Below are 57,671 nucleotides of genomic sequence, written 5' to 3'. Positions count from 1 at the left end.
ATATTGGCCTGTTGCTCTTAATGCAGACAAACCTTGATTAAATAAATCTATGTAGCGCTGCGCGCCGTCGACATTTTTAGAGATGATCAAAAAGTACGGTGTTCGCCGAAAAGGCCGAGTGTAAGTCAGTTTCATGATATCTTCTGAACTAAAGTGAGTTCTGAGCGTTTCCATGCCCACCACTTGTTGTAATGGAAATAAGTCTATGCGTTTGGCTAACAGTTTCCTGAAATTATTCTCATCGTAAGTGGCAACTTCAACATTGAACACCCCTTCTTTTTCCAGACGGGCAAACTCATCGCCATGATAATACGAGCGAGTGTAACCAATTCGATATTTACTAAGATCATTCAGGGTGCCCCATCTTATTTCCTTTGATGCCAGATGAAAAAACACCGTCTCATCAAAAATAACAGGATCAGAAAAGATAAAATTCTTAACACGCTCCTCCGAAGACGACCAAACCACTGAACCTTGCCAGTCCACACCAAGCTGAGCATTTTTATAGGCCCTCGCCCAAGGAAAAAAGCCATATTCAACATCCACCCCGGCGCGCTTAAACGCCTCTTGAACAATATGGGATACAACGCCTTGATGCTTATAACTTTTAGACAAATACGGTGGCCAGTCGCCATTGGTTAATTTAATGGTCTCAGCATGAACGCTGAACGCCGCAACAACCATCAATAACAGTGCAATTAAGGCACGACACATAAACCCGAAACTCAATAAGAGAAAAAGTAATCAACTGATTAACTACTTTAGCCCTCTAATGATTTTTTAACCACCATCAACGATAACAAGCGGAAATTCTTTCAATGATATTCAACGCCCACCAAACTTGGCTCGGTATTCAGTAGGAGATACGCCCGTGTGGCGCTTAAAGATTTGTCGGAAAAAACGAACGTCTTCATAACCGGATGACACAGCCACCCGCTCAATCGTTGTGTTTGTGGTTTCCAAAACCACTTTCGCCATTTCAACCCGAACCGCTTGAATGTAAGCCAGCGTGGATTCGCCCGTGGCCTGCTTAAATCTGCGTTTAAACTGTCGCTCACTCAAGTTGGCCTGACAGGCTAAATCCGCCACCGTAAAATGCTCTGACGCATGTTGTTGCAACCAGTCCTGAGCATGATGGACAGCCTTATCTTGGTGCTGCCTGGAGGGGTTAAAATGCGCATATTGCAATTGAGTATGTCGATCCAAATCCACCAGCACCGCTTTGGCACACTGGTGTGCCACGGCATCGCCATAATACTTACGTATTAAAAACAACGTCATATCCTGATAGGCACTGGCACCGCCGGAACACATGAGCGCCCCATCCTGTGTGATCATTTGTTCATGTTGTAATTGCACATTAGGAAAACGATCCCGAAACAATCGTTCACACGCCCAGTGGGTCGTAGCTTTCTTACCATCTAACAAACCGGTAGCAGCCAATAAAAACGCGCCGGTACATAAACTGACAATTTGGGCACCGGCTTGATACTGGGCACGAATCCAAGCCAAAGTATTTTCATCAAACGGCTTTTGACGAAGCGCCGGATGACCAATCGCCGCAACAATGAGCACGTCGGTCGTCAGCACCTCATTCATCGTACGGTGTGCGGTCAGCTTGAGGCCGCCCAAACAATCAATTTGAATGTCCTGCTCCGTTACGACTTCAACCGTCATCGCCTCCGCTTTCTCTTTCGTTTTTGTTTTCGTGTTTGTTTTCGAAAGCACACCGTTCGCATAAGCAAGAATTTCCAGCGGCCCGGAAACCGATGACAAAGGACAACCCTGAAGAGCCAACAAAGTAACGCGCATCGTTTTTCACCTCAACTGACGAGAGACTCAAGGTCGCACAACAACGACCCAAACACAACCCATAGTTGTCATATACGCCACTACGACTAATCGCCGGTAAGGTCTAAGATGATCATTAATAATCACTCCGAAGGCTATGAACCATGAACAACCATAAAACATTGATAGAAAGCTTCTACCGGGCATTTCAACAAAAAGACTACAAAACCATGGCCGAATGCTATCACCCGGAGGCTTACTTCAAAGACGAAGCCTTTGAATTAACAGGCAAGGAAATCGGCGCCATGTGGCACATGTTATGTGAACGCGGCAAAGACATGACAATGGCGTTTTCAGTGCAGGACCAATCCGGCAAAATTACCGCCCACTGGGAGCCGAAATACAGCTTTAGCCAAACCGGTCGCTTCGTGCACAACATCATAGATGCCGAGTTTGAATTTAAGGACGGCAAAATCATCAGGCACATAGATCAGTTCAATTTCTGGCGATGGAGCCGACAAGCGCTTGGTTTGCCCGGAGTTGCCTTGGGCTGGTCCTCGTTTCTTCAGAACAAAGTCAGTTCGATGGCAATGAGCAACCTGAAGAAATTTGTGACTAAACACCCCGAATATCGTGATGAATAAATGATCAATAAATAAAGCGAACCGTCGGCATAAGAACCCTCAAGCCAGATCACTTGAGGGTATGTTGCATAACAAGCACTTTTACACGATCAGATATATCAGGCGCCTAATCCACCTAATCGCTCAACCTCTTTGGTCCAGGCAGCTCGTTGAGTGTCAGTGGATGAAATGATCGGGCCAATCAGCTTGGTTTTTACCGGCTGAAAGCCGCAGAACTTCAACGTTGCTATTTTCAGCTCCTTGACCGCCGGTGCACCTTGCACCCATTTATAGAACCAAGGCGGGGTATCGAGGGTAATAATGACGCGAGCGGTTTTACCCACCAACAACTGATCAGGCATGGTTTTGCCTTCCTGATACTGAAACGCAAATCCAGGCAATAAACTACGATCAATCAACCCTTTGAATTTGGCAGGAATGCTGCCCCACCAAATCGGTGTGAAAATCACCACGTGTTCGGCCCAAGTCAGTGAAGCCTGAAAGTCAATTAAGTCCTGCTCCATCGTATGAACCTGGTCATACCCTTGGTTCAAATCTGGATTAAACTGCAATTGAGACAATGACACGAGCGCCACTTCGTTCTTTTGAGAGGCTTGTTGAACGTAGCTATTGGCCAGACTTTCGCAGAAACTGTTCGCTTTCGGGTTGCCACAAACAACCAGGATTCTTTTAGACATAACGGACTCACCATGTTGAAAATGATGAGTGTAACGTCTGCCCCTAAGGGCAGAGTCAAGCCTCTTTTAATGCAGACTCAAGTCAATTCGGGACAAGAATCAATGCCCTGAATACAGGCATCAATCTGACTTAATTGGGCAGCCAGAATGGCCTGCTGTTCCAGCAAACGGTTCTTATGCTCCATCAAATAGCCCTGAACTTTTTGCCAGTTCACCTGACCTTGCTCGTACACCAGCATGGAATTTAACTGGTTTAAGGTAAAACCCAGCGCTTTCGCCTCTTTGATCAGCGTTAAAATATCCACATAGCTTTCATTGTACACCCGATAGCGGCCAACCCGGGAGGGTACAGGAATCAAGCCTTTTTCTTCATAGAGCCGAATGGCTTTGATGGATAACCCGGTCTTATCCGCAACCTCACCAATGTACATATTCAGCCCTCAACCAAGCACAACAACCTTTATTAGCCTTCCGACAGCGATTTAATGAACGACTCCGATTCTTTAATGGAATTTTCCATCTCTTTCACTAATCGGGCCACATCGCCCTGAATACTTTTCAGTTCCCCTTTCAGAGCGTTAATCGCCTGAGCATTCAGGTTATGCTTTAAAAACAGTACCTGATCCTGAAACGCAGCCAACACCGGTGCCATTTTCTGCTCGGAGCGTCTCATCGCCTTGATCAGAGTTTTGTATTTACGCTTCGTTGCAGACAACTTCTGAGCACTTTGTTGGCGGAGTTTCGCATTCGAATACAAAGACAGCTCGTCTTCCCACTCGTCAAACAACGCTTCAGACACCTCTTCAACGGCATCAATGCGATCAGAAACGGCAGCGGCGGACGTCTTACTGTCTTCGTATTCATCGTTCAGTAACTCGTACTTATCCACCAAGGCCTGGTTTTCGATGGTAACGACCGATTGATACTGGGCCAGTGCGGAAGCAAATTGCTCTTTGGCTTCGGATTGAGCGTCTTTCGCCTCTTCCACCCGATCCACCAAAATATCCCGTTTATGGATGCCCACTTTTTCCATCGCGTCGTAATACACACTTTGGCAGCCACTGAACAGAACCGGCAAAATTAAGAACGTAATTAACTTTAAAACGGATGAATAACAACAATTTCCCTGTTTCATAGATCAACTCTGGTCTAAAAATAATAGAACGCATCATACCAGCTGATCTCAGAATTGCAGCGACCCATTACCAAAGCACATCACAAATTACCCGATTTCAAACTGAAAGAAAGTTGCAGCAAAACCAGACCAAAAGGCCAATCTAGTTTACAATCCACGCTCCACAAAAAGGACACACCTGAATGCTCATCGAATCCCTGTTCGTTACAATCGTTTTAGTCGTGATTTCTTCGATTGTCTGGACAACGCTTGTATTGGGAATCTCACCGATGCCGAGTTCTAAAAAGGCCTATCAAGGGGTGCTGGAACTTATTGAAAATACCGGTACAGGGCCAATAGTGGATTTGGGCAGTGGTTGGGGAAACCTGGTGATTCGGCTCGCCAGAACGTATCCCCAGCGCCAGATCGTAGGTTTTGAGCTATCGTTTGCACCTTGGTTATTCACTCTGGTGATGATCAAACTGCTGGGCTTAAAGAACCTAAAAGTACACCGTAAGAACTTTCTGAATATTCGACTCAATCAAGTGAACGTCATTGTCTGTTACCTCCACCCCAAAGCAATGAAGGCCATACAGGACAAGATCTCAACGGGTGCATACCAAACGGAATACTTAGTCAGCAATAACTTTGCGCTTCCCGGTCAATCGCCGGAACAAACCCTGACTCTGACCGACTTTTATCGCTCTCCGGTTTACCGCTATAAAATCTGCGAAGACTCTGTAACACAGAGCCCTCCACGGACAACCAAGCGTTTTTAGTGCTTTGTCCAAAAAACGAAAAGCTCACCCAGATCAGCAAGCGTTATCGGCTTACTGAGCCAGTGCCATAGGATATGGCTCAAGGCTGGTGTCCTGAACCAATTCCAATGTTCTCACCCATCGGCCAAAGGCATCCGCCCACAACTTCACCATATTAATTTGAGCGGTAGGGTGCATTAACGTGTTACAACTCACCACTTGTGCAGCCCCCGACTCTGTTAATAACCCCACACAGGCATCAGAAAACAACGGATGCACGCCAATGCACACGGGAGGATTCATACCTGAAGCAATCAAACTGCCCACGGCTTTCGCCATCGTCTGGCCCGTTGAAATAATGTCGTCCACCAATACTGGCGTCTGATTTCTATGACTTTGATATTTTGGCAAACTCACCTCCACATCACGATCACCCGAGCGCTCTTTCAGTAATACTTCATAATCACAGCCAACCATACCAGCCACGTCAGACACCCATTGTTCACTCTCCATGTCCGGGCCAACAATCAACGGGTTTTTAACGTTCGCTTTAATCCAGTGCGCAATCGCAGGCGCCGCCGGCACAATATGAGTTGGGATGGAATAAATCTCAGACAAACAATCGTATCGATGTAGGTGTGGGTCTGACGTCATCAACCAATCAAAACTTTGGCTCATCAACTTCGCAAAATGGCGAGAAGTCACACATTCCCCCGGCTTAAAACGAATGTCCTGCCGCATATACGGTAAGTAAGGAATTAAACAGCCGACACTTTCCGCCCCCAGCTCTTTGAGGTTTTCCGCCATAAAAATCCATTGCAAAAATTGCTCGTCAGGAACAGAAGCATCAATCAATAACACGCAATGCAAACCCGCCACATCACTGAGCACATTCAGGTAACTTTCACCATCCGGAAACCTGCGTATTTCTGTTTCACCAAACTGAACTTCATCCTTAATACTGCTTTTACCGTTTTTCTGATTAAACTCTAGCCGCTCAATAAACTGATTCGCTGTAGCGGTATCCATACCCATATTAAAAACCATAAATGTCATACTGATTCTCCTGAAACCTGACAGCATTCTGTATGTTGACTCAAAAAATCCAACGCATAAGCCATTTCACCTTGTGCGTCTGCGTGTAACCGAAACAAAGGCTGTCCTTTTTCGACACGATCACCCAAGCGCACCAGCATTTCTAAGCCGGCCGCTTTAGAGTTTGGCGCACCGGCAAGGCACGCTAACTGAGAGAGGCAACGATTATTAAAGTGCGTGACGATACCCGCCTCTCTTGATAAGTACTCAGATTTAAATTTAGCCTCTGGGATCTCTTTTATGCCACCTTGCGCTTCACAAATGGCCAAAAACTTGCGATGTGCGGCCCCCGACGCCAAAGTAGCTCTGGCTGTTGCCACACCCTCACCCGGTTGGGCCACATTCGCCATTTCTAAAATTTTTCCTGCTAAAAACAAAGACCTGTCCCTTAAATCCTGAGGCGCCTCCTCACTGTTATTTAAGACCGATAAAATATCTTTTGCCTCTAAAGCAGGGCCAATTCCTTTGCCAACGGGCTGATTTCCATCTGAGCGGTGTACTAAGACCGTCATTCCTAATGCTTTTGCAGTATATATAAGCTTAGCTTCCAGGCACTTAGCTTGCTCAAACGAGCGCACTTTGGCTGTGGGGCCGACCGGAATATCAATCAGCACATGAGTTGATCCCGCCGCCAGTTTTTTGGATAACACCGAAGCCACTAATTGGCCCTCGCTGTCCAGATTGAGCGCCCGTTCGATTCGAATGATCTTATCGTCCGCAGGGCTCAGGCTGACGGAGCCTCCCCACGCTAAACAACCGCCATGCTCATCCACCACCGCTTTCATTTGCTGCCGACTTAATTCAACGTTGGTCAGTACCTCCATGGTATCCGCCGTCCCTGCTGGCGAAGTGATGGCCCTGGAAGACGTTTTCGGCATGGTTAAACCGTTGGCAGCAACAATTGCCACCACAATCGGAGTCGTCCGGTTGCCAGGCAACCCACCCACACAATGTTTGTCCATCACTATGGGCAGATCCCAATCTAATCGTTCACCCACGTCAATCATGGCGCGGGTTAAACAGGCGGTTTCCTGATTGGATAAATTATCTGATGCACAGGCCGCCACAAAAGAAGAAAGTTGAATATCAGAATATCGCCCCGCCTGAATGTCTCTGACAATCTCAAGAAACATCGAATATTCCAGATCGCCGCCATACAGTTTACTGCGAACATACGACATGGAACTGACGGGTTGCGCATGATTGATGTCTACCTGCTCGCCCTCCTTTAGCCCCAAAGCCAACCAGGCAGACTCTGAAAACGCCGCCTGATTGCGGTGCAACAACGAATCATGCGCCAGATTAACCGTCGCAATGATGGTGCCCCGAGCCGACGTCACTTCCACCCGGGACAAAGCCGTAAAACCTTCCGAACCCACAATATGGCAGTGGGCGTTAAGGTATACGATCCGCTCCTGATGGCTATCAACGCCCAGGCGAATCGCTTCCAACCGGTTGTTCTCTGTCATTCTGAAAAATTTATATCCTTGAGGTCATAAGTTAATCTTCATTCTCTTCAATATAGTTTGCCTCAACAGAGCATGAATTAACCCACATCAATAATCATGGATTCATTTCAGGCATCCTATAACTGAGCTTTCAATCGCACAGAAAATCAAAATTTGGAAGGTTCCGCCGACAACAGTTCAGTGTAAGCGTCGATCACATCATTCACCTGTTGAGCCGGGTTCTGCTTCATACGATGATAATGGGCGAGGGTTTCTTTCAAATACCGTTGATCTGCTGGTCTGGATAAATCCCACATGTCAGAGCCCACCAACGACAAAGGTTCATGAGAGTTTTTTGCCACATGGATTATTTCATAGAACCGCTTATTTTCTTCGACAAGCTGCTCATTCACTAAACCAAAACCCCGCGCCACCAGCGCTTGTCGTACTTTGTAATTGTGATGCACGGGGCACAGCAAAAACTCAATCAGACAGCCCCGGTTATTCTGTTCAATGGCCTGAATCAGCTCCACCAAAAGATCGCCCCCCACCCCGGCAATGATCACCAAGTGAGACGCATCTTTGGCATATTCTGTTGAGGTTATGGGGAGTTTTGCAACGTCCAAACAATGCACTTGCCACTTACCGTGAGTCTCACTTGCAGACAACTCAACATTTAAGCGGGCAGAAACCTCGTTCATTAAGGCCGGAACAATGTCCACCAAATGCACGATACCAAGCGAATACTTATCCCTTTCGGTTAAAAAAGATTGCCCCAAATAACCGTGATCACAGCAACAATCCCAGAGGTGGTCGTAGGGTTTCTGTACCATGTTTTGAATTGCCTGAAGGCGTCGACTGAGCTTCAAAGGGGGTCACTCACATTAACTCGTTAACACAAAAAGATGCATTTTATCGTTTGTTTTCCGGCCCATAGTGCAATAAAGTGCCTGCCCCAACGATTCGGCCACTTTTTAGGTTCTCTAATCACAGGTCAGAATTCACAGGTCAGAACAGGTTTGAGATCACACCATGATAGATTGGCAAATAGTACCCTTTGAGCAGTTAACTTTGAATCAACTTTATGACGTGATGAAGTTACGCCAAGACATCTTTGTGGTCGAACAAAACTGTCCATACCATGATCTGGACAACCTGGACCAACAGTGCGAACACCTGATGGCGTTCGAAGACGACCAGCTGATTGCTTACACCAGACTGATCCCTAAAGGCATCGTACACCAAGACTATTCAGCCATTGGCCGCGTGATTATCTCTCAAAAAGCACGAGGCAGAAAGTTAGGCTATGAATTAATGGAACGTTCCATTGCGGCACTCAGAGCACAATACCCGACCGTTGCCATTAAGATCGGCGCACAACAGCATTTGGAAAATTACTACGCCAAAGTGGGGTTCAGAACCATCTCAGACATGTATCTGGAAGATGATATTCCGCACATTGATATGCTGCTGGACGACCAACCTGCGGAATAAACAGCGACCCGCTTCTTAAGTTTTCCTTAATCTTGGTTGCGATAGCGTGAATACAAATTGTATTCAACCCCATTGAACAGGAATGGAACCATGGGCGCTAACCAACCAGTAACATCCTCAGTTACAAATTTTGCAATTCCAAGAATAGCAATTCAACAACGTCTCTTACTGATCAGCCTGATAACAACCCCGTTATCGGCCTCCTTCGCGACCGAACTCACTGAACCCATTGAACCGGGTTTCAGCGGCTATGTTCAGGCAAGTGCACTGATTTCTGAGTCAAAATCGTTATCTGGCGTGAGCGATGACAATGAAACCATTGACTCTCTCAACCAACGCGCCGACTCCGTAACAAGAGCGTTGCCAATTCTCTTATTCGAGCTGAATTACGGGTTTGAAAATCAACAAACCCAGCTCTATGTCGGCACGCCGGAAGACAACATCACGGAAGGCAACCCCTTGTTTGAAATAGGCATTCGACATCAACTGAAGGATGGCACCTTATTAACGGCAGCGCTGCTACCCAAAATGCCGGGATTCGATGAGGTTTGGCAAGACCCCTATCAAACCGGCGCCAAACGGAAAGAAACAGACGCGCAAATGGAAGGATTTTACTTCGCCTCTGATTACATCTTAGGCGGACCTGTCTCACTCAGGTACGCCTTCGCCCAACTGGACGTGGACAAAGAGCGGTCAGGACAATCTCTGATCAACCAGCCCAGTGGCATTACTGCTGAGGAAAGCAAACAACTTCAAAGAGACGCCGATATTCATCAGGTACAGCTGGATTTTACTTTACCTCTGATGCACTACCGCTTATTTGTTGTCCCTTCTTTACTATACACAACCGCCGAAGCCGACGGTGCTGCGTTCGATTTTGACCGCTGGGGTTTAGAACTTCACACGCTCTACACCACAAACGCACTGGAACTCACTGCAGGTGTGAGCTACGCATCGTCCAAATACGACACCCGCCACCCGGTATTTAACCGAACACGGGAAGATGATCGAGTCTCAGCCCTTGCCGGAATAGGGTTTATTGAACCGTTTAACTGGCAAAACATACGGCTGGATGCCATGGTCAGCTATTCCGAGCGCGATTCCAACATCGCTTTTTATGATTCAGATTCGACCATGGCCATGGTCGGTATCGCCTATTCATTTTGATCAATCGCTTTAAAGCAACCATTTGAACAACATCACCCTATGGGAGCGAATTCAATGAAACGTTTTTTTTGGCTACTTTTCACTTTGATTTTATCTGTTCCAGTCCAGGCGCAAATCATCACTTTTGCTCATGGTGATAATCAGCTTCAAGGCCATTATCTGGCCGCAACAGACAACCTGCCAACCAAAGCGGTACTGTTATTCGTTCATGGTGATGGCGAAATGCCTTACGACGCCAAAGGCTTCTATGAACTCATCTGGCACCCGTTACGCGAACAAGGTTACGCCATTTTCAGCTGGGACAAAGCCGGTGTCGGCGGCTCATCCGGCAAGTGGTTAAATCAATCCATGAAAGATCGTCAGGAAGAAGTGGCTGCCGCAATCGAAGCCATTCAAAGCCGATACCCTTTTTCAGCGCACAACACCGGGTTACTCGGCTTCAGCCAAGCCGGCTGGGTGGTTCCCGCTTTGGCCAACGCCTCCACAAACATAGGTTTTGCGGTCGGGATCGGCTTTGCCACCAATTGGGTTCAACAGGGAGAATATTTAACCCTCACACGAATGATGCAGGCCAACGCCAGCCCATCCGAAATCAAACAAGCCATCCACGCACACCGGGAGCAAATCGCTTTCTTTGATCGTTCGCCCAGTTATCAGGAATATTTGCAACAAGCGGGCAATAACCCCATGAGCGAAAACCGTTTTCAGTTTGTGCTGAAGAATTATCAAGCGGACGCCTCTCAGGATTTCAACAACATTCAATTACCGGTGCTGCTGTTATGGGGGGATTCAGACCTCAACGTCGACGCCAGCCATGAGCTGAACCTTTGGCAACACAGACCCAATCCAAACAACCATGTGGAAACCCGGATGATTGCCAATGCAACCCATGAAATGCTCAGGGCAGACTTGTTTAACGAATCCGGTTACGGCATCGGCATGTGGTTAAAAATGATGTTTCTGGAGGAAGACGCGTTAGCCCCCGACTTCCTGCCAACTTTGATTAAATGGCTGAACGTTCAAACTCAGCCCCCCTCCATCAACAAACTTTAAAAGAAATTCGCCAAGGAAGGCATTATGTCAATCAACAACAAAACGCCGATGTTCCTGACCTCGCCTTTTCTGGAACAACCTCCGCCTCAAGCTGTGTTAAGACCGGGAGCCAAACTCTCGAAAAGTAAACAGCTGGAACACAGCGTTCGCAACGGTATTGCAATTGATAACCAATTGCACAACAATAGTGCGCTCATGCTTTTTTGATTTATAAGGACATAGATATTATGAAGCACTTGCCTACTGCTGCCTGCTTTTCACCAATACTTTTAAGCACCTTAATTCTGACCGGCTGTAGCGGAGGCGGCGGTTCCTCCAGTGATCCCGCACCACCTGCGCCAGAGACCTTCCTGTCATCGTTAACCCCCACCGGCAATGCCACAGGCATTGAATTGGACACCAACGTCGCGGGCACGTTTTCCAAAAACCTGCTGGCCAGCTCCGTTGGCGAGCAAAGCCTGACGGTCAGGTTAAATAATGAGCCGCTTGATACCAATGCCACGCTGGATCAAACCGGAAAAACAGTTCAGGCTGAAGTCGCATCAGAAATGGGCTTATTGTGCCAATACACCGCAACCCTCAGTGGCAACATCAGTGACCAGCAAGGTAACACCTTAGGCAACGATTACTCCTGGCGATTCACCACCCGCGATGGCCAATGGCAAAACGCTCAAACCATCGTTAATGATAATAATGTCTTCCAAGTCTATCTGAACCACGTAGAAACCTATGAAAACGGCAACGCCCTTTCCTTGTGGTCCAATGAAGTAGGCCTTTTACAGGGAAGCGTGTACGCCAGTCATTACGACCACGAGAATAATCAGTGGCAGGCACCGTTCCAAATCAACACCCCAGGTACAGACTTAAACGGCGGCAAAGTCGCCACCAATGATCAAGGGGATGTGTTGGTTGTCTGGCGGGCACAAACGCAAAATACTTACCACCTCCTTGGCCGTTACTACCGCGCAAGTACGGGCCAATGGAGTGCGAATCAGCAGCTTGCCGAAAGTAATGGTCAGGTCGATGGCCGATTTGATGCAGCCATAGGCCAGGACGGTGTCGGTTATGTGACTTGGTCACAAACTAACTTAAATAATGATTACGACCTGTATGTCTCTCGCTACCAACCTGAAACAGGCTGGCAGGCCGCAGAAATTAATCTAAACTCCAACGAAGACGACTATGCCCCGCGCATTGCCGTCGATGAAAATAATTACCTCACCTTACTGTGGCTGAACATTTCACCCGAGACGCCAACTCAGGCCGACATTCATACCCGTTTGTTCGTCAACAATGAAGACGTCAATGGCGGATGGCAGCCCACGACGGCATTCGATGTCGATGTTTCTGACAACACCAGCCACACCCTGATAATGAATGAGCAGGGACAGGTGTTGGTGACTTGGCGTGCTTTCGGAGGTCAAACATCCAACAGCTTATTTGCCCGCCACTTTGACCGGGTCATTAACCAGGACGAAAGCACTTATGGCGAATGGTCAGACATTGCCCTACTTAAAAACGGCACGGGAAGCATTGGTCGTGTCTACACCACACTGAACGAAGTCGGTGACGCCATTGTCACCTGGCAACAGGAAAGTAATATCGAAGACGCCGCTGCCACCCATGTTTTCGCCAACCGTTTTAACGCCGCCACCAACAGCTGGCTGACAACTCCGGTGGAGCTGGGCGCCGTTTCCGACATTCGCAGTAAAGATTTGACGAACAGCCAATTAATCTCCAATGACAACGGCAGTGCCATGATCACCTGGTCTCAACAAACGAATGATACTCACACCCTCTACAGCCGATCGTTCGATGTAACAACCAAGCAGTGGCAAGCCACCAAAACCATGCCCACCAACGACTACAAATTTGGCTCCGCCGACGCCATCATGGACGACCAGAATCACGTCTTATCGTTTTGGGTTCAGCGAACAAACGAAGTCGATAATCTCTTTGTCAGCCGCTACAACGCCTTCACTGAAACATGGGGAGAACCAACTCAGCTGAGCCAAAATCCACCGCTGATTCGTGATACCAACATGGCGACCGACAGCAAAGGCCGAACGATGCTGCTTTGGGAACAAGGCGAAGGCACCCAATCGGCAATTATGGCCCGACGATTTCAGTGATATTTCCTTTTAACTAACATCAACGCCCTGCATTCAGGCTGAACTGAAATCAGCAAGAAAGCCTGAGATGCAGGGCAAGCTTTAAAGCCAACCTTCGACGAACGGAATCCCATCACAAAAAACGCCTTACCTTAAAAATTCCTTAAGAAAACACCTGTACCATAATTTCAAATCAATTCACGTCAAATCAAGTAAAGTTAGGCTTACAGGCAGTTCATCTGTTGACTGGTTTTTTCTCAAATTTCTGCCGTAGTTTATCTCCCCAAATAAGCGGTCACCTTCCCTTTTAATTTCTGTTTTATATGCCAGAATACGCGCACTTACAGATCACGACAGATAAAAAATTATGCGTTCATTTAAATTAAGTTTGCACTGGCCTTGGTTATTATTTTTATTAGCAGGTTGTGCTGGCGTGGGCATCACCCAATATGACCCATTGAGCGAACTTTACGGTCAGGCTGCCCCCAAAAACCGGATGGTGGAACCGGAGTCCTCCGCTGGTCAGCACTATTTAAGTGAAGTAGAGCCCATCATTGAACAGCGGTGTGTGGTCTGCCATGGCTGTTACGATGCTCCTTGCCAATTAAAGTTATCCTCACCGGAGGGGATTGATCGTGGCGCCAGCAAAGACGTGGTCTACGATGGCACCCGAATACTGGCCAGTGACCCCACCCGCCTTGGCATTGATGCTGAGAACACCTTTGAATGGCGTCGAATGGGCTTCCATCCGATCCTGAATGAGCGTACACAAACCCCGGCGGTAAACCTTCAGGCAAGCTTGATGTATCAGTTTATCAGCCAAAAACAGCAACAACCGGCCACCACCGCCGAGCGTTTGAGCAATGACATCCCTCTGGGTTTAAATCACCCGGCGCAATGCCCGTCGCCTGTCGAATCACAAGATTACTTAACCGAAAATCCAAAACACGGGATGCCTTACGGCTTACCCGCCTTAGCCAACGAAGAATACACTGTCCTGACCCAATGGTTAGCCAACGGCGCCAACATGGCCAACCAGCCCAAGCTGACATCCCCTTATCTGGATAAAGTAGCGGAATGGGAAACCTTTCTGAATCAAGACGATTTGAAACATCAGTTAATGGCCCGTTACGTGTACGAACACATTTATCTGGCCCACTTGTATTTCACCGAGCTGGACAGCAACAACAATTCGAAACAACGCACCTACTTCAAGCTGGTGCGCTCAGCCACACCGCCAGGCTCGCCCATCAACAGGATTAAAACTCGCCGCCCTTATGACGACCCTGGCGTCCAGCGCGTTTACTATCGTTTGCAAAGAGAAGATGAAAGCATCCTGGCCAAGACGCACATGCCGTACACCTTAGACGCTGAGCGAATGAACTGGATCAAATCTCTGTTTATTGAGCCAAATTACACTGTGGCCTCATTACCAGGGTACGAACCCAAAGTAGCCGCCAACCCGTTCGAAGCCTTTAAAGACATTCCGAGCCAGTCTCGATATCGCTTCATGCTGGAAGAATCCCAATTCACCATCATGGGCTTTATCAAAGGCCCGGTGTGCCGTGGTCAAATTGCATTAAACGTGATCGATGATCACTTTTGGGTGCTGTTTATTGACCCGGACATTAACCCGGAAAACCTCGATAAGCTGATCAATACCCAGCGTGAGAATTTGATCCTGCCCGGCGAAAAACAAAGCAATGCAGGCGTCATTAAAAACTGGGTGGCATTTTCGGCGGCCCAAAACAAATACCTGAAAAACAAACTGCAGTTAATCAAATACCTGAGTGAGCAGGAAAAGCTCAATCTCGACCTCATTTGGGATGGCGATCGCACCAACGACAATGCGACGCTGACCATCTTCCGCCATTTCGACAGCTCCACCGTTTTGAAAGGGCTGGTCGGACAAGAACCCAAAACCGCTTGGCTGATCGACTATCCATTACTTGAACGCATCCACTATTTATTGGTGGCAGAATACGATGTGTTTGGTAACGTTGGCCACCAGGTGAATACCCGATTGTATATGGACTTCCTGCGCATGGAAGGCGAAGGCAACTTTCTTTCTCTGCTGCCTGCCGAAGAACGTAAAAAGCTGTGGCGTCACTGGTATCGGAACTCACAACAAGAAGTGAAAGAATTCGTATTTGGCCCGCGCGTTAACTTCGATGTAAAAACCAACATTGAATTCACAACCGAATCGCCGAAAACCGAATTGCTAAACATGGTACAAGCCAAGCTGGGCACCTTACAAACCAGCCCCCACAACCTGACCGATTCTGCGCTGGATCGTCGTCTTGCTAAACTAAAACAACTGCCGATAGGCGCACCCACCCTGATGCCGGAGATGGGCATCTTATCCATCGAAAACGAAGGCAAACTTGCGCTATACACCATCCTCAGAAACAGCGGTCACAGCAACATTGATAGCCTGTTATTTGAAGACAGCAACCGCCTGCCGGAAGAAGATTACCTGACCATCAACAAAGGCATCACCGGCAGTTACCCTGCGGCTTATTGGCATGTTTCTGCAGACAAGCTCGATCAGTTCATCCATGCCGTATCGACATTACAAACAGAAAGCGATTACGACCAACTGATGGATGAATTTGGTATTCGCCGCACCAACCCGGATTTCTGGGCGCACAGCGACCGAATTCATCAACAGTATTTAGAAGACCAACCGGATACGGCCGGTTTGCTGGATTACAACCGATTAGAGAATCGCTGATCCGGAATCCTATCAAACATTATCAGAACGCTGGCCTGTGATGGTCAGCGCCTCCAGTTCAGATATAAACCTGAAATGTCTTCATTCACCCACTCTACATCCAATTGATTTGTATCCGTTAGTATGAATAAATAGTTCATAAAACATGAAAATAAATGTACGAACGGATTTATGGAATTAAGAGTCAACGAACCTAAGGGAAATTATTTTTGTGAATAAACTAGAAGGTCTCAAGGTATCACTAGTCGATGAAAATTACATTGAAGATCTTAAGTTTTCAGGTACTAATGTAATAGCTACTATCGGCGTAAAAGGTGGGGCGATTTGTGCACCAATCTTATCTCTAGTGATTAATACTCCAACTTCAGTAACATTAAAGGCTCCTGATTTTAGTATTGAATGGAGAGAGATTGATATTGGCAGTGACTATATATCAGTGGTACGAAATGGCTTGCAAACAAAATACAAGATAGTTTCGTCTTATACCCAAAACATTTCGTAAGGCAGGTTTTACCTGAGTACGCCTCATATAATGTTTCGGACGATCAGCCCGATCATTAACACTCATTTTTACTTACGGCTTTTCTAGTCCTGCCCCCACAGTCAAGCACTTGCCAATCTCTTAAAGTTAACATCTAATAGCCGGATAATCACTACAGGTGGTGTCCTTCCTACAAAGGACTTTCACCTCATTAGTTAGTACCCATACCGTGCCTACACAAGCAGTTACAACAGGACCGAAAAACGCCTGTCTCGCTTCCACTTTTACCAACAGCAGAGCCTGACGTGGATTTTTTAACCATGAATTCAGAAGATAAATCGGAAGTTATCAAGAAGTATAAAAAGGGAGTTCTGCTAAGGAACTACTCAGGCCAACTTACGTACGAAATACCTAATTATTTGTATGAACAATATAAACCGGCTAAGAAAAAAATTGTTAAACAATTTAGCTTGTTTCCCTTTGGCTTTACTATCAATGGTCCGGATGAAGCTTTCCAAACGTGTCTTAAAGGTTCTAAGCGTATCGGCATCGAATGGGATGTATGGTCAGGGCTAATATTTGTGGCAAAAAATGAGCAGACTGAATCTCTAGTCAATGAAATTGTGGAGTTCTGCGAAAACAATGAAATATAATCGGGTAACCCAAGGCATCAAGCCACCAGCCTCACTTTCACACTGGGCCGCACAAGGTATGCCACTCAAGATAGAACCCATTGATCCACTCGCATACACTCACCTCCCAACAAAGCTAGTGACCCTCAGGTATTTCCATCGAATCCTGTACCACCCGTGGCTTTGATATGAGATTGAACCTTCGTGGTTTGAATTCAAAAAAACGACATAAAAAATCACGATCAGCTTTTTTAGAATAAATACCCAACACTCTATCCATCCAGAGTGATTAAAAAAAGAAGCAAACTCCCTCTTGACTTAAAGTTAACTTGAAGTTGTATCTTATCTCCAGTCGCTTTCTTAAACATCATTTACAGAATGATTACGACGTATAAAGGAGATAATTTATGCTGGCACTGACTGACACTTCAACCACTTTTTTTCTGGTTTTATTACTGGGGATTGGCGCAACGTTGGTGATGGATATATGGGCGTTTGCACTGAAAAGGTTGTGGAATATTCCTTCTCTAGATTATGCCTTAGTTGGGCGCTGGCTGGCCCATATGCCTAAAGGAATCTTATTCCACCAAAATATTTTAAACACCTCGCCCGTTCGTTTCGAAGGCTTTTTAGGTTGGCTGAGCCATTATCTGACAGGCATCATCTTTGCCGCAGGTTTGGTCTCTGTCGTCGGCTTGGACTGGCTGGTCTCTCCCACCTTTTTACCCGCGCTTCTGTTTGGTATGGCAACCGTCGTTTTTCCGTTTTTCGTCATGCAGCCCTGTTTTGGCTTTGGGATTGCCGCGTCCAAAACACCCAAGCCGATGATCGCCCGAAGTAAAAGCTTACTTACCCACAGCGTCTTTGGAGCGGGCTTGTACTTCACCGCATGGGCCATCAATTTACTTGGAAATTTCTGAACTATGTCCTAACCCTTAAAGCCTGAAGTCACAACGGAGAATCTTATGGAACACCGACCACCCAGCATTCTTATCATTCACTCAGTGGGCGGACAAATAATTGCCAACAAAGATCCAGCACCTCCCCGACCTCATGTGAGGTTGGGGAGCATTTTCAACTGTTAAAGAAAGAGCGACCAGGTTACATTCAAAACTCAGATGATTTTTATGTGTACTTTATGAGTACCAAATCCGTCAAAAACTGTACTATCGTTTTTCACTGTTCAGAGTTCCATTGATGGCCCGTAAAACTGTATTATGGCTTTGACTTTACTCACTGATCCACACTCACTCATCGACTGAAAGACAGTACTCTCGACCAAAAGGCAGTACTCCCTGATGATAGAAGCTATTGAACCTGGCAATACATGAAAATTCGAGCCTTTTGCGAAACAGACTATCAAAACGTTTTAGAAATTTATTCCGGTTCCAAATTGGATGAACTCCGATTTGAGAAGAAGACGTTTGAGCTTCTTCCTCTCGAAAGCGATGAAAAGCGGTTATCTGCTTTAAAGGAATCAGAGATATTCGTCTATGAAGACGGCAACGTCCTCGGTTATGGCGCAATATTTGAAGCAGAAATCAGAGCGCTATTTGTTTGCCCTAGCGCAAGAGGAAAGGGAATTGGCAAAGCCATTCTGGAATTCCTCCTGTCTCAGATAAACGGCCGGGCCACTTTATTTGTGGCTAAGACAAATTATCCGGCAAAAGAACTCTACAAGACTTACGGCTTTGAAGTATCAGATGAGTTTTTAACAGATTATAATGGCCAACCTGTGTTTGCTAACAAAATGATTCGTGAAAGCGGGAAGCAATAACAGCCGACTGCCCTACTCCGTTGATTTGTCTTGTTTATTGTAAGTAACGTGACAACTATGGTGGCACAGAAGGGAAACCTGTTTCCTTAGTGCCGGTTATCCGTATTGCAACCAGAAGAATCATAAAAGCATGTGCTTGGGCATTTACAAAAAATCCCCATGACAAGCCTACGGCTACAATACTAAAAGTCGTTCGCGATTCAACCTTCCATGAAGTAACTGATAACGTCCATCTCCTTGTGGAGAACGCCGATGATATCAATGGCACTGCTACCAATCAGATAGAAAATCACATGCTGCCCTTCGGGAAAACGGTAGTAACCTTCGCAGAGATCCGTTCGGTGTTTGCCTAGTTGAGGGTTTTCAGCAAGCCAATGGAGTCTTGCATCAATGCGGCTTAAATAACTGTTTCGTTGGGTCTTGCCCCATATGCGCTCCGTGTAACGGCCGATATTTTTTAGATCATCTCGGGCGCGAGGGGTAACTCTGACCTTCCTGATAGGCTTTTGCGTCATCAGGACTCAGCGTCTAGGTCGTTGATAAGCGAATCCATAGAAAAATCATCCACAAATTCACCGTTTTTTGCTTGGGTCGCCCCTTCAGCAAGATGTGAACGCAGGGCTTCCAGTTTGCTTTTTCGTTCCTCCATGGCGCGTAAAGCATCCCGGACCACCTCACTGGCTGAGCCGTAACGGCCACTGGATATTTCATTTTTGATGAACACCTCCCAGTGTTCACCAAGACTTAAGCTGGTAGTCGCCATGATGCACCTCCAATATTCATATTTGCTAATTATGAATATAGCTCTCATTCCCCAGCATGACAACAGGAACTGCTGACGCCCATCAAACCCACATACGCCAGGCAAGCCAAAGGGACTTTCTCATCCAAGAGCGTTTGAGGTTGATGACTATTAACGGTTGTTACGGACTGGCACACTTATTCAGTGGTCGCGGTAAAACGCACATGAGCGGGTAACCGGAGATATCTCACTGCCGGAATCTAATGAGGTCAGCGTAGATTGTTCCTAAACTGACCTCTGTTTATAGTCTCAAAGACTATATTATGGCTATGAGCGTTCTAACCCACGAACCGGAGATCAGCACTCTTTCGCGGAGAAGTTAGTATATCTATGCCTTAGGGAGAAGTTGAGTGAATAAATGGGATACAGAAACAGCCGAGTGGTATGCAGAAAAATATGGTGAGTACGCTACCAACAAACTCGGCTTAGAGTCATTAAAGTTGGAAGTTGATTTCTCAGTCGTTGACATTGGCTGTGGTACTGGATGTGCGTTGAGGCATGCGTCTGAGACAATTACCAAGGGAACTCTGATCGGGATTGACCCAGTTCCTCGTATGGTTGAAATTGCGCGTGAAAAAACATGTGGCCATTTGGCAGAAGACAGAATTACCTATTACGAAGGAAGTGCTGAAAAGCTGCCCATTAATGATGCTTTTGCTGATGTGGTTCTTGCCTTCGATTCATATGATCACTGGCAAGATCAGGCCAAAGGTCTGAAAGAGGTAAGAAGGGTGCTCAAGCCTACGGGCTTATTTGTAGTTGTAAAGGATGGTGGTTTGCCAAATCTCGCTGGAGCAAAAAAGGAGTTTTTGTCTGGTCTACTAAGCGCTGGATTTAAAGTGGTCCAAGAGCATGATGTGAATGAAGGGGATGTTAGTTTTTCTCAGTGGATATGCATTACAGAAAACTGATTGTCAGCAGAGCAGACATAACAAATGTTGCTCCTGTTATACACTGCCTCAATTTAATCAGACCATTTCAACCCACCAACATTCACTAACGCTCAAACCAAAAAACCACAAGAGCAAAACGACTGATTGTTTTGCTCTTGTGGTGAACGCATCAGTCTATTAAAAAGCAACGACCGGTTGGGCCAGCGTTTTACAGAAATCCGCGTTGTTCGCCGGTAGGAAATAATTACGAGGCATGGCAGGGAAACCGCCCGCTGTCACTTGGGCACTGGCTTTGGCCGTGAAAGTCAGGCCAAACATTTCAAGGTAATCCTGCAAGTTATAACCCAGGATGAAGCTCATGGTGACCAACAGAAAATCGTTGTTACTGATTCCATCCAACTCGGCACGATCATAAGTGCTGAACCCTACAGTCGCTCGGCCCGCATTCCAATCTGCGTCATTGCTACGAAGACGATCGTACTCACGTTCAAGAATGTGCAGCATAGGGTATAGCTGCCAACCGTCGGTCAGCGCACCTTCGTTCTGAGCGGACATCAACACCTGAATCATTAACGCTATGCCTTTGTTCCAGTCGTTCATATCCTGAGCGGCCATGAAGGCATCCGGGTCGGCCTCGCCTTGCGCGGTTTGCAACAGGGTATGGATTTCATCAAAACTAACGCTCTGGCAGTTTGGTTCTATGGCTTCTTCCACCCAGGCACGATGCTTGGTGTAATAAGAATACGGGTTGGTGGTGGCATGCCCTGCTCGGCCATCGAATTTGAACTTGCCGTCTTCGATGGTGTGACCAATTTCGTGCAAGTCACCGTGACCGAGCGGTGAGAAATTCCAGTACGCATCGTACGGGTTACCTGAACAGCCGTAACCACAGGTCGATTGATCCATAATTCCATGCTGTACGCGATCACGATTCGTTAAGGGAATGCCGCGTGCGGTAGAGAAATTCTGAACTTCCGCCGTCACTTGAATGTCCGGGCCGGTAAAGCCTGCCAACGCAAACACATCGCCATGCGTGAAAGTTTGCATTAAGCGCGTCAGGTCTTCAGCGTTCGACATTAAAGGATCAGACAAAGTCGTTTGCATGAGGTCAAAACGGGAGTGCACTTCCACGTGTTCAGAAGCCACCACCACCCAGTCGTAGTCGTTGTCGTTCATCGCCTGAGCAAAGCGGGTGTTATCTTCAACGCCATTCCAATACGGGTGCTGGCCAACGTTTTCAAAACTGAACTGAGCCTCAACATCAAGCGCGTCAAAACGAATATACACCGGGCCGCCGTAAGGTGAAGTAAAGGTGACGGTTTCTCGCGTTCCGATCGGCATAGACGTGCTTTGCAAATACTTAGGGCGTTCAAACTCCCTGTCGGTAAATGGTTTACTGGAACCTGAACGAATGGCATTCACAAACACTTCGGTAGCCAGTGCATTGTTGTTATCGGTACGAGTCACCCGAACGGTCTGACCCGGAAGGGCATACACACCAGTTGCTCTGAAATACGGCTTACTGGTGAGGCTAATATTCACATTGCCAGGTGTGATGTGGCTGAAATCCGTTCGGCTGAAGTTACCCAGATCGGCCTGAACCGGATTCACCAACCGAGAGTTATACACCGTAAAATCTGCCACCATCGCTCGCGACCAATCATTAATGTTGGCGGTTTCTTTGGCCATTGGCAAAGAGACACCCGCACGAAGTCGATCGCCTAACAAAGCCATCAATTTGAGCATGGTGTTGTTGTCACTGCTAAAAATGTTGGTATTGGTCGAATCCAGTAAGTTGAACTGATTACGGATCAGCGCTAAAGGCTCAGCCAACTCAGCGGCATAACGTGCATCATTATCACAATCGCTTTCAGAACAATTTGGCAGGTCGTAACTGAAACTGCCATCACGCAGGCGAGCGACTAAATCACGAGCCACCAAGTTCAGGCTACTGATCGCCACTTGCTCATCAAACATTTCCGTGTAATTGGTCCACACGGCGTGTCGATCCTGATCACCGACAAAAAAGTTACCTGGGCTGCCAGGCGATTGCATGTAATAACCCAGGAACTCAAGAATCGGATCAGTATAAGCCGATGTATTCCAGGTATGTACGTGGGTATAAATCACTGCCACATCCTGCGCTGCCGCCGCAGGTAATGCCGTATTCACCAAGGCATCGGCTTCAGAAGGGCTGGCATTGGAGGCTACCACCAACAAGTCGGTGGACGCATCCACACAGCTATTAATCGCAGTTTCGTCATTACAATGCGTAATCGTAACGTCTGCAGTTTGTGCAGCAAACCAGTCCCGTATTCCATTGAACTGACCCGTCGTCACGTTCGCGACCTTGATACTCACGCGGTTATTGGCATCAGACAAGTCCGACCTGATCAGCCATGAAACCAAATTAACCAAGGTTGGGCTGTAGCTTTCCAGCTCTTCACCTGTGCGCGCTCTATCGAAAATATTAGTGCCAAAGGCCGCATTACGCTGGTCACTTATCTCACCATACGTTGCGTGAATCCGTCCTCCGTTACCAATCACCAATGGGTTATTAAACTCGCTCGCCCACCCTTCAATGGAGACAAACTGAGACCAGTTGGTAATTGGATAATTGATCGACAAATTACCATAAAAGGTTTCTAAATCGGTCTTATAACTTGTCTCATATTCATCGGCGATACGAATGACTTCATTGTAAGCAAGGTTGGTATCAGCAGGCATGTCCGCTACATTGCCACTGGCCAGCGCAGCCGCCATCGGATTGATGGTTTCTCCGCCACCTTCGCCGCCGGGGTTGGACGGCTGAATCACGGTCACATCGCCACTGCTGGAACCGCCACCGCCGCCTCCACAGGCAACAAGAAAAAAGCTGAGAAATAAAACCAATGAGTAGTGCATATCGTTCGCTTGTCTCGTAAGTTAAAAAGACAAGCAGACTAAAGAGCGCTTTATCGGCACACAACGCCTTTCACTAAAAAGGCGGTACGCCGTCACAAAACTAAGCATAATAGCTTAGTTTTTGTTAACTCGATTATTACAGAATGTATCTATAATGGGATCGCAACCCAGCCGGAACAAGAAGGTTATTTCCGGCCTAATCGCCTTAACACACTGGGCTTAAACTTGGACTTTTTAGCCACCGAATCCTGGGTTTTAATGGCGCGTCCCTCTTTTATTAACAGCCCTTGGACGTAATACGCCTCTTCTGTTAAATCGTGAAAAACGTCTGCCACTTTATACACCCCGGGTAACTCATGATAGAACTTGGAATAAGAAGTGCTGACTCGCCATAAACGCCCCTCCTGATCGTAGTTTTCAGCCATTAAAGCCAACCAGCTGTCTTCGTCCAGATACAACACCCGCCTCTGATACGGATGCGATTTGCCCTCGTTTAATACACCCTCGACCACCCAGACCCGATGTTTTTCATAGCGAAGCATGTCTGGGTTTGGATGATAAGGCGTCAGCAAGGTATCTTGACTGCTTTCGAACTCAGCAAGCGACTGATACAAACGCTCATTATTGTAAGGAACAATCAACGCTTGCTTACCCACCAGCCGCCACTGGTAGTGATCCACCGAACCGCTGTACAAATCAAATTCATCCGCAAGGCGGATGCCCTCGGCACTGGGCAAAGGCGAATCGTATTTTATACTGGGCGCCCGCATTACCCGGCGCTGACCAGCCACATACGACCAGGCTTCTCGCGAAACGACAGACGTATTGACCGGTTCATGAACCAGTAACGCACTGCCGGACAACCTTGAAGGCGACGTCACCGTAGACAACAAGTACATCAGCATTTGATCTTCATCCGACGGGCCTCGTGTTTTCTGGTAATAGCCCACTGAATATTTGATGTTGCTGGTGATTACCCCCGACTGCCGGTCTTTGCGAACCACGACCTCCCAGGTATTGGACTCAAGCTGAACGCCCTTAAACGCCAGCAAGTGGTTCCATACGGCCTGATGGCCATTTTTCGGGTCTGGAAAAGGAATGCCGGGAAACGCCTGAACCACACTGTTGCCGTCATTCGCCAAAGTGGCCGAGGCTTTATTCTTCTCTATCGCTTGGTACACCCAGTCCGGGTAATAAGCCGGTCGATGGCTTTGATACACAGGCACTTTCATGGAGGCCGGGTACTTTTCCAATAACGATTGAAGCCCGTCCGGTATTGACGAACGATGCTCATCCAGGTTTGAAGCATCAACCGTATAAAGCGGTTGTTTGTTCAGCAGCTCTGGGCCGAAGGTGTGCTTGTTATCCTGTCCGCCCTGCCACGCTGGAATGAAGCCATCCGCACTCCCTGAATACTCCGCGCCATAAGGGGTTTTCATCTCGTCGGCATGAGCTAAACCAACCACAGATAACATGAAGACACACGAACCCAGCAGCCTTTTGTAATTTTTCTTCACTTTCCTCTCCCAGATAGAATGCTTACCTCATTCTATTTATTCTTCAGAGAGGTAAATCCACCTAAGGATGGAGTTTTTGTTAGCGGCCTGCCCCGCCTTTCGGTGTTAACCTTTATTCTTTGATCAAAGAAAACCTTTCAACAACCCGATACTCCCTTCCACATTCAGACGCTTTACTTTCGAACAACACAAAATCCAACACCTCAAATTCAATCGGCTCAATAGTTTGAACATAGAAACGTTGAAGCAAATCGCGTTCTGCTTGATCTGGTTTCTTACGCCATCGGCCTCGGGCAAGCGTAATGTGCGGTTGATAATGTCGATCATCGATCGCCATGTTTAATTCGTTTAACACACCGGTTAGTTGACTGTGTAACAGTTTCAGAGATTCCGACAGGTTTGGGGATGCCCATAATACAGCGGGTTTGGATTTCGCGCCAAAGTAACCCAGCTCAGTCAGGTGCAGTTTAAATGTTGTAATTTCAAAGGATTTTAGTGAGTGTTCAACGGATTCAATAATCTGCTTAGGTTCCGCTTCGCCAATGTAGTGCAGCGTGATGTGCATTAGCTTCGGCAAAACAAGCCGAATGGAATTGGATTGCTCAGGTTGTAAGTCAGCCAAATAAGACTGCACGGAATGGGGAATTGAAATGCCGAGAAATAACTTCAAAGCACACCCCCTTAATTCAGTTAATGATCAGATATTCACTTACAGTGAGTCCTTTAATAAACGTAGCAGTCATTCACCTAATCAACACAAAAATGCCTGCATAAAGCAGGCATCTAATAAGCTCAAAATCGAACGTTATTACTGAGAACAACCACTGTGCGGAGTATCTTCAACCACCTCGGATAAGTGGCTCCAATACTCGCCGCCTTCGATGGGCTGAGATCCCATCTCACCGGCCTTATCACCCACCACATAAATTTCACTCAAAGGCACTCCCGCATTGGCGAACCCTTCAATGTCCGTGGTAGCGTTGCCATAAGCACGAACGATTTCCATGCCCGCTTCCTGCACTTCCTGCAGAACTGCGGTCTTATATTCTGCGGTTTTAAACAAGCCGGTTTCATTACTCAGCGTGGTTCTTAACGTTGCTTCCGGCACGCCCAAGTGATCCGACAACCAATGACGAGAACCTTTCGCATACCAGTAGGTACGAGCTGTGACAAACAAGGGATGATAACCTTTGGCCACGTAACTGTTCACCAATTCCGCCGCGCCACCGCGTGCGTCGGCCGCTTCAATGCCGGTGTAATCCAGAATCTGCTCCAGGTCATCGGTGGTTAAGGTTTCATCGATATCAAACACCACTGCCTTGGCGCCTTGTTTCACCACCGTTATGTAGGAATTGGCTTCCGACAGATCACCAACCACCACCATTTTCACTTGGTAGTGCCCTTCTGTCAGGTCATCCACTTCCACGAAAATTTTGCCATCCGAGTTGGTCTTATACCGACCAACGTACTGCCAATCGTCCATACCGGAACCATACACGTAGGCTTTGACGTATTCGTATTCCAGGTCTTTATGCGCAACCGCCCCGTAATCAAATTTACCGGTCACAGTTGCTGTTTGCCCTTCGCCAATGATGGTGTCATGCCCCATATGAAACGGAATATCTTCAGATAACCATTTATTCCAGAAGAAACGAAAGCCTTGCTTGTCCGGTGCATGAAAGTAAGGCGCGTTATTCACTGAGTCAAAGTCAGTGCATTGCACAGCCGCATGAGATGAAACCGATGCCATGGACGCCGAAACGGCCATCACACCTGATGCTAACGTAGTCAGTAGTTTATTCATTTTTGTTCCTGATTTATTTTTATTCTGAACAGAGAGTTTGTATTGGTTACTCACGGCTCAGACACCACAAAGAGACGATATTGCCGGGAGATTATGAAAACCCTATGTCAGTTTTAAGACAGACAACAGGTTCGATATGGACACAAAAAATAGGTTTACTGAAAACGTCGCGATTTACAAATCAATGTCACAAAAAAACAAAAACCAAAACACGAACCACCGTGTTTTGGTTTAGCTTAAATCATGAGCAGATATCCTCAATCATCAGTCTTTTAGTTTTTGAATGGTGGACACCAACTCCTGAGACAACTGTTCAACTCTGGATGCCATGCTTTCATCCGTCAATTTACCGCTTTGATCAAACGCCTGATAAGAACTGCCCACGACTATTTGATTGCTTAGCACCAAGCTGCCCATGCCCACAAAAATATCCCGAACATGATTCAGACCCCGAATGCCGCCCAAACCGCCCGGAGAGGTTGATAGCAAAGCAACCGTAGTATCACGAAATGCCGGTTTTTGATCCGGTTCGGTGCGAGACACCCAATCCAAAGCATTTTTCAACACGCCACTGATGGAACCGTTGTACTCCGGGCTGGCAACCAATAAACCATCCGCATCACGGATTTTATCCTTCAACTGCTGCACACCTTCTGGGGTGTTGCTCTCCAGCTCTTCATTAAACAAAGGAATGTCAAAATCGGCCAGGTTAACCACTTCAACTTCTGAGCCTGCATACAAGGCCGCTTCTGCCGCTTGCTTCACCAAAACGGCATTGAATGAATCTTTACGTAAGCTGCCAGCGAAAGCGATGATTTTAGTTGCTTTAGTCATGATCGAATTCCTTTAATTTGTTCTGCTGTGTTGAGTTCGTTTTGTTTCGTTAAAAACATATTAACCAAAGCAAATTTGCACTTATACGGAATATAAGCAAAACTAATGTGCATGAACGCACAGATAGAACAATGGGACGACATTCGGATCGCCTACACCGTAGCCAAGCTGGGCACCTTATCCGCTGCAGCAGAAGCATTGGACATCCACCACTCCACCGTCCTTCGCCGTATTAACGGGCTTGAAGCCAAACTCAATACCCGGCTGTTCTTCCGACATGCCCGAGGCTATGAACCCACAGAAGCGGGCAATGCTCTCTTGCAGGTTGCGACCAACATTCATCAACAACTGGATACCTTATCCGGACGATTGGTAGGCAGCGACCAGCAAGTAGAAGGGGCACTGATGATCACCACCGTCAACAGTGTCATGGCGTTATTCACCCCATGGTTTGCCGAATTTCAGCAACTCTATCCCAGTATTCGTCTGGAAGTTTCCCTGGATAGCCGAAGACTCAGACTCGATTACGGTGAAGCGCACATTGCCATTCGTCCAGGCGCTCAGCCCTCTGAACCCGACTACATTGCTCAGAAGTTAATGTCCATGCCATCTGGTCTATACGCCAGTGACCAATACATTACCCGGTATGGGCTGCCGGCCAGCGTCGATGAAATGGTGACACACCACCGATTTATCTCCGGCGATCCGAAAAAGCCAATTCCTTTCATTCAGTGGATTGAAAAAAACGTCCCACCAGAGAACATCGTCTACCGTGCCTATGATGTGGTCAACGGAATTGAAGCCGTGTCTGCCGGGATAGGTATTGGCGGAGTCAATCACCCGGTCGCAAAGTTAACGCCCGATCTGACACCGGTGTTAGGGCCATGGACAGATTGGCAAACAGACTATTGGCTGGTCACACATTTGATGATGCACCGGACGGCGCGCGTTCAGGCGTTTTGTGATTTTATGAAACAGAAGTTCAGCCAGTTATAACTCATCGTAAGTGCTTATTTCATAGGATTTTATTGACATAGATTCATATTCAGCCCGCTGAGAGGGCTTAAAATAACGCCGATGATTAACCTGTCAGAGAGAAGCGCATGTTGTATCTGTATTTAGGATTTTTATTGGGTCAAAGTTATTCCGTTATTAAAGTCATCTATACCGCCAACATCCCGTTTTTGACGATCGTATTTTCTGTCATCGTGTTTTTAATCTGGTCATTTTTTCCGGTCATAGGCTACGCCGTCGCCAAGGCCATAAGAGTAAAGACAACAGACACCGAAGGATGCCAAAATAAATACGCCCTGCTTGCATTAGGTATCAGTATCAGCGCAATTGAAAGCGTCTTGTATCACTATGAACTGATCACCTCGATTGATGATTATTGGGGAATGTTGATCACTGCGCTTATGTTCTCTGTGGTTGCTTTACTGCCCGTGAATAAATTGAGGTTGGCGGCCTATTAGCAGCCACTCAATACGCCCTTTAAGCCTTCCTTTTCGAGACAGGAATACCCGCCTCTTTTTCCCAGAGAATGCCCCCGTCAGGTACAACCTTTGCTAACTCAAAAGTCTGCCCGCAGATACTGACCAAATATTAACCTATACTGAATTGCAGGGTGCGTCTCGCCTGTTTGAATCTCCGTGCTTAACTTGAGTTCACGCTACACTTATTAGCACGACCACAAAGTTCGTTACGTGTAGGAAGATTGCATGAAAAACTACATGATAGCCATACTCTTTCTTGGCTCCATGCTATTCGGTTATTTTGTCTCCGAATATCAAAAAAAACCTGTAGAAATCATCACTTTTGAATGGAAAGTGCAGTCTCAAGCTCCCGAGCAAACACCCGATTATCAAACCTTGATTACGTTTACTGAAAAAGTAAAAGTGATGAGCCAGGGACGTCTCATCATTACTCCATACCCTGAAGGCGTTATCACTAAGGGCGCCGCCATCTACAGAGGCGTCAAAGACGGTACCACGGAGATGGCTCTTGGCTGGCCTAATTGGTGGCTTAAAGAAAACACCGGTTGGGCCGCCATTCAATCCGGCCCTTACGACTTCATGAACATCGACGCTTCCATGCTCTATTTTTTCGAAGGCGAAGGCATGGAACTCGCCAATAAGTTATCCCAACCTGAAGGCATTATCTGGCGACCGGCGTGGTGGGCAGGTATGGAGTTCGGTATCCTCTCCAACACCAAAATTGAGGGGCTGAAAGACCTTCACGGCAAAAAGATTCGTATTGGCCCCGGCATTCCGGCAGACACCCTGATCGAAGCATCCGGGGCTTTTGCAACCCCGGTAACCCCGGAGGAAATCATACCATTGGCGGGCAGTGGCTTGCTGGATGGCGTCGAGTGGACGGTACCCGGAGCCACCTTAAAAATGGGGTTTGCCAAAGCCTACCCTTATTTAATTGCGCCTGCTGTGTGGCAGCCTTCTGTTCTTGCTGACTTCCTGATCAACAAAACCGCTTACGATGCGCTCCCTCCTGACCTTCAGGCCATCCTGGAATCCGCCATGAAGGACTACACCTTAACCACCACCTTAAAAAGCAAAAACATAGACATCTCCGCGTTTCGAAACTTTGTTCAGGAAGGCCACGATATATCCACCTGGAGCAAAGAAGACCTTAATGCATGGAAATTGGCCTCCGATAAGATTTATAAACGCTATCGCGATGAAAGCGAGGCGTTTAACGAAATTTACGAAAGTAAAATGCGCTATAAAGCCCATTACGACGATTACTACACAACCTTTGGTGCCTATGATTAACCGACGCCTCACATCTATTATTCTGTTCGCTCTGACGTCTCTGTTGGACTCAGCCTATGCGTCTGAAAAAATCACAATCATTTATAACGAACAATCGCCTTACATCATCCACGGGAGCTGGGGACCTTATGGTTTCATAGGCGATGTCGGACGTAACGTATCCATCAAAACACCCCTTGAATTCACATGGGAAAAAACCTCCTTGCTACGACAGGAGCACACCCTTAAAGAGAATCCGGCCAACACCTGCGTACTGGGGGCCACTAAAACTGAACGCTGGAAAGATCTGGGCGTTTATACTCATCCCATTTATCAGGAAAAAAACTTCTACCTGTTCGCCCGCGCTGACGACCCGTTTTTTAATGCAGACACCACGCTCAAAACCGTTTTGTCCAGTCAGGATAAAAAGCTCATTCGAGTCAAGAAGTACCCCTATCATGAAAACTTACTTGAACTGATTGAAAAATACCTCCCTCCGACAATCAATATTGGCGCGCAAGCGGCATTTGCTTTTCATGCATTAGAGGAAGGTCGGGGAGATTATGTCTTTCTTTCAGAAAACGAAGGCGCTTATCTAGCCCATCAAGCCAAGCGACCCATTGAGCAATTCAGAAAAATAAAACCAAAGGATCTGCCACCCGGCGAGAAACATTACTTCTTGTGCACAAAAGCCACCAGCCCGTCAGCACTCGAAGCATTAAACCATGCGATTCAAGAAGTCACTCACGACGGAGCCATGCATTAAGGCAACCACATGCAGAAATCAAAACACGTAATTTAAATACCACTCCAACACTATAAAAACCGTTCCGGCCTCAACTCAACGCTTCAGTACCTGGACTTTCACATCGTTGGCCAAGATTGAAAAGTCACCCTTAATACTGATAGGGACGGTTTCATCGAGCTTCACTTTGCTGTTGAGATCAAAGTCCAGGGTGACAGGAATACTCTCTTTCAACTCAACCCGAACAGGCACCGATGACGTCACCGGTATACTCAGTACCTGTGACAAAGGCACTTCAACAACCCGCTTGATGGGCACCGTCACCACACCGTTCACATCCACCAGCCCCTTAATCGGAATGTCCGCTTTGAAAGGAACGGAAGTAATGAGCCTGGCATCCAGCTCATCTATTTCAGCAAAAACACTCTCGGATACTTTCACTCGTTGTTTAATCGGAACCAGCGCATTCACCGGAATGTTCGCTTTAATGGGCAAAGTAAGCCCCGCAAGCGTGGTGACTTTGGTGTCCACCGGCAGCACCGTATTCACTTCAATCACATCATCAATGAGAACACCTTCCGCCAAAGAAACTTTGATGCCATTGAATTTGAGTTGTTCTTTACTCAAAGGAAGGTCAACAGGCACATCAATATCCACTGCGGCCGTGGTGGCGAATTCAAGCTGACTTTTCACCGGGACATCCATTTCAAAATTCAGCGGAACTTTGATGACGTCATTGAGAGCAACGTCTATGTTCTTATCAAGCACCACTTCCCCCTGAATGTGACGCTTCACCGCCACGTTCAAGTCCTGCTTGATGTTCGCCTTGATCGGAATTTCCTGATCCAGAGAAACATCAATGGGCTTATTCAGCTTTATGTTGAAGTTTAAAAAAAACAAAGGATTAAATAAGGCAAACACCACCAAGCCACCCAAAATCAGGTTGGCAATGGCGCTGCACCAGAACAAATGTGTTTTACTCAAGGGGATGCTTCCGAATTCTTATAATTTTTAGAAGCAGTCACTTTAAAAGAAAACGACAGCACAGTCGAAGGCTGGCTTAGATAAAACCTATAAACGGAAAAGAATCAGGCTATTAGCTCACTCTTATTATGATTTCGAGCCTGATTCTTAGTAAACAACGTCTCTCTAGCCCCACCGGTATTTTCGTTTAAACGGTCTGAGACCCATCGTTCTCTATACGTTTGGTGCCTGATGCGATCAACCCCATGTCATCCATAATGCAGTACAAACACGGAATCACGAACAACACCAACAAGGTAGTCGCGAAAATACCACCCACAATACTCAGCACCAGCGGAATAAGAATCTGCGCCTGCAAGCTGGTCTCAAACATCAGCGGCAGCAGGCCCGCCATGGTGGTTGCCGAGGTTAAAAACACCGCACGAAAGCGTTCTTTACTGGCCAACACTGCGGCCTGATGCACATCGTAGCCTTCTTCCACATGCCATTTGACGTATTGCACCAGCAAGATGGAGTTATTCACCACAATCCCCGCCAGCGAAATAAATCCCACCATACTGGGCATGGTTAAGTCATACCCCATAATCAGGTGACTCCAGAACACACCGATCAGCGCCAAAGGAATCGCCAACATCACAATCACAGGTTCGGTATAACTTTTGAACTGAAAACTGAGAATGACGTACACCGAAAACAAGCCCAAAATGAAGGCCCGAACCATGGATTGAGCCGTCTCTTGGCTGTTCGCCGCCTGACCGTCCAGCACCACCTGCAAGCCAGGGTAGTCGGCTTCCAACTGATCAAAATATTCCTCTTTTGCCTGATTGATGATGGCAGCGGCGTTGGTAACATGGGCATTCACATCGCCCAACACAGTGACGGTTCTCAAACCATCGTAGCGATTCACTCGGGCAAAGTTCCGCTCGTAAGTGATCTCCGCAACATTAGCCAAGGGGATCTGACTGCCATCGGCCATGACGATCGGGAAGTTATCAAACCGGGACAATAAACTGCGGTCTATCTTAGAAAGGCGCACGTCCACTTCCAGCGTTTCATAACCCACCTGAACTTCGTCTGCGGTCGAGCCCTGGAAGGCCGAACGCAGCTGCGAAGCAATGGTGAAACTGTCGACGCCATAGCTGCTCGCACCGGGGCGAATGCGAACATTGATTTCTTCTTTTCCTGGGCGAAGGTCATCCATTAAGTCATTGGCGCCTTCAAATTGATCGAGGTAGTTCTGAAGTTGCCAGGAGGCTTTACTCAAAACCTCCAGGTCGTCGTGTTGAAGGCGAATTTCAATGGCGCGCCCCGCCGGGCCAAGCGTAGGCTGCTTAAACTGGAGCGCAATCACACCCGGCACTTCGCCGACCTTTTCACGCCACAAAGAAGTCAGCTCGTTAATGTTGGAAGTACGAATTTCCGCCGACAACAAATCCAGCTTAACCGTCGCAATGTGGGCACCTTGCTCAAAGGAATCCGGGTTGTAGTTGTATTGAATCGTGGTATGTTGAATGAGCGGCTGTTGGGCTGGCTGCTCCGGTGTCTTCTCCCGGTTGATCGCTTCCGATTGTTTCACAATCCAGTCCACCACCTCTTCGGTATGACTGAGTGGCGTTCCCTGCGGCATCAAAATTCGGGCTTCAATCAGATCACCGTCCAATTCAGGAAACGGAGAAAAGCGCAGCAAACCGCCCGCCGGTAAGGCAAAGGTAATAAACAACAAACCAATCACCCCACCCACAAAGAAGTAGCGCCACTGCACTAAAAACTCCACTGCCTTGATTAAGGTCGTTTCGCGGAATCGTTCAAAGGCGGCATTGAAGTCCTTTTTAAATTTGAACTCTTTGTCTTCTGACGGGTTCTTCTCCAAGGAGTGAACCAAGTGTCCGGGTAACACCAAAAATGCTTCAATCAAACTGACCGCCAAAGTAACCAACAGAACGATCGGAATGAATTTCAGCACCTTGCCAATTTCACCTTCAATGAAGGCCAAACCAATAAACACACTTACCGTGGTCAGAAAGGATGAAAGCACCCCCATCGAGACTTTGCCCAGCCCCTCCATAGCGCCATCCACCACGGCAGCGTGATTGTCCGCTTTGCTTAAAGTCTGCTTGCTTTCAGCGGCCTCGGAATTGCCCTGACTGGAAATACCTTGTCGTTTTTTATACACATACGCCGCAATGCTTTCGGCGATTACAATGGCGTCGTCCATTAAAATACCAATGGCCATCAACAGCGCCACCATAGTGATCATGTTGATGCTGATGCCAAATAAAGACATGACATACAAAGTCGCCAAAAACGAAACGGGTAAGCCCATCGCCACCCAAAAAGCAAAACGAAGGCGAAAGAACAGCGCCAAAGTCAGCGCCACCAGCACAAAGCCTTGCCAGCCGTTGTCCACCAGCATGTTCAGGCGATCCACCACAATCGAGGTCTTATCCTGCGTTAACGTCAAGCTCACGCCGAACGGCTTGGTTTGCTCTTCTTTCGCCAAAAACGTCTTCAGGTCTTCGAGTACCGTCAGAGAGTCATCCGCTTTGCTCTTACTTATTTTTAAAATGGTCGCAGGTTTACCATCGAAGTAAATTTTCTCTTCATCCAGCTCAAACTGATCCACCACAGTGGCAATATCACCCAAGCGAATTTCAGCGCCTTCGGCATTCGAAGCAATCACTAGAGACATCAACTCTTCAGCGGTGGTACGTTGTTCGTCGTAGCGAATGAGCAGGGTTTTATCATCCGTCTCTATCTGACCCAAAGGCATTTTGACATTTTGACGCTCCACCGCAGTCGATATGTCCGTCAGACTCAGGTTGTATTGGCGAACCAGAGGCACTGACAATTCAACTCTCAGCTGGCGCTCGGAAAAGCCTTGCATTTCTACGTCGGCCACCCCGTTTAAGCGCTGTAACCTATGCTTCAAATCTTCGGCGTAGCTTTTTAAATGGGTTTGATAGGTTTCAGCGGTTACCGCAATACTGACCACATCATCAAAACGGTTAAACTGGCTGACAATGGGTTGTTCGGCTTGATCCGGAAAATCATCAATGGCATCCACTTCGGTTTTGATGTCATTGATGAAGCGGTTTTCATCGCCTTTGTCATCCATTTCAACAATTAACCGACCCAAGCCCTCAATGGCTTCGCACTGTTTTTCTTTCAGGTAAGCAACACCGGCGACGGCTTCTTCAAGCCGCTGACAAATGGACTCTTCCACATCCACGGGTGAGGCACCAGGCCAGATGACTCGTGTCTCGACTTTCACCGGGCGACTGTCAGGAAAGGTTTCCCGTTTGATGTTTGGCAAAGCAGTAATGCCCAAGGCCATCAACATCAACATAATTAAATTGGCGGCCGTCGGGTGTGCGGCTAAATATTTCAACATGATCAGCCCTCCTCAGTCGCGGAGGTCTTTTCAACAGCAGGCTGAATAGTCGAGCTTGGCGATGCCTCCATTGAGCCTTCATCAACCGGTTGAGTTTTCACTAACGCACCCGCGATGACGGGCACCAGATCGGTTAAGATGATTTGTTCGCCCCCCGAAAGCTCTTCCGTTTTCTCAATGGCAACCCAACCATCCGAGCTGAACAGTTCTTTGACCGGCTTGATTCTCAAGCGGCTGTCCTGATCAACAATATACACATTGCCCTGATGAATGGCGCGCGCCGGCAAGGCCAGTAAGCGGTCCTCTCGCCCGGTCACTCGTACTTCCACAAACATACCGGCCACCAACGGAGGTCGTTGCCGAATTTTGATGGCGTTCGGGTCTTGTCTGACTTCCACAATCAAACCCACAGTACCTCGCGACTGATCCACTTCACCACTGATGCGGTTTAAACTGGCAGGCCACCGAATTTCTTCCCCGGCAGCGCGCACCACCACTTCTGCACTTGGAAAAATGTAAGAAGGCTCAACTTTCTCTAACGACACCAGCACTTCTTTTGGCAAAGTGCGCATGGCTTTGCGCATGTCATGAATGCCCACCTGAGATTCCACTTCCATCTGCTCCCAGGCGTGAGCAACCACCATGATTTTGGAGACAGACACCACTTCGTCAACATTGATGTTTTCTTCCACAATCAGCCCCCGAAAAGGCATTGTAACCACGGTTTTTTCGAGTAAGCGCTGAGCATCGGCTAAGCGAGCGGTCTGCACTCGGTGGCTGGCTTCCAACACCAATTTACGGGAAGGCACCAAACGCAATGTGTTTTCAAGATCCAGTACCCGTTGACGCTGGCTCAACAGGTTTCTGCGCTCTGAGTCGTAACTGGATTGCGAGGTCAGTTTCTTTTTCAGCAAACGCTCTTGACGCTTCACTTCATTATCCACAATCTTGAGCTGATTCTTTTCAATCTCCAACGACATCTGCAGGTTGTTCTTTTCGATCACCAGACTGTCCAGCTCAGACTTGACTGAGGCCAAGTCGGCAGTGGCTTGAGCCACTTGCAGCTCATACTGCAACGGGTCCACTTTAAGCAATATTGTCCCTTGCTCGATGAACTTACCTCGTTCCAGCATCGGATTTTTGTAAGTAACACGCCCTTCAATCTCAGAAATCGCCTGCCACTCTTTTTGAGGACGAACATGACCAAAAGCGACGATTTGTGAGCCGATCATCCGTTCTTTTAACGTGACTGTTTCGACTAAAATAGCCCGTTCAGAAACCTCTTCCATCGGTAATGGCTTTTTGTTTTTTGCAACTACCATCAAAACCAGAAAGCCCGCCAAAAACGCGACAAAAAAGCCAAGTTTACTTTTGATCAACTTCGAGAACATGCTCATAGAAATGCCTTAACTGAGTGACTCTGATTTTAGAATGATTGTTTTTATAGCGATTGTTTTTGTTATTTTGCGCAACCGGGTATGACACCGGCAGACGCAATACCTTAGTCTTACTTTTTCGTTCGGTTAAGCAATTAAATTCACCGCAATTAATCAAGCGATTAATTAATTGTAGGCATTCACGCTAAATAAGTTCTAGCAACATCAAGTCTCACAAAAACCATTGTCTCGGAAAAAACCATTAACCACAGAAACGTCATACCTTGTGATACTTTTGTGATCTTCACGTGAAGCCTTCGCGATATCTCCTACGTATTGTTATTTCCATCATCAAACTGTTTATCAAATTCAATGTTCATCCAATAAGCAGTTAACCCGAATTTAAGTGTCCAGGCATCACTTATTTAATGGAAAGAAAAACAAAAAAACTCTAGGAGACAACATGAACACGCTTACCAAGATCGCATCCCCATTACTATTGGCTTTACCGCTTGTGGCGGCACCAGTATCCGCTGCTGAATTGAATATCGAGGTAACCAATCTTACCAACGGCATTCACTTTACCCCGCTTCTTATTACAGCACACGATGACAGCGTTGACTTCTTTACAACCGGAGTAGCTGCTTCACCAGCGCTTATCAGTATGGCCGAAGGTGGTGTAATTGACGATTTAATGACAGAAAATCCAGGACCGAATGCGGTGCATCGTGAAAATCCGGCAGGTGGACTTTTGGCGCCATCCATGAGCATAGCGACGACACTGTCCACCAACGAGCTGGATCATTTATCCATCGTTGCCATGATGCTGCCGACCAACGATGGCTTCATTGGTCTAGACAGCTGGGCGATCCCGGAAGAAGCAGGGACTTACACCGTTTATCTGAACGGTTACGATGCGGGTTCTGAGGCCAATACCGAATTACTGTCCAGCAACAGCGGCCAGGAAACCATCCCTAACCCACCACCACTAGGGTTAACAGCTCAAAACGCCAGCGGCGTTGCCAGCACAGACAATAACGAAACCGTTCATATTCATCGCGGTAATATCGGCGACATTGATGCAAACGGCGGCGCAAGTGATCTGGACAGCCGTGTACATCGCTGGTTAAACCCGGTTGCAAAAGTGGTTATCACCGTTGCTGAAGACGCTGAATAATAAGGGAAGAAACCGATGAATCACACATTAAAGAAATCCCTTCTGGTCACCCTGTTTCCAGCATTAATTGTTGGTCTCTCAGGGTGCAGTGACAACGACAGTTCAAGCAATTCAGCCCCAGGCAATAACAACATAGAATTTGAAGTGTCAGTCACTAACCTGAGTGCAAATCAGCCTTTTTCTCCCATTGCGGTTATTTACCATAAGGACGGCTATTCCGCCTGGAGTATTGGAGACGAGGCATCAAGCGGTCTGGAAGAACTTGCTGAAAGCGGCATGAACGAAGCGTTCGTTACGGAAGCGGAAAACCATGACGCTCATTTGGCAGCCATCGGAGACGATGAGTTTATTGGTCCAGGTCAAACCCATACCATTTCTGCTTCGTTCGCAAACGATGACGCAGACATCGAACTCACCTTCGCCACCATGCTGGTAAATACCAATGATGCCTTTACCGGGCTTTCCGGTTGGCACATCGGTGAATTACAAGTCGGAGAGTCATTAACGCGTTTGGCTCCAATCTACGATGCAGGCACAGAGTTCAATTCCGAAGAAGCTGGCACAATTCCTGGCCCGGCCGATTCATCCGGCATTGAAGACAGAGGTTTCAATCCTGAACGGGAAGTCAGCAACATTGTTACTCGTCATCCAGGTGTAGTCTCTCAGGGCGTTGATGGCGGTTTTGATGAGAACCCGGACTCAGTTCTGGACGAATCACATCGTTTTGATGCACCAATTGCAAAAATTGTTGTCACACGAGTGAACTGATGAAAACTTGCCCTGACGCTTTAGGTGGTTTGTCATCGTTCCCCCGTTTATTAAATGATAATAACTACCGGCCTCAGGGCAACATCATGACCACGAAAATATTAGTGATTGAAGACGATCAGGACATCAACAACCTGGTCACTATGAATCTTAATGCAATGCACCAATCCGTCACCAGTTGCCATGATGGCTTGGAAGGTTTGGAGAAAGCCCTCAGCGCCTCGCACGATTTGATCGTACTTGATCTCATGTTACCCAACATGGATGGCCTGGAAATTTGTCGACGATTACGCGCCAGCGACGTATACACGCCCATTCTGATGTTAACTGCACGGGATTCCGAAGCCGACCGGGTGATTGGCCTCGAAATGGGCGCAGACGACTACCTGACCAAACCTTTCAGCATACGAGAACTGCAAGCAAGGGTAAAAGCCATGCTACGCAGAGTCGCCCTGCTCAAGGAATCTCCCAGCGAAGAAACCCTGTCGTTCCATGACCTCGAAATTAACGTTGGCCAACGGATAGTCACCTTAGCTAATAACGCCATTGAACTGACCACCACTGAATTCGATTTATTAACCTACATGGCCCGCCGCCCTGGCCACGCCTTCAGCCGGGCACAATTACTGGACGGCGTCTGGGGTTATCAACATTCGGGATATGAACACACCGTCAACAGCCATATCAACCGTCTGCGTAATAAGCTGGAAACCGATTTGGATCAACCACAACGCATCAAAACAGTATGGGGCGTTGGTTATAAATTTGTTGAAGCCTGACCGCTTCTGCCCCTGTAAAAGGTAATCACAGTGACTGATTCATCCACAGCCAGTGCTTCTCGTGCTGAAAACGTGCCAGCCGGGCCTTCTGCTGCGTCGTCCAAAATTGAGAGCCCGGTCAGTAAAACCGTGTTTCGTTCGTTTTACAGCAAACTGGCCATGGCCTTGATCGGCAGTTTCATTGCCATTGGTATTTTACTGGTTATTTTCATCAACCAACTCAGTCAAAACTACCAGAGTGAAGTCGAACAAAAACTGCACCTCGATTTAGCCAACCATCTGGTGTATGACAACCCCCAAATGAACGGTGGAGAAATTGACCACTCATCCCTGAAAGACACCTTTCACACCATGATGATACTCGGCCCGAGTTTCGAGTTTTATTTACTCAGCCCTGAAGGTGAAATCATCACTTACGATGCAGAACCCGGCAAGGTAAAACGGGAGTACATAGATCTCGCGCCAATCCGGGCGTTTCTGGATAAAAGTGAAAACCTGCCAATCTGGGGCGACGACCCACGCAACCAAGGCCGCAAGAAGATCTTCTCGGTTGCGGAAATCAAAAACGAGCAGGGTGTACAAGGTTATCTGTACATCATCATCGGCGGAGAGCTCTATGACGGGGTGGTTGACCTGATGCAAAACAGCCACATCGCCACCATAGGTTTGTGGTTAGTCAGTGCCGCAATCCTATTCAGCATGTTGGTCACATTATTGTTGTTCGGATTTTTAACCCGTCCTTTGCGCAAACTGAGCCAGGAAATGCAGTTATTCAGCAAAGAAGGTTTTGAGCCTCATGGCCCAAGCAGTACAACCCAACCTTTAGCGCGCTGGAATGCCAATTCATCCGATGAGGTTGAGCGTTTGGGCGCCACCTTCCATCAAATGGCCAACACGCTGAGCGACCAATACGAAAAAATCAAAACCACCGACCAAGTCCGCAGAGAACTGATCTCCTACGTCTCCCACGATTTAAGAACGCCGCTGGCATCCCTTCAGGGCTACCTTGAAACCTGGCAACTTAATCACGAAAGTCTGACACCGAAAGACGCTAAGTTTTTAATTGATGTCGCCGAGAAAAACGCCAAACAAGTCAGCCGGTTAGTGGAACAATTGTTCGAGCTTGCTCACCTCGACAGCAACACCATTGAGCTGGAAAAAGAACCGGTTCCGATTGCAGAAATTGCCTACGACGTGTTTCAAAAAATGACGCTTGATGCCAACAACAAGGGCGTTGAACTGTACGTGGAAGTGGAGGACGCATCGTTGAAAGTCATGGCCAACATTGAACGTCTTGAACGGGTGTTTACCAACCTGGTCGACAATGCCATTCGACACTGCCAAGAAGGCGATTCAGTGACCATTGAAATTGATGCCAAGCCCCACAATGCGTGTGCGTTGCAAGAGGTCCAGGCACCTAAATCCGGGCGCGTTCTGATCAACGTCAAAGACACCGGCGTTGGTATTCCGAAAGACGATTTAGAGTTTATTTTTGATACCCACTACCGCGCCACCAACTCGGTGGCCGGAAAACGCTCCGGCAGTGGTTTGGGCTTGGCCATTACCCGCCGGGTACTTGACCTGCACGGTAGCCAGATTACCGTCGAGAGTGAACTGGGCAAAGGCACCTGCTTCAACTTCTGCTTAGAGAAATACCGAATGTCCACATAACTAACAGAACCAAGATTACGCCCCACGATACCTATTTAAACACTTAAATTCAGACGCATTTTTGCCATTTTTTGCGTCTGTATGTTGTGAATAAGTACCCCACAACCACTGTCAAAACCGGTCAACAACCATACTAAAACGACACCAATGTCGTAAATACCCAAAACTTGTCCAAAAAGACCAGTGTTAAAATTTCATTACAAAAGTTGGGTATTCCCTCACCTGAACCAGTGCTATAAAGATCAAAAAACAAACAATACTAATACTTTCGCAGGAAGCGACGGCCATAGAGTTCTCTATCGTTTTACGTCAATAGAGATCTATTCAGCCCACACAGCATTGATGCATTGAATCAATGGGGGGTTACCCGCGATGGCAGAAAAGAAATCGCCTCGCTTCATCTTATTTCTAGGTATCGCTGTTGGCAGTTTATTGCTGATGGGGTTCACGGCGCTCAACCTGAGTGCACCGGAAAACAACCAAAGTTTCGTGTCACAAATCGACGATGTTTGTGAGGGTCACCAATGCCTGCAAGAAACTTCGCCAACGGATTGGAACAGCAGCTCGTCAACAGAAGTAAAATCAGCCAACAAACCTAAACCAGCGTCAGCCGATTTTCCGTTCGCCACCAATTCCATGCAAGCACAAGTCATGCGTGTGGCGGATCTGTATGAGTCTCAAATGCACTATCCTAAATACTCCTATCCCATCAACACAGGCAACCTAGACCAGTTCATTCCAAATCAACACATAGCGTCTGCCCTGCCGCTTGTCGGTACCGGCTTAGGTGAAAATGCCTCGCTGACCTTGAATCTTGATAAATTTAACTACTTCTGGGGCGACACCATCGTACCGGTCGCCGCTCTGGTGTTAGGCGAGAACGACCCGCAAATTACCAGCGCTCGGTTTACACTCATTTCCGAAAGCGGCAAGACCATGGCCACCGTGGAGCAACCAACAATAAAACAAACGCAAGTGATAGCTGAAATCCCGCTTTCTACGGTGGGCACCAGCGACGAGCAAGACTACTTCCTGATTGCCGACGTCTCTTCGGCTCATTCAGGCGATCGATACGAAGTACGAACATCACTCCGGATCGGACACATGGTAGGAGAAATAACCGGAGTCGAGAAAAGTGACCTGGAAGGTTCACACTTACTGATTCCAGTGGAACTCAGTCTGGAGGACGAAGGTTACTACTTGATCAGCGCTAACTTGTATTCCGAGCAGGGCGAACCACTGCTGAATCTTAGCCATAAAGGCAAGTTATCCAAATACGACGACCAAATCACCCTCAAAGCCCATTACAGCGCTTTATCTGCCAGCGGTAACGAAGGCCCATACAAGCTGGGAAATTTCGAGTTAAAGAAATTGCCTTCCAAACCCGGCGATTCAACCGGCTTTGGCAAAGTACCGGATTCAACGTTTTCAGTGAACGGTTTCCCGTTCAAAGAGTTTGATCAAACGCCCTACTCCAATCCTCAAGCCGAGGCCCGAGTCGAGTTTTTAAGAACATTATCCAACGCCCAGGGTTAAACAACGGCGATGGATATGTAAGGAAAACAGTTCACGGAAGGACATTGCTTTACCACAAGCACGAAACCTCAGGGTTTCAACAATAAAAATAAGAGAGTAAAAAATGTACAAAAAAATTGCTTTATCAGTCTGCATTGCATCTGCGGGGATGCTTGCGGCTTTGCCTGCAAATGCACAACTGGCAGGTAAGAACGTAATCGCAGTTCATGGCTTTCAGCCGGGCAACCTGACAAGTGGAAATCTTTCACAACAACAGGTTGATCAGAACGGTGAAAGTTATTGGTCGGATTTCTGGCTTCAGCACGCTGAAGCTCGTATCGACTGGGACTCGAACGACAAAATAGAAGGGGAAACGGCACAACGCATTTATGACAAAATCTCTGAGTTTTCACGCTCAGGACTTTGTGACCAAGGTTGTGTCATCGTAACGCACTCCACCGGTGATTTGGTGACGCGCTATATGCTGGAAAATCAAGATCACTGGCTGCAATCTCAAGGCTTAGAGCCGTTAAATATCTTAACGGTGCTCGACTTTGCAGGTGCCGGTGGTGGTACTGAGCTGGCGGACACTGCTTATCAGGTCGCTAATAACAATTCCTGGTACATGTGGCCGTTAAAAGAAGCCGTTGAAGCCTTCATGGGCTTTGAAGTCAAAGCCAGTAACATGGGCGTATTGTATAACCTGCAGCCCAACGTAGCTCGTAACACAGCGACGTCGGCAACGGACGTACCTCGCCTTCGTATGGTTGGTGCCGGTTCGGCTTACGGCGGCTTAACCAAGCCATTCATTACCGGTTCGGACGATGCGGTAGTGCCTTTGCATTCAGCCTGTGGCGCAAGTTCTGCGGGTGCCTACGACAGTTGCCTGAGCAACCTGGCAATGGACGGAGAGGTGACAGGCCAAAGCGCACCGAGCGGTTTCTACACCAATCATTACCCTCTGGTGATGGCGGAAGGCGCAAATCACAGTGCGACCATCAACAACGACACGGGCAATGTAATGACCGCATCCACCAGCAGTTTCTCCGCTGGCGGTTTGACGATGAATGTGTCGCTTCAAACCAAAGAAGAAAAGGCTTGGTGGCAGCTTTGGGGCAGCGGTGATAAATACACCACGATCTCCAACTCTAAAAACCAGGCTATGTCCTCCTTGGTATTTAACAGCATCGACTGATTCGGCGCTGAACAGACAAGCCTGTGGCTAGGCAGGTTTGTCTGTGGTTTATATGTGCAGTTGCATGGATTCCTAAAAATTCACTGGCGTATTACGGTGCATTACACCATAGCGTTGACGGTACTCGCTCATGGTCATGCCCAGCGTTTTCTTAAACAACCGCCGAAAGGAGCTGACGTCTTCGTATCCCGCATCCCAAATCAACGAATTGGCTTGTTTATTGGTGGATTCCAGCCCTCGCCGAACAAACTCTATTCTTAAACGCTGCAAATAACTGATCGGTGTTTCTCCGGTAATCGATTTAAACCGGCGACTGAGCTGCCGCTCACTGATGGATATTTGTTTCATGAGTTCAGGAAGTGCAACGGGCTCCTGAAAGTTGTTTTCCAATAAAGACTGCAGCTGTTCCACATGAGCGTCTTCGTGCGTTCGGCTTGGCATAAACATGGAAAACGGTGTTTGCTGATTTTGAGTGGGTTCGATCAACATCATCCGCCCTGTTTGCAACGCCAATTCACGGCTATGAAACCGCTCCACCAGATACAAAGTCATCTGATTCACGGCAGTGGCCCCACCAAAACTGATGATGTCGCCATGATCAATCATCATCTGGTTCATATCGAATGGCTGTTGTGAAAACAACTGGCGAACACCGCCATCCATCATCCAATGGGTGGTTAACGTCCGTTCTTGAGCAATGTTGGATGCCGCAATTAAGAAGTTGCCACTGCAACTGGCAACGATCACAGTGCCTTGTCTGTGCCAACGTTTAATTAAGTCTATCCGGTCTTGTGAGGCGGTCAGTAATGCGGCCAGTTTGTCCGGGTTCGCCGTAGCCTCAATCATACCGGGAATCACCAGGATATCAGGTCGATCGTTCACATCGATGGGCTGAATGTTTGAAATCTGAAAGCCGTTATACGCCGTGTGTTCTCGCTTAGTTCCGATCAGCTTAAACGGAAAAGCATCTTGCTTGAGGTTGGTTTTTTTTCGTAGGCAGTAGTTAGCCGCAATTAATGTGTCCACCAACGAAAAAATTCCGGACGCCTGACAGCGATCTGCCACCAAAACCTGAATTGAAACGGGCTTTAGCGCTTCGGGTTTTACGTCTTTTATCAATTGCATAACTTCACTCCGGCATTTACTTGAAAACAGTTTAGCGTTTATGAATCTCAATCAAAGCGTCATTAATGACAACAGGCAGGCTGAATAAGACATCTCAAATCCCCCAATAAGTCCAATATGACCATAAAAATGCCTTAAATGACAACCAGGATAACAGCCCTTGTTCGATATGCTGTGTTCAAACCTTCTTTCAAAGCAAAGTAATTGAGCTAAGTTTGCCGGAGAAATACTATGAACAGCCAAGCTTTACATTCCGAAACCCGTCTTACACCACAAAGTGTACAGCCATTACCCACCACCGAACCTCAGTGGTATGAGCAAATTCATCAACACATCGGCGCTCAGAAACAGCCCGGTATTTATCGCTGGATCAGTAAAACATTAAACACAACGAACCTGATTTCAACAAAAGTTGCAGGCTCCCTCGCTCATAAAATCTGGTTTACACCTCAAAACCGCCCTATGAGCGAGACAGACAAAACCTGGTTAAAGAAGTCCATAGCGGAACACCTGACAATGAACGGCTCGCAAGTACCGGTTTACCGCTGGGGCACAGGCCCTTTGGTGTTATGCGTGCACGGTTGGGGTGGTCATTCGGGCCAGTTCAGACAGCAGGCAAATTCATTGGTTGAACAAGGTTATTCAGTCATCAGCTTTGATACACCGGGACACGGTTTTGCGGAAGGTAAAACATCCAACCTGGAAGAAACAAGTCAATTGATCTCCATACTTGCTCAGCAATATGGCGAGTTTGAAGCCATCATTGGCCACTCCATCGGGGGCCTGGCGGCCAATAATGCCATCAATAACGGCGTGCAAGCCAAGTGCACCGTGTTCTTAAATACCCCCATGTGTTTGGATCATATCGTTCAGGCATTCAAACACCAACTAGGGCTGGCGTCAGAGGTGGTCGATCAACACCGAAAGTTAATGGAGAATAAGTTCAACGTGGGGTTTTGGCAGGAATACGACCTCCGGGTTTCCACCACCCGAACGCCGACTTTTTATTGTTACGACCAACAAGACGACCAAGTACCACCCAGCGTAGGTCACTACTTGGCTGCGCTTCACCAAGGCAGCAAATTAGTGATGACAGAAAAGCTGGGGCACAACCGAAGTGTTCGAAACCCGGAAATCATTGGTCAGATCAGCCAGTTCATTCAGCAAACGCAGACAACGACGATGGCATAATAATTCGAGCTCAATAGCCCACACCTAATTCCCGAACCTTGTTCGACTGTGGCACTAAAGATCATTGAAAGCTTGCCACACGCCTGTTCAGCTTGAGCAGGCTTTTTTATTCAGTGAGTAACATGATTCTTTCTTTGACGCTTCACCCGATACATTTCTTGATCCGCTTTTTCCACCAGGTTTTTAACATCCAGACCTTCTTCATCCACCACCACACCGCCAATGCTGACGCTGAGTTGGCGACCAAAGGACAACTGCTGTTTGCTGATGTAATCTTCCAGGCGATGAATCAAAGGTTTCAGCGTATTATCTTCCCCTAACAGCACCAACGCCGAAAACTCATCCCCGCCCAGTCGCGCGGAGGTATCGCTTTCGCGAAGGCAGTGACTCAGGCACTCTGCCAAACGGATGATGGCCTCATCCCCGGCGTCATGGCCGATGTTATCATTAATCGTTTTTAAATCGTCCACATCCAAATACAACAAGCCCAACCGCTGATGCATTCGGGTTGCCATCTTAAGCTGCCGCTGAGCCAGGAAATTAAACCCTCTGCGATTATAAAGGCCAGTCAATTCATCGGTAATGGCAATTTCTCTTAACGACTCATTCTGCTCGACCAAAGCCAGGTTCGCTTCCACCATATTGCGAAATTGAGTCACCAGTCTCCGGTACATGGAGTCGTAATGGGTGACCTTATAATCCATCACACAAATACTGCCGAAGGGTTTGCCGTTTGGCCAAAAAATGGGATACCCCAAATAGGAAACGAAACCGTCAAGCACCTCCGGGTTATCGGCCCAAACAGGGTCCTGAGACGCGTCAGGAACGTACAGAGATCGATTCGAGTGAATCACCTTTCGGCAAAATATATTTACATCCTCTTCAATGACCATCCCCGCTTGATAAGGGTTCTGAACATTACTTGAAGCAACGATCGCCATAAACCCCTTGTCCGTATACTGAACAATGAAACCTGCAGGCGCACGACAAACCTCTGCCATCACATCCACAACTTCTTGCCAATGTTTCAGCATTGTCTGATGATCTTCCGATTCATTAATCCAAACTGACTCATTCATAACCGACACCTAAAACCACTGCCTACAACCGCTGTCTACAACCAAACTAAAACCCCGGTTAAGTAGTTATAAATTTAGCTGGATTATTCTGGGTGTTGAGGCCTTTCGGATAGGCGGTGCGAGAAACGCCCGCCTCTCACACTCGGACTGGGGGACGTAAGATACCATCAACTAAATTAATGCTTTAGATTCATAGAGATGTCCGCAGTAAATACCACTTCGCCGTGCGTATCTTTGATAACCACAGGCACCACAACGTTGCCTTGTGTGTGCCAATCCACGTTCGAACCGTCTGCAATCGCAACCAAATCTGTTTTAGCTTTTTTAACGTATTTGACCGTCATCTCGGCAGGAATCCAACGACTGCCTTTCGGAATCGACACATCCGTCATGGTGCCGCCGGCCAACTCAGCCATATTGCACATGGCAATGGCATGCACCGTTTTTAAGTGGTTCTGAACGGAGCGCCGGTTTTTCATTTTCACTTCACAGTAGCCCGGTCTGAGTTCCGTCATATGAGGCTTAATCGAGCCAAAATAAGGCGCAATCACGCACACGGCTTTAGAGAACAATTTCGTCCCTTGAGGTACAGACTTAAACTTATTAAATAATTTCAGTGCATCCATAACAGCTTCTCTCTTACCTGCTCATATTAAAATCAATTGAATGTTGGTCATACATCGCACGACGGATCAATAATCACACAAACTAGAATTAAATTCTAGAATAATATTCTACAATTTAGTCAGATAAAGCTTGTATAATGCCCCTACGTCATCAACATCGCCTTTGAGCATCACAGACCAACGGAAACCACAGTGCCAACGCCAGAGAAACCCAGAGCCAAAACACTCGAAAAGAAACAGAAAATTTTAGGTATCGCTCTGGATTGCTTTGTCAAACACGGCGTTGAGGCCACCACCATCGAAATGATTAAAGACGCATCGGGCATGAGCGTGGGCAGTCTTTATCATCACTTCGGTAATAAGGACAAAATCGCAGCAGCGGTATTTATTCAAGGCATGTACAACTTTGGCCAATTAACCAGAGCGTACCTGGCCAAAGTAAAAGACAATCACGGTTCGGCCAAAGATGGCATCAAAGCGATCGTTTACGCCAATGTAGATTGGATTTCAGATAACCCGGACTGGGCTAAGTTTGTATTCCACCACAGAACAACGGTGGCCAAAGGCGATTCCGACGGTAAACTCAGAAACGACATCAACGTCTTTTTCAGTGACTTAATCGAATGGTTCAAACCGTTTATTTTGAAGGACGAGATCAAACAATTACCCATTGATGTGATCTCATCATTGATCTCCGGGCCAACCCACGACTACGCAAGACATTGGCTGGCCGGAAGAAACCCAGTGCCGCTTAAAGAGCATAGAGAAACGTTTGCTGAAGCGGCTTGGTTGGTTTTAAGGAATGATGGTTAAACGTGAACCATGCTTTAGTTCTGAAGCATATAGATCATAAATATCGGATCATTAAAATTAGTCAGTAATAACTGCTTCGAATCCTTTTAATAATGCAATCCGAGAAAAACTTGAAGGAGGTATCACTGAATGATGAGTAGGAACTATCGGTAGTGAAACTCTCAACCAACCTGATGTGTATACATCATCATAAGTTCCTTCACTATCCACAATTTTAATAGCCCAACTACCATGATACTTGAAATCACTGTAATGTAAGTTTCCCAAACCTTCAGGCTGATAATCAGAGGGCAGTTCTAAACTCAGCCTATAGTCTCGTTTATCTGGCATTATAAAATCCCAAGCGTCGTATCTATTGTTTGGAAGTTTATAGGTATCTCTTCCTGCAACAAAACGAAATTCCTGACCACTCACATCGTACGGTTCACTATAGTCTGTAATTAATCCTTCTAAAATAAAAGGGTCTTCTATTGGTTTAACAACTTCAATCTCGGTAATACCAACTGATAAAGGATGAGTAACACCCCAAAAGGAATAATCATTCTGGCCTCCACCTGGTATTGATTCATAGTTGACAGCTTCAAATAGAACCGGCGTTATACTAGGTTCTTCAATTAAAGATATTTGATTGTTTATAGCTAATTCAAAAAAAGAGAAATAAGAAATATATTTCTGGTCTAATTGATAAGAAATCGAATTACCAGTCTGATATGGGTTATTAAATGTAATTGGTCGGCCTAACTTCGAGAAATTTTGAAAATCTATCGATAGATCATTTCCTTGTGCTTCTAAACTGGTTTCTGGAATATCTAAATACTGAACACCGCCAGTGAACTCATTTAATTGACTAAAAAGTAATGTTTGTTCTTTTCCATCAGGCAAATCACAAATTTCTAGATCAGTATAAGTCACCTGATCAATATCACTTCCTTTGAATGAATATGGTCGATTTGCCCTAAAGTCCGTTGTTTCTGAAACCGAAACAACAGCATTGTATCTATCACAGTTGCAGCCTGTCTTATCAAAGTCATAAAAAAGAAAGGTTCCTAAATTCCCAATGGGATAGTCTGCTAATACGGTAATATTCAAATTGCTATTATCAGAATTCTTCTTAACAATCATTAAATTTGCTCTAGACTCTTTTAAACTTGTATCTAATATCCCCTCCTCATTTGGCTTATGACGAGAAATTAATTCTCCAAGACTGTTGTAAACTAGAACTTCATATTCACTAAAAGCTGTTCTTTGATCACATATATTCACAGTTTCCATAGCTAAACGAAACGGATACGTTTCGCCTGCCGATTCTGGCTCACTGCCAGACTCGCCACCTGAGCTGCTGCACCCAACCAAAAATACCAACAGCCCTAACATTACTAATTGTTTCATTCGAACTACTTTTCCAACCGTTTAAAAAGCGGGCAATTGTACAGGCCGAGCCAAAATAAAAATACTAATAAGTCTCTTCATCCAAACAAAGATTTACCCTCTCTCAGATATCCGTATACTACGCGCCCGTCCATTGTTATCTAATGAGTGTCTAGCTGTATGAGCACGCCCTTTTCTCGTCGTTTTCAATTAGTGGTCGATCAACTGTGCCAAGGAAATAAAAAGCAGTTTGCGGAGTTAACCGGCAAGTCCGCGTCCCATATTTATAAGATTTGCCGTGGGATGAGTCGTCCTTCGATGGCTTATCTGCAAGCGCTATACGACGAGTTCAAAGTGGACCTGAACTGGCTACTGACTGGGGAAGAAAGCTCTGCGCAAAAGGCAGGGACAATGTCCAGTAAAGACCTGGTATTTGCGCCTATGTTTGATGTCGAAGCCAGTGCGGGTTCGGGTACTCTGGTGCAGAGTGAGGAAGCCGTCGAGAACTTCGGCTTCAACAAAAGCTGGTTATCTTCCCATTTACGAGTGTCTTCTGATGACCTTGCGTTTGTCACCGTCAACGGCGACAGCATGTTACCCACACTTGAAGACGGCGACATGATTCTGGTGGACATGTCCCAACAACAGGTCAATCGCGAAGGCATTTACCTGATTCATACCGAAGATGGCTTGATGACCAAGCGTTTGAAAGCTGACAAAAACGCATTAAACGTCATCAGCGACAACCCGGAATACCCTTCATGGACCATTGACCCGCAGAATGCAGAGCAACACCGCATAGCAGGAAAAGTGGTTTGGAACGGCCGTAAAGTTTAACCGCCCGTCGAGGTATTTCAAATCAAGCATCGACCTTTTCCTTGATGCCTATCAATTTCCTCGTCATTGAACGCTGTACACTAAACAGCCATTCAAGATGAAATTGGTAGACCTTATGCCTCCCAAGCAAGCGAAGAAACACATACTCCAAAAAATCTCAGGCGTTGCTGCCGTCCTTTGTTTCATCGCTATGATCGTGTGCGGGGTGTTGCTCGCCTTTGCCGGTGAAGATGCCTCAAAGGTCTACAAGGCCAGTATGCTGGCTTCAACCCTGTTCTTTTTCATGGTCAGTGCCGTATTAAGAATTATGGCGACCACCAACTTGCCAAGTTTTAAATTTGACGAAAAGTAAGTTGAAGACAAGAGCCTGATCGCCAAACACAAAAAAGCCCACGTCATTGCAGAGGTGGGCTATTTATGTCTTAGCTAATTATCTTACTAGCAAAGGTATTTACCAGTTCCGATTACCTAAACTATCCAAGGTTAAATTCCCGTCGCCACTTTGACTTCCTTGCGGTACGGCAGTCAATAAAACACACCCGGTTAGTTCATTGTTCGGTGCTACTTCATTACACTTACTGGCTTTTAACTTATACACACCATTTTCAGACGGTAAGTTCGTTGCAACGTTATAACCTAATTTAGTTAAGTCCGTCACATACGTTAAGTGAAACCCCTCTGTGTAATAACGCTCCTGAGCCTGCATCACACTCGTCAGTAACTGGCGCGCTTCCGTTCGCTTATTCACCGTCACTTGCTCATTATATGAAGGCAAGGCAACCGCTGCGATAATCCCCAGAAGCGCAACCACAATTAACAGCTCAATTAAGGTAAAACCTTTCATCATTGATTTATTCATATTCTAACCAATACGTTGTCATCAAAGGTGTGTTGTTCACAATATCCGTACAGTAAGGGCCAAAGCACAGAATCGGGCTGGTTGTCTTAACCTTTTCCGTTGTACCGTCTTCACCCTTAGAAACTTCTGACTCCTTCGGTGTAAAGATGACACTCGGATCAGCCGCAATGCCTTGCTGCTTCAAAGTCATCATACGATCAACCGTACCGGAACTATTGTTAGTAATGAATTCACCCTCATCATCCAAGGCAAATACAGCCGTTGCATCGATCACATTGACAGCATAAGCCCGGTTACTGCCTAAGTCGGTACCACAGGTTTCCGTCGCATTTTTTGGCGTAAAGGCGGTAAAGAACAAAGTACCATTAAAGGTGAGCGAGTCAGACAACACCTTTTCATTGGCCTGCATCGCAAAGTACCAACCGTTTTTAGACTTTAAATTGTCTCGTGCGATGGACTTGGTCCCTTTCGTTGTAGCTGTATCCCCTGTGCCTGTCTGAAGTAAGTTGCTGGACGCATCGTATAAATCCGTTCTGGTTAGCAAGTGCGTACTTTTCAATTCTAAATCATCTTCTCTTACAGCCACATACTCATAGTTCTTTGGCGGTAGCTCAGTCACATACGGGTCCCAAATCGAGAAGAACTTATCTGAATCATCGGTGGTCAGAGGGTGTGCCCGATAACCTGAACCCAGTGAAATAGTCAGGAACGCAGAGCCCTTAGGAGGCGCTTCTCTTTCCTCATCACTCGCATCGGACGGTAAGTCATCTCTGGTGGATGGGGCAAAGTTCACTCTGAATGAAGCGCCACCTCTTGGGTTGAATAATGCCACATCCGGGCGATTGTAGAATCGCGCTGGGTTAGTTGAGCTGCCATTGCCTAAGTCTGCAATTTTGCCGCCGCGCGCTTTTGACAAGTCATCTTCAACAAAATCAAAACGCCATACGCCACCGCGAACATCAGCGGCCACTACAAAATCGGTTAAGCCATTGTTATCCAAGTCACCCAATGTTAAATCAGCCGGGAAGCTGTAATCCATCCCCGTCATTCTTAAATCGTGCGATGCATCCGGTCCGGCAGACCATAGTCTCTGACCTGTCGCAGCATCGACCACGAACACTGCTCGGCCAATGGTATCTTTTTCAGTTTTTACCCCGCCAGATATTTCATCCAGAGCGTCCTCACTATCCGCTAATCTATCACGTAAAACGACTAGCTCTTCATCTAATATTTTTAGATGATCTTCCTTATCCTGAATAGCCTCTTCAAGGTCACCTTTAGCTTCTCTAGCTAAATCAATTGCATCTTTATGGGCCTGATCAGCTCGTTCCTGCGCTTCTTTAGCTCTCTTAAGAGCCTCTTCTTCCTCTGAAACATCCCCACCTCCAGAAATTTGATCTTCCAGATCATAAACAATATATTGCTTCTCTTGCTCTATATTTTCTAATGTTTCTAACTCTTGGCGAAGCTGGTTGAGTTCATTGCGCTTTTTTGTGTACTTATCCCGTTCAAAGAGCCATGCCCAAGGATTATCATCAAACCATTGATTAATTATGTCTATTTCTATTTGTTTTTCAGCAACATTATCCTTAGCAATCTGTAACTCATTATTCGCTTGATTTAACTTCTCTTGAAGTTCAGGATCAGCCCCTTTAGCTTGATCCAATGCTTTTTGTTTATCAGCCACTAACTGAACGGCTAAATCAAAATCGGCCTTTCGGTCAATAACATCCTGCTCTGCTTGATCTAAAGCAGATTGTTTATTTGCTATAACAGCATCAGCGGACGCTGCAGCAGAACCAATCGCAGAAATTTTAGCGTTCACAGCTTCTTGGGCATCTTTAACGGCTTGCTGCCTTTTTGCCAATTCAAAAGGGTCAACATTTGTATAGGCAGGGTCTTGATTTCGATCGTAACCACCGGCAAAAATCAGTACTTGTTTTTCTGTGCCATTCACTTTCACCAGGCCTTCCGTTGGCTTAGACCAGGTTTGACCCAGCTCTGCAAAATCACCTGTTTCGCCATTAATAACCCACTTAAGCACAGGTTTTGAGGTATCGCCCGTCACATCCACCGCATAATAGTTATGACCACCACGGCGCATACCTACAATCAGGTAAGTTCGGTTATTAACTGTAATAGGTGTGATATCACCATCCAGGCCATAAACTTTGCCAAGGCCGACTTGATTCTCATAATACTTTTTTAGATTTGGCAGTAAGTCTTGAGGTATGAAGGCAAAACGCTCTGTGCCGTCTTCAGTATTAATACCGTGCAGGTAACCCATGTTATCGCCGTAATACAAGGTCTTACCAATTACGACTGGCTGACTGTGCAGCGGGTCTGCCAAATAATGTGAAGCAGCCCCTGAATCATTCTTACCTCCCGCCCAATCTAACAGCTTCTTATGATAAGCATCTGTCTCGTCAGCAATACGCAGCATTTCTTTGGTTAAATCACTGTTCGAGTAGGAAAGCGCATTTGAAGAGTCGGATAAATCGGACGAAGATCCAGTATTGGTATAAACCGTTCTGTTAGCAGTTAAATTCTCAGCGGCACCACCTTTACTTACCGTCTTGCCATCTGTTTCAGAAGACCACCAAGATTTAGCATTGTCTTTAAAAAAGCCAGTATCCTCATCCACGGCATCATTTTTATTTACGTCCGTAATGGTGCCAGAAGCATCAATTCTATAACGCTTAATATTACCTACCCACTGAGCCTCACTCTGAGGCTTGAATAGCGCGAAATACACCTCCTCTCTATGCTCAAGACGGTTTGCAGCATTAATGGAAACCACCGGTGCAGTAAAGGTCGCGGCTTTATCTTGGATTTCATTAAAAATGTCTTGTAAAGCAGCGCTCAAACCCGCTGCGCCTGATGGCGTATATGCCTTAGCATTAGGGTCATCTTGACCATGTCTGGCTACAGAATTAAGTAGCTTTTCTTCATTACTACCTTCTTTAAAGCCAAACCCTATTGGATAGGTTGTTATTCTCTGAGTTTTATCAAGCTTTGAGTTATCAATTACATCAGTATTACGAAGGTAATAAGCCAGTTCATCCATGCAGCCGCCATTACCACTGCAGCTTGCACTCAACCCATCACCAGTAGATCCAACACTCTTATATAAAGTTTGAATATCTGAGTTAGAGCCCTCATCAAATGTAGGAGCTCCATCAGTGAAAACAATTATATTATTATCAAGTTGGCATTCATTAATAATTGGAGACCTATATGTACCATTATTAAGAGAAGACTGAACACTTTTAGATGAACTTGCACTCTGTATAACCCTTACCCAATCACCATCTCGATTATAATAGCCTGTCTCATCACTTGTATTATGATACTTTGGGGGTTTACCCATATAGTATAATGCAGCTTCATGATAGGCTTCACTCAATGGAGTCCAATTAGGTGTCCCAAAATTATAAAGTTTTTCAATAAATTCTTTTTTGGTTGTTGCCACTCCATTAGCATCTACCAGATCAATATCTTCAGAAGCTAAAGAAACTTTCCCCCCTGCTATTTTATTGTACTCCATGAGAGAAATATTGATTTTGTCTGTTTTTAAAATCAAATCAGTAGCAACATCTTTAACCAACTGCATCCGAGTTAAAGCTTTATAGTCTTTATGGTTAAACGGGGTATGATACTGCGAAGAGATGTAGGACGGAATCGGCGTGTACTCACTTCCATAAGTATCTGGATTGGTAATTCGCACTTTACCATCCATACTACCTGACGTATCAATAAGCAAGAGGACATTTGATTTCACGCCATTGGAAGGAGCTACATAAATCTCTGTATCATCCGCAGTTACTCCACCAGAGGAAAGCAACACTAATAAAAAAGCCACTAACTTTGGCATTACACTATATTTTAGATTAGTCATGAACTTCACCCTTAGAGACCTAGTAGATCATTATCATTCGTGCAGTTTTGGTAAGAGGATCAAAAATCACCCCTGTTGCAGAACGACTTATATTTTCTAATTCTCTAAGATCATTGCTAATCTTTCCGTTCTTCTTTATTTCCAATGTCTCATCAAACAATAAAATTTTATCTGGACAACTTTGACAGGTACTCACATACAAAAGACCACTTTTTCCTCCTGATGAAAGGCCAACCTTTATACTTGCGATTTCGTAAACCTCTTCAAGAGGAGCACCATAGCCCTCTAGGTTATTTTCTGCACTCACCAAACCCGGCACCATCAATACCAGAAACACGCACGCAGAAATTGCTCGTGTAAATGTCCTTACGTTCATAAGTTTCTACCCTTAATCACTATTCAATAATTCTGTTGAAAGTCTTACAGGTCCCGGCTTAATCCATAAAACCCGGCCTATTTATAATTTTTTCGTTTTATTCTTGAGGTACGATCAGAATCATCCCCTGGGATTGATCAGACGTAATATTGCTGTTATTCAGCGTGGTTGAACTTCTCAAGTCGTAACCGTATCCAGTGAATTTCCCAAATGAGGAACCCGGAGCAACCATTTCGCCGGTGAAAGTCAGCGCCACTGTTTTAGTCATCCCGCTTTGAGCTGATTCTAAGGGCGGCTGTACAGCAACAGGCGCATTCAACCAAGCTTTTGGATTTGGACTTTTTAGCCATAAATCCACCGCATTATACAGCCACTGATAATCGAATCTTTCGTAGTAATCAACCTGGCTATGCAACTCAGTCTGAGTGGCCTGAAAGATACTCTGACGAATTTGAACGTTCTTCGCCATTTTTTCATCTAACAGAGAAGTGCTCATGGTAGAAACAGCCAACACCGTCAGTACAAATAAAATAACCAGACAAAATAACAACACAGAGCCTTGTTGATTCTTCATGGTATTCATAGGCTTGTTCATCATGTTATATGTTCTCGTTTACAATTGCGCTGACGGCGTTAACGTTATTCATACTGACGGTCGTTTCGTATAAAACCCGCGTTCTGGTATCCGTAAATGTGAATAAACCGGCGTCCAATACGGCATAACTTTTTTGCGATCGATTCCCGCTGCCTTCGCCATTGGCCCGCGCCAATACGGCGATTCGAACGCGTTTAATCTTTCGCCAGTCGGTTACACGATCCGCCGAAATATAACGAAAAAGAAAACGGTTAGGATCACCATCAATGCCCGTGCCCGAGATTTCACCATACAGTACTTGTAAAGTATCTATACCCGCCACCAAAGGTTGGGCAGTACTGTTTACCATCCATGTTTTAGTGTCCGGATCATAACCTCTGCAATACAAAGTCGGCATATCATCGTTTGCACTGTCTTTTGCCACCCAATACACATTCGCAATCACGGAAGAAGCGCTTGGCGTCGCCACACCGGTACAATCTCTGTCATCAACTGGGTCGAATTGCAAAGCAATCCGATCGCTGCCTGCAATCAATTGGGTTCTGGCGGCGTCCGTTGCATCCGTCATAGGGTTGACAGACTCATCACCATTGCGCGTACACCATCCTTCAGTTACGTTGCAATCCGAACTTGCACTCACGGTATCTGCGATCAAATCTCTGTTCTCACCCAAAATGGCATTCGGCATAAGATCGATAACCGGGTCCCCGGAAGAGTAACCAGCCATTCGAATATCATCTGTTAGAATATTCATTGCATAACGGCCATTTTCTTCAGCTCTGCCCAAAAAGTCGGCCATCATAAATGT

54 protein-coding genes (2 of these 54 cut by a window edge) are annotated in these 57,671 nt (G+C 46.6%); 27 read left to right on the top strand and 27 right to left on the bottom strand.

All coding sequences use genetic code 11. The annotated features are described in order from the left end of the window. Window positions 1-714 carry the 5' portion of a substrate-binding periplasmic protein gene (locus ABD744_RS13130; protein ID WP_344798962.1) on the bottom strand. It extends 72 nt beyond the left edge of the window, so 714 of the gene's 786 nt are visible here — the first part of the coding sequence; it begins with the start codon at window positions 712-714; its stop codon lies off the left edge, out of view. A gap of 111 nt (window positions 715-825) precedes the next feature. Continuing rightward, window positions 826-1,812 carry a GlxA family transcriptional regulator gene (locus ABD744_RS13125; protein WP_344798961.1) on the bottom strand — a complete coding sequence of 329 codons (987 nt, stop codon included), beginning with the start codon at window positions 1,810-1,812 and terminating at the stop codon, window positions 826-828. A 143-nt stretch (window positions 1,813-1,955) separates the two neighbouring features. Between ABD744_RS13125 and ABD744_RS13120 the strand changes: the two genes are divergently transcribed. Next, window positions 1,956-2,435 carry a nuclear transport factor 2 family protein gene (locus tag ABD744_RS13120; protein WP_344798960.1) on the top strand — a complete coding sequence of 160 codons (480 nt, stop codon included), beginning with the start codon at window positions 1,956-1,958 and terminating at the stop codon, window positions 2,433-2,435. 98 nt (window positions 2,436-2,533) lie between these two features. Here ABD744_RS13120 and ABD744_RS13115 read toward each other — a convergent pair whose 3' ends face one another. The 3 genes from ABD744_RS13115 to ABD744_RS13105 form a co-directional block, all read right to left on the bottom strand. Next, window positions 2,534-3,112: an NAD(P)H-dependent oxidoreductase gene (locus tag ABD744_RS13115; protein ID WP_344798959.1), complete on the bottom strand. Its 579-nt coding sequence runs from the start codon at window positions 3,110-3,112 to the stop codon at window positions 2,534-2,536. 77 nt (window positions 3,113-3,189) lie between these two features. After that, on the bottom strand, window positions 3,190-3,543 hold the full coding sequence (locus ABD744_RS13110; RefSeq protein ID WP_344798958.1) for a MerR family transcriptional regulator: 354 nt from the start codon (window positions 3,541-3,543) through the stop codon (window positions 3,190-3,192). A 32-nt stretch (window positions 3,544-3,575) separates the two neighbouring features. After that, the gene (locus ABD744_RS13105) at window positions 3,576-4,247 is read right to left on the bottom strand and encodes a DUF2959 domain-containing protein (protein ID WP_344798957.1); all 672 of its coding nucleotides are present in this window, start codon (window positions 4,245-4,247) and stop codon (window positions 3,576-3,578) included. Window positions 4,248-4,429: 182 nt separating this feature from the next. On the opposite strand from ABD744_RS13105, the gene ABD744_RS13100 reads away from it, so the two are divergent. Then, complete coding sequence (locus ABD744_RS13100; protein WP_344798956.1) at window positions 4,430-5,005, top strand: class I SAM-dependent methyltransferase; 576 nt, start codon at window positions 4,430-4,432, stop codon at window positions 5,003-5,005. A gap of 51 nt (window positions 5,006-5,056) precedes the next feature. On the opposite strand, the gene ABD744_RS13095 is transcribed toward ABD744_RS13100, so the two are convergent. The 3 genes from ABD744_RS13095 to ABD744_RS13085 form a co-directional block, all read right to left on the bottom strand. After that, entirely contained in the window at window positions 5,057-6,040 is a 984-nt protein-coding gene (locus tag ABD744_RS13095) for a ribose-phosphate diphosphokinase (RefSeq protein WP_344798955.1), read from the bottom strand. Next, window positions 6,037-7,548, bottom strand: a complete 1,512-nt coding sequence (locus ABD744_RS13090; RefSeq protein ID WP_344798954.1) for a thymidine phosphorylase family protein — start codon at window positions 7,546-7,548, stop codon at window positions 6,037-6,039. Before ABD744_RS13090 ends, ABD744_RS13095 begins: the two co-directional genes overlap by 4 nt. Window positions 7,549-7,694: 146 nt before the next feature. Beyond that, window positions 7,695-8,396: a tRNA (adenine(22)-N(1))-methyltransferase gene (locus ABD744_RS13085; RefSeq protein WP_344798953.1), complete on the bottom strand. Its 702-nt coding sequence runs from the start codon at window positions 8,394-8,396 to the stop codon at window positions 7,695-7,697. A gap of 163 nt (window positions 8,397-8,559) precedes the next feature. Here ABD744_RS13085 and ABD744_RS13080 point away from each other — a divergent pair, with 163 nt between their 5' ends. The 10 genes from ABD744_RS13080 (at window position 8,560) to ABD744_RS13035 (ending at window position 18,976) form a co-directional block, all read left to right on the top strand. Continuing rightward, on the top strand, window positions 8,560-9,021 hold the full coding sequence (locus tag ABD744_RS13080) for a GNAT family N-acetyltransferase (RefSeq protein WP_344798952.1): 462 nt from the start codon (window positions 8,560-8,562) through the stop codon (window positions 9,019-9,021). Window positions 9,022-9,111: 90 nt separating this feature from the next. Then, window positions 9,112-10,188: a DUF2860 family protein gene (locus ABD744_RS13075; protein WP_344798951.1), complete on the top strand. Its 1,077-nt coding sequence runs from the start codon at window positions 9,112-9,114 to the stop codon at window positions 10,186-10,188. Between the two features lie 54 nt (window positions 10,189-10,242). Then, window positions 10,243-11,241 (top strand): alpha/beta hydrolase family protein, encoded by a 999-nt coding sequence (locus tag ABD744_RS13070; protein ID WP_344798950.1) that lies wholly within the window; start codon window positions 10,243-10,245, stop codon window positions 11,239-11,241. A 24-nt stretch (window positions 11,242-11,265) separates the two neighbouring features. Beyond that, window positions 11,266-11,448, top strand: a complete 183-nt coding sequence (locus ABD744_RS13065; protein ID WP_344798949.1) for a hypothetical protein — start codon at window positions 11,266-11,268, stop codon at window positions 11,446-11,448. Window positions 11,449-11,468: 20 nt separating this feature from the next. Then, the gene (locus tag ABD744_RS13060; protein WP_344798948.1) at window positions 11,469-13,373 is read left to right on the top strand and encodes an Ig-like domain-containing domain; all 1,905 of its coding nucleotides are present in this window, start codon (window positions 11,469-11,471) and stop codon (window positions 13,371-13,373) included. 346 nt (window positions 13,374-13,719) lie between these two features. Then, window positions 13,720-16,086, top strand: coding sequence for a fatty acid cis/trans isomerase (locus ABD744_RS13055; protein WP_344798947.1), 2,367 nt, complete (start codon window positions 13,720-13,722; stop codon window positions 16,084-16,086). 211 nt (window positions 16,087-16,297) lie between these two features. Then, window positions 16,298-16,588 carry a hypothetical protein gene (locus tag ABD744_RS13050; RefSeq protein WP_344798946.1) on the top strand — a complete coding sequence of 97 codons (291 nt, stop codon included), beginning with the start codon at window positions 16,298-16,300 and terminating at the stop codon, window positions 16,586-16,588. A gap of 299 nt (window positions 16,589-16,887) precedes the next feature. Further along, window positions 16,888-17,220, top strand: coding sequence for a hypothetical protein (locus ABD744_RS13045; protein WP_344798945.1), 333 nt, complete (start codon window positions 16,888-16,890; stop codon window positions 17,218-17,220). A 386-nt stretch (window positions 17,221-17,606) separates the two neighbouring features. Beyond that, the gene (locus ABD744_RS13040) at window positions 17,607-18,119 is read left to right on the top strand and encodes a DUF2938 domain-containing protein (protein WP_344798944.1); all 513 of its coding nucleotides are present in this window, start codon (window positions 17,607-17,609) and stop codon (window positions 18,117-18,119) included. 407 nt (window positions 18,120-18,526) lie between these two features. Continuing rightward, complete coding sequence (locus ABD744_RS13035) at window positions 18,527-18,976, top strand: GNAT family N-acetyltransferase (protein ID WP_344798943.1); 450 nt, start codon at window positions 18,527-18,529, stop codon at window positions 18,974-18,976. A gap of 200 nt (window positions 18,977-19,176) precedes the next feature. On the opposite strand, the gene ABD744_RS13030 is transcribed toward ABD744_RS13035, so the two are convergent. After that, window positions 19,177-19,491, bottom strand: a complete 315-nt coding sequence (locus ABD744_RS13030) for a type II toxin-antitoxin system RelE/ParE family toxin (protein WP_344798942.1) — start codon at window positions 19,489-19,491, stop codon at window positions 19,177-19,179. Continuing rightward, the gene (locus ABD744_RS13025) at window positions 19,491-19,739 is read right to left on the bottom strand and encodes a type II toxin-antitoxin system ParD family antitoxin (RefSeq protein WP_344798941.1); all 249 of its coding nucleotides are present in this window, start codon (window positions 19,737-19,739) and stop codon (window positions 19,491-19,493) included. Before ABD744_RS13025 ends, ABD744_RS13030 begins: the two co-directional genes overlap by 1 nt. 389 nt (window positions 19,740-20,128) lie before the next feature. Here ABD744_RS13025 and ABD744_RS13020 point away from each other — a divergent pair, with 389 nt between their 5' ends. Next, window positions 20,129-20,689: a class I SAM-dependent methyltransferase gene (locus ABD744_RS13020; protein ID WP_344798940.1), complete on the top strand. Its 561-nt coding sequence runs from the start codon at window positions 20,129-20,131 to the stop codon at window positions 20,687-20,689. A gap of 159 nt (window positions 20,690-20,848) precedes the next feature. Here the strand turns inward: ABD744_RS13020 and ABD744_RS13015 are convergent, their stop codons facing one another. From ABD744_RS13015 to ABD744_RS12995, 5 genes are all read right to left on the bottom strand, one after another. Then, window positions 20,849-23,575 (bottom strand): ImpA family metalloprotease, encoded by a 2,727-nt coding sequence (locus ABD744_RS13015; RefSeq protein ID WP_344798939.1) that lies wholly within the window; start codon window positions 23,573-23,575, stop codon window positions 20,849-20,851. A gap of 185 nt (window positions 23,576-23,760) precedes the next feature. Further along, window positions 23,761-25,092 (bottom strand): DUF1329 domain-containing protein, encoded by a 1,332-nt coding sequence (locus ABD744_RS13010; RefSeq protein WP_344798938.1) that lies wholly within the window; start codon window positions 25,090-25,092, stop codon window positions 23,761-23,763. Window positions 25,093-25,204: 112 nt separating this feature from the next. Continuing rightward, a complete protein-coding gene (gene thpR, locus ABD744_RS13005) occupies window positions 25,205-25,762 on the bottom strand; it encodes an RNA 2',3'-cyclic phosphodiesterase (RefSeq protein ID WP_344798937.1) in 558 nt (185 codons plus the stop codon). A 138-nt stretch (window positions 25,763-25,900) separates the two neighbouring features. Further along, window positions 25,901-26,896 (bottom strand): lipin/Ned1/Smp2 family protein, encoded by a 996-nt coding sequence (locus ABD744_RS13000; protein WP_344798936.1) that lies wholly within the window; start codon window positions 26,894-26,896, stop codon window positions 25,901-25,903. Between the two features lie 264 nt (window positions 26,897-27,160). Next, entirely contained in the window at window positions 27,161-27,730 is a 570-nt protein-coding gene (locus ABD744_RS12995; protein WP_344798935.1) for an NADPH-dependent FMN reductase, read from the bottom strand. 105 nt (window positions 27,731-27,835) lie between these two features. Between ABD744_RS12995 and ABD744_RS12990 the strand changes: the two genes are divergently transcribed. From ABD744_RS12990 to ABD744_RS12975, 4 genes are all read left to right on the top strand, one after another. Beyond that, window positions 27,836-28,726, top strand: coding sequence for a LysR family transcriptional regulator (locus ABD744_RS12990; RefSeq protein ID WP_344798934.1), 891 nt, complete (start codon window positions 27,836-27,838; stop codon window positions 28,724-28,726). Between the two features lie 107 nt (window positions 28,727-28,833). Then, window positions 28,834-29,202, top strand: coding sequence for a hypothetical protein (locus ABD744_RS12985; RefSeq protein WP_344798933.1), 369 nt, complete (start codon window positions 28,834-28,836; stop codon window positions 29,200-29,202). A 246-nt stretch (window positions 29,203-29,448) separates the two neighbouring features. Continuing rightward, complete coding sequence (dctP, locus tag ABD744_RS12980; RefSeq protein WP_344798932.1) at window positions 29,449-30,516, top strand: TRAP transporter substrate-binding protein DctP; 1,068 nt, start codon at window positions 29,449-29,451, stop codon at window positions 30,514-30,516. Next, window positions 30,509-31,261 carry a transporter substrate-binding domain-containing protein gene (locus ABD744_RS12975; protein ID WP_344798931.1) on the top strand — a complete coding sequence of 251 codons (753 nt, stop codon included), beginning with the start codon at window positions 30,509-30,511 and terminating at the stop codon, window positions 31,259-31,261. The genes dctP and ABD744_RS12975 overlap by 8 nt, the downstream gene beginning before the upstream one ends. A gap of 75 nt (window positions 31,262-31,336) precedes the next feature. On the opposite strand, the gene ABD744_RS12970 is transcribed toward ABD744_RS12975, so the two are convergent. The 3 genes from ABD744_RS12970 to ABD744_RS12960 all read right to left on the bottom strand — a co-directional run bounded on the left by ABD744_RS12970 (window position 31,337) and on the right by ABD744_RS12960 (window position 37,012). Beyond that, complete coding sequence (locus ABD744_RS12970; RefSeq protein WP_344798930.1) at window positions 31,337-32,224, bottom strand: hypothetical protein; 888 nt, start codon at window positions 32,222-32,224, stop codon at window positions 31,337-31,339. Between the two features lie 187 nt (window positions 32,225-32,411). Next, window positions 32,412-35,615, bottom strand: a complete 3,204-nt coding sequence (locus tag ABD744_RS12965; RefSeq protein ID WP_344798929.1) for an efflux RND transporter permease subunit — start codon at window positions 35,613-35,615, stop codon at window positions 32,412-32,414. A gap of 2 nt (window positions 35,616-35,617) precedes the next feature. After that, the gene (locus ABD744_RS12960) at window positions 35,618-37,012 is read right to left on the bottom strand and encodes an efflux RND transporter periplasmic adaptor subunit (protein WP_344798928.1); all 1,395 of its coding nucleotides are present in this window, start codon (window positions 37,010-37,012) and stop codon (window positions 35,618-35,620) included. Between the two features lie 442 nt (window positions 37,013-37,454). Between ABD744_RS12960 and ABD744_RS12955 the strand changes: the two genes are divergently transcribed. The 6 genes from ABD744_RS12955 (at window position 37,455) to ABD744_RS12930 (ending at window position 44,096) form a co-directional block, all read left to right on the top strand. Beyond that, window positions 37,455-38,168, top strand: a complete 714-nt coding sequence (locus ABD744_RS12955; protein ID WP_344798927.1) for a spondin domain-containing protein — start codon at window positions 37,455-37,457, stop codon at window positions 38,166-38,168. Window positions 38,169-38,183: 15 nt separating this feature from the next. Then, a complete protein-coding gene (locus tag ABD744_RS12950) occupies window positions 38,184-38,936 on the top strand; it encodes a spondin domain-containing protein (RefSeq protein WP_344798926.1) in 753 nt (250 codons plus the stop codon). Then, window positions 38,936-39,715, top strand: coding sequence for a response regulator (locus ABD744_RS12945; RefSeq protein WP_344798925.1), 780 nt, complete (start codon window positions 38,936-38,938; stop codon window positions 39,713-39,715). Before ABD744_RS12950 ends, ABD744_RS12945 begins: the two co-directional genes overlap by 1 nt. 30 nt (window positions 39,716-39,745) lie before the next feature. Beyond that, on the top strand, window positions 39,746-41,386 hold the full coding sequence (locus tag ABD744_RS12940) for a sensor histidine kinase (RefSeq protein ID WP_344798924.1): 1,641 nt from the start codon (window positions 39,746-39,748) through the stop codon (window positions 41,384-41,386). Between the two features lie 372 nt (window positions 41,387-41,758). Then, entirely contained in the window at window positions 41,759-42,922 is a 1,164-nt protein-coding gene (locus ABD744_RS12935; RefSeq protein ID WP_344798923.1) for a hypothetical protein, read from the top strand. 103 nt (window positions 42,923-43,025) lie between these two features. Continuing rightward, window positions 43,026-44,096: a hypothetical protein gene (locus tag ABD744_RS12930; protein ID WP_344798922.1), complete on the top strand. Its 1,071-nt coding sequence runs from the start codon at window positions 43,026-43,028 to the stop codon at window positions 44,094-44,096. A 72-nt stretch (window positions 44,097-44,168) separates the two neighbouring features. On the opposite strand, the gene ABD744_RS12925 is transcribed toward ABD744_RS12930, so the two are convergent. Further along, window positions 44,169-45,221, bottom strand: coding sequence for a GlxA family transcriptional regulator (locus ABD744_RS12925; protein ID WP_344798921.1), 1,053 nt, complete (start codon window positions 45,219-45,221; stop codon window positions 44,169-44,171). 231 nt (window positions 45,222-45,452) lie between these two features. Between ABD744_RS12925 and ABD744_RS12920 the strand changes: the two genes are divergently transcribed. Further along, window positions 45,453-46,412: an alpha/beta hydrolase gene (locus ABD744_RS12920; protein ID WP_344798920.1), complete on the top strand. Its 960-nt coding sequence runs from the start codon at window positions 45,453-45,455 to the stop codon at window positions 46,410-46,412. A 110-nt stretch (window positions 46,413-46,522) separates the two neighbouring features. Here the strand turns inward: ABD744_RS12920 and ABD744_RS12915 are convergent, their stop codons facing one another. Then, a complete protein-coding gene (locus ABD744_RS12915) occupies window positions 46,523-47,491 on the bottom strand; it encodes a sensor domain-containing diguanylate cyclase (RefSeq protein ID WP_344798919.1) in 969 nt (322 codons plus the stop codon). Window positions 47,492-47,667: 176 nt separating this feature from the next. Further along, window positions 47,668-48,117: a hotdog fold domain-containing protein gene (locus ABD744_RS12910; protein WP_344798918.1), complete on the bottom strand. Its 450-nt coding sequence runs from the start codon at window positions 48,115-48,117 to the stop codon at window positions 47,668-47,670. A gap of 192 nt (window positions 48,118-48,309) precedes the next feature. Between ABD744_RS12910 and ABD744_RS12905 the strand changes: the two genes are divergently transcribed. Continuing rightward, on the top strand, window positions 48,310-48,930 hold the full coding sequence (locus ABD744_RS12905; protein ID WP_344798917.1) for a TetR/AcrR family transcriptional regulator: 621 nt from the start codon (window positions 48,310-48,312) through the stop codon (window positions 48,928-48,930). Between the two features lie 57 nt (window positions 48,931-48,987). On the opposite strand, the gene ABD744_RS12900 is transcribed toward ABD744_RS12905, so the two are convergent. Next, a complete protein-coding gene (locus ABD744_RS12900; RefSeq protein WP_344798916.1) occupies window positions 48,988-50,319 on the bottom strand; it encodes a hypothetical protein in 1,332 nt (443 codons plus the stop codon). 159 nt (window positions 50,320-50,478) lie between these two features. Here ABD744_RS12900 and ABD744_RS12895 point away from each other — a divergent pair, with 159 nt between their 5' ends. Continuing rightward, window positions 50,479-51,135, top strand: a complete 657-nt coding sequence (locus tag ABD744_RS12895; protein ID WP_344798915.1) for an XRE family transcriptional regulator — start codon at window positions 50,479-50,481, stop codon at window positions 51,133-51,135. A gap of 115 nt (window positions 51,136-51,250) precedes the next feature. After that, window positions 51,251-51,487, top strand: a complete 237-nt coding sequence (locus tag ABD744_RS12890; RefSeq protein WP_344798914.1) for a hypothetical protein — start codon at window positions 51,251-51,253, stop codon at window positions 51,485-51,487. Between the two features lie 99 nt (window positions 51,488-51,586). On the opposite strand, the gene ABD744_RS12885 is transcribed toward ABD744_RS12890, so the two are convergent. The 5 genes from ABD744_RS12885 to ABD744_RS12865 all read right to left on the bottom strand — a co-directional run. Continuing rightward, window positions 51,587-51,994, bottom strand: coding sequence for a type IV pilin protein (locus ABD744_RS12885; RefSeq protein WP_344798913.1), 408 nt, complete (start codon window positions 51,992-51,994; stop codon window positions 51,587-51,589). Continuing rightward, window positions 51,987-55,892: a pilus assembly protein gene (locus ABD744_RS12880; RefSeq protein ID WP_344798912.1), complete on the bottom strand. Its 3,906-nt coding sequence runs from the start codon at window positions 55,890-55,892 to the stop codon at window positions 51,987-51,989. The genes ABD744_RS12885 and ABD744_RS12880 overlap by 8 nt, the downstream gene beginning before the upstream one ends. A gap of 19 nt (window positions 55,893-55,911) precedes the next feature. Further along, window positions 55,912-56,268, bottom strand: a complete 357-nt coding sequence (locus ABD744_RS12875; protein WP_344798911.1) for a hypothetical protein — start codon at window positions 56,266-56,268, stop codon at window positions 55,912-55,914. A gap of 97 nt (window positions 56,269-56,365) precedes the next feature. Continuing rightward, window positions 56,366-56,866 (bottom strand): pilus assembly PilX family protein, encoded by a 501-nt coding sequence (locus tag ABD744_RS12870; protein ID WP_344798910.1) that lies wholly within the window; start codon window positions 56,864-56,866, stop codon window positions 56,366-56,368. A 1-nt stretch (window position 56,867) separates the two neighbouring features. Next, window positions 56,868-57,671 carry the 3' portion of a PilW family protein gene (locus tag ABD744_RS12865; protein ID WP_344798909.1) on the bottom strand. Its footprint extends 129 nt past the window's final position, so 804 of the gene's 933 nt are visible here — the last part of the coding sequence; its start codon lies off the right edge, out of view — the gene reads right to left on this strand; the stop codon is at window positions 56,868-56,870.

It is taken from the genome of Litoribacillus peritrichatus (assembly GCF_039537985.1).
GTDB lineage: Bacteria > Pseudomonadota > Gammaproteobacteria > Pseudomonadales > Litoribrevibacteraceae > Litoribacillus > Litoribacillus peritrichatus.
Note: the sequence above shows the minus strand (reverse complement) of the source record. Positions and strands in the feature narration are given on the sequence as shown.

Coding starts and splice junctions, on each gene's coding strand:
- ABD744_RS13040 (WP_344798944.1), top strand. CDS start 17,607: ATGCTGGCACTGACTGACACTTCAACCACTTTTTTTCTGGTTTTATTA.
- ABD744_RS12910 (WP_344798918.1), bottom strand. CDS start 48,117: ATGGATGCACTGAAATTATTTAATAAGTTTAAGTCTGTACCTCAAGGG.
- ABD744_RS12920 (WP_344798920.1), top strand. CDS start 45,453: ATGAACAGCCAAGCTTTACATTCCGAAACCCGTCTTACACCACAAAGT.
- ABD744_RS13125 (WP_344798961.1), bottom strand. CDS start 1,812: ATGCGCGTTACTTTGTTGGCTCTTCAGGGTTGTCCTTTGTCATCGGTT.
- ABD744_RS12915 (WP_344798919.1), bottom strand. CDS start 47,491: ATGAATGAGTCAGTTTGGATTAATGAATCGGAAGATCATCAGACAATG.
- ABD744_RS12935 (WP_344798923.1), top strand. CDS start 41,759: ATGGCAGAAAAGAAATCGCCTCGCTTCATCTTATTTCTAGGTATCGCT.
- ABD744_RS12960 (WP_344798928.1), bottom strand. CDS start 37,012: ATGAGCATGTTCTCGAAGTTGATCAAAAGTAAACTTGGCTTTTTTGTC.
- ABD744_RS13080 (WP_344798952.1), top strand. CDS start 8,560: ATGATAGATTGGCAAATAGTACCCTTTGAGCAGTTAACTTTGAATCAA.
- ABD744_RS13025 (WP_344798941.1), bottom strand. CDS start 19,739: ATGGCGACTACCAGCTTAAGTCTTGGTGAACACTGGGAGGTGTTCATC.
- ABD744_RS13110 (WP_344798958.1), bottom strand. CDS start 3,543: ATGTACATTGGTGAGGTTGCGGATAAGACCGGGTTATCCATCAAAGCC.
- ABD744_RS13095 (WP_344798955.1), bottom strand. CDS start 6,040: ATGACATTTATGGTTTTTAATATGGGTATGGATACCGCTACAGCGAAT.
- ABD744_RS12995 (WP_344798935.1), bottom strand. CDS start 27,730: ATGACTAAAGCAACTAAAATCATCGCTTTCGCTGGCAGCTTACGTAAA.
- ABD744_RS12985 (WP_344798933.1), top strand. CDS start 28,834: ATGTTGTATCTGTATTTAGGATTTTTATTGGGTCAAAGTTATTCCGTT.
- ABD744_RS13070 (WP_344798950.1), top strand. CDS start 10,243: ATGAAACGTTTTTTTTGGCTACTTTTCACTTTGATTTTATCTGTTCCA.
- dctP (WP_344798932.1), top strand. CDS start 29,449: ATGAAAAACTACATGATAGCCATACTCTTTCTTGGCTCCATGCTATTC.
- ABD744_RS12925 (WP_344798921.1), bottom strand. CDS start 45,221: ATGCAATTGATAAAAGACGTAAAACCCGAAGCGCTAAAGCCCGTTTCA.
- ABD744_RS13090 (WP_344798954.1), bottom strand. CDS start 7,548: ATGACAGAGAACAACCGGTTGGAAGCGATTCGCCTGGGCGTTGATAGC.
- ABD744_RS12890 (WP_344798914.1), top strand. CDS start 51,251: ATGCCTCCCAAGCAAGCGAAGAAACACATACTCCAAAAAATCTCAGGC.
- ABD744_RS13030 (WP_344798942.1), bottom strand. CDS start 19,491: ATGACGCAAAAGCCTATCAGGAAGGTCAGAGTTACCCCTCGCGCCCGA.
- ABD744_RS12975 (WP_344798931.1), top strand. CDS start 30,509: ATGATTAACCGACGCCTCACATCTATTATTCTGTTCGCTCTGACGTCT.
- ABD744_RS13015 (WP_344798939.1), bottom strand. CDS start 23,575: ATGCACTACTCATTGGTTTTATTTCTCAGCTTTTTTCTTGTTGCCTGT.
- ABD744_RS12900 (WP_344798916.1), bottom strand. CDS start 50,319: ATGAAACAATTAGTAATGTTAGGGCTGTTGGTATTTTTGGTTGGGTGC.
- ABD744_RS12945 (WP_344798925.1), top strand. CDS start 38,936: ATGAAAACTTGCCCTGACGCTTTAGGTGGTTTGTCATCGTTCCCCCGT.
- ABD744_RS12955 (WP_344798927.1), top strand. CDS start 37,455: ATGAACACGCTTACCAAGATCGCATCCCCATTACTATTGGCTTTACCG.
- ABD744_RS13120 (WP_344798960.1), top strand. CDS start 1,956: ATGAACAACCATAAAACATTGATAGAAAGCTTCTACCGGGCATTTCAA.
- ABD744_RS13035 (WP_344798943.1), top strand. CDS start 18,527: ATGAAAATTCGAGCCTTTTGCGAAACAGACTATCAAAACGTTTTAGAA.
- ABD744_RS12990 (WP_344798934.1), top strand. CDS start 27,836: ATGTGCATGAACGCACAGATAGAACAATGGGACGACATTCGGATCGCC.
- ABD744_RS13100 (WP_344798956.1), top strand. CDS start 4,430: ATGCTCATCGAATCCCTGTTCGTTACAATCGTTTTAGTCGTGATTTCT.
- ABD744_RS13115 (WP_344798959.1), bottom strand. CDS start 3,112: ATGTCTAAAAGAATCCTGGTTGTTTGTGGCAACCCGAAAGCGAACAGT.
- ABD744_RS13075 (WP_344798951.1), top strand. CDS start 9,112: ATGGGCGCTAACCAACCAGTAACATCCTCAGTTACAAATTTTGCAATT.
- ABD744_RS12880 (WP_344798912.1), bottom strand. CDS start 55,892: ATGACTAATCTAAAATATAGTGTAATGCCAAAGTTAGTGGCTTTTTTA.
- ABD744_RS12965 (WP_344798929.1), bottom strand. CDS start 35,615: ATGTTGAAATATTTAGCCGCACACCCGACGGCCGCCAATTTAATTATG.
- ABD744_RS12930 (WP_344798922.1), top strand. CDS start 43,026: ATGTACAAAAAAATTGCTTTATCAGTCTGCATTGCATCTGCGGGGATG.
- ABD744_RS13065 (WP_344798949.1), top strand. CDS start 11,266: ATGTCAATCAACAACAAAACGCCGATGTTCCTGACCTCGCCTTTTCTG.
- ABD744_RS13045 (WP_344798945.1), top strand. CDS start 16,888: ATGAATTCAGAAGATAAATCGGAAGTTATCAAGAAGTATAAAAAGGGA.
- ABD744_RS12895 (WP_344798915.1), top strand. CDS start 50,479: ATGAGCACGCCCTTTTCTCGTCGTTTTCAATTAGTGGTCGATCAACTG.
- ABD744_RS13105 (WP_344798957.1), bottom strand. CDS start 4,247: ATGAAACAGGGAAATTGTTGTTATTCATCCGTTTTAAAGTTAATTACG.
- ABD744_RS12885 (WP_344798913.1), bottom strand. CDS start 51,994: ATGAATAAATCAATGATGAAAGGTTTTACCTTAATTGAGCTGTTAATT.
- ABD744_RS12950 (WP_344798926.1), top strand. CDS start 38,184: ATGAATCACACATTAAAGAAATCCCTTCTGGTCACCCTGTTTCCAGCA.
- ABD744_RS13060 (WP_344798948.1), top strand. CDS start 11,469: ATGAAGCACTTGCCTACTGCTGCCTGCTTTTCACCAATACTTTTAAGC.
- ABD744_RS13000 (WP_344798936.1), bottom strand. CDS start 26,896: ATGAATAAACTACTGACTACGTTAGCATCAGGTGTGATGGCCGTTTCG.
- ABD744_RS12875 (WP_344798911.1), bottom strand. CDS start 56,268: ATGAACGTAAGGACATTTACACGAGCAATTTCTGCGTGCGTGTTTCTG.
- ABD744_RS12870 (WP_344798910.1), bottom strand. CDS start 56,866: ATGATGAACAAGCCTATGAATACCATGAAGAATCAACAAGGCTCTGTG.
- ABD744_RS13055 (WP_344798947.1), top strand. CDS start 13,720: ATGCGTTCATTTAAATTAAGTTTGCACTGGCCTTGGTTATTATTTTTA.